The sequence below is a fragment of the Sphingobium sp. DC-2 genome, from assembly GCF_000722555.1.
GTDB lineage: Bacteria > Pseudomonadota > Alphaproteobacteria > Sphingomonadales > Sphingomonadaceae > Sphingobium > Sphingobium quisquiliarum.
In genome coordinates this window covers 1-44,042 of sequence record NZ_JNAC01000094.1, presented here as the reverse complement: position 1 = coordinate 44,042, position 44,042 = coordinate 1, and the positions used below count along the sequence as shown (strand labels likewise).

Here is a 44,042-nt window from a genome sequence, read left to right as displayed (position 1 = left end):
GAAAATTTGCGGTGGAAGTCACATTAGGGCTGGACTGTCAGGATATGTCGCCGAGATTTCGAGCGCTTTTTGCTGCGCCTCGCTCGGGATCGTGCCGACGGTGCGCCATGCCGACTATGTTGGTTCGTGGCTGGAGGTGATGCGCGAGGATTCCCGCGCCATCGTGCGCGCCGCCTCGCAGGCGAGCAAGGCGGCCGACTGGATTCTCTCGCATCTGCCGGAGGGCGACGCCGCAGAAGCCGATATGGCGGCCACCGAGCGGAGGGCCGCGGCATGATCCTCCTGACAGATGAACAGCGCGCGCAGCTTCTCGCCAATGGCCGCCAACCGGACGCCGATCACATCCCGGTCGTCAAATTCTTCAACCCCTTCGGCGCGGGTGTCTGGCTTGCGACCGAATTGGACGAGGATGGCGACACCATGTTCGGACTGGCCGATATCGGCTGTCCCGAACTGGGCTCATGGCGCTTCGAGGAACTGCGATCCCTCCAGTTGCCGTTTGGCATGGGCATCGAACGGGATCTGCTTTTCATCGGAGATTTCCCGATCTCGGTCTGGGCCGAGGCGGCGCGTGAGACCGGCAGCATCCGTGATGCCGAGCGCGTGCTTTACCGCGCGGCTCAATCCTTGAGCCGGAAATCCTCCGATACGGAAAGCCGGTTTCCCTGAATTCCGGGTTCCAGGCTCTGCGGGTTCGGCGTCGCTCTCTTCAGAGGAAGAGGGCGGCGCTTCGCTTCGTGACGGGCTGGTTGCCGGAGAGAGAGGCTCCCCGGCGTCCGTCATGGAGTCACTGACATGGCCACTGCCGTTCAGAAAATCACCCTGTCGTCCTCGCGCGACATCCCCTTCAACAAGCTGGTGCTCAGCCAGTCCAATGTCCGGCGCGTGAAGGCTGGCGTCTCGGTCGAGGAACTGGCCGCGTCCATCGCCCGCCGGGGCCTGATCCAGTCCCTGCATGTCCGGCCAGAGCTGGATGCGGAGGGCAAGGAGACCGGCCTCTTCGAGGTGCCCGCCGGCGGACGGCGCTACCGGGCACTGGAGCATCTGGTCAAGCAGAAGCGCCTCAACAAGACCGCGCCGGTGCCTTGCATCGTCTCGGAGGCCAGTGACGACATCCTGATCGACGAGGTGTCGCTGGCCGAGAACATCGAGCGCGCGCCGCTGCATCCGCTGGATCAGTTCCGCGCCTTCCAGACCCTGCGTGAGAAGGGCATGAGCGAGGAGGAAATCGCCGCCGCGTTCTTCGTCGACGCCAAGGTGGTAAAGCAGCGCCTTCGCCTCGTTTCGGTCTCGCCTTCGCTGCTCGATGTCTATGCCGAGGACGGCATGACGCTCGAACAGCTCATGGCCTTCAGCGTTTCCGAGGATCACGCCCGCCAGGAAAAGGTTTGGGAAGCGATCCGGGACGGCTGGCAGAAGGAACCTTATTATATCCGCCGCCTTCTCACCGAAACCACCGTGCGCGCTTCCGACAAGCGGGCGCTCTTCGTCGGGGTTGGCGCATACGAGGACGCCGGCGGCTGCGTGCTGCGCGATCTCTTCCAGCAGGACGATGGCGGCTGGCTCCAGGACCCGGTGCTGCTCGACAGGCTTGTCGGGGAAAAGCTGAAGGCCGACGCGGAAACCATCGCTGAGGAAGGCTGGAAATGGATCGAGATCGCGGTGGACTTCCCCTATGGCCACACCAGCGGGATGCGCCGTCTGGCCGGCGCCACCATCGACTTGACTGACGAGGAGCGTGCCGAACGCGAGAAGCTCCGCGACGAGTTCGACGCGCTGGAGGCGGAATATGCCGAGGCCGACGAATTGCCCGACGAGGTGGATGCGCGGCTCGGCGAGATCGAGGAAGCGCTGGATGCCCTCGAATCCCGGCCGATGATCTATGCCGCCGACCAGATGGCCCGTGCCGGTGTTTTCGTCAGCATCCGTCACGACGGTCAGCTCGCCGTCGAGCGCGGTTATGTCCGCTCCGAAGACGAGGTGGTGGAAGGCCAGGAGGGCGATGGCGCCCAAGGTGCATCTGTTGAAGGCGGCGAGCCCGGCAGTGTCCAGCGCGCCGTCATCACCGTGGGCGGTGCAGCGCCGGAAACCGAGGAGGACGAAGAGGTCGAGACCATCCGGCCGCTGCCCGATCGCCTCGTCAGCGAGTTGACTGCGCATCGCACCTTGGCGCTTCGGGATGCCGTGGCGACCAACCCGCATGTGGCGATGACGGCGTTGCTGCACCGGTTGGTCACGGATTGCTTCCTGCCTCATTCCGCCAGGGGCTGCCTCGAGGCCCAGGTCCGGGAGGTTCACTTCCCGGCGCAGGCAGAGGATCTGGGCGAAAGCGCCTCGGCAAAGTCCATCCAGGATCGGCATGAACGCTGGGGCGATCACATCCCGGCCAACGATGCCGCGCTCTGGGACTGGCTGGCCGATCAGGACGACGACACCCGGATGGAGTTGCTCGCCCATTGCGTTAGCTTCGGCGTCAACGCCCTGCACGAGAAACCCAACCCCTATAGCGGCATGGGCGTCAGCCAGCATGGTCTCGACGTGCGCCTGTCGCAGGCAGACCGGCTCGCTCGGGCGACCGGACTCGACATGGTGGCGGTGGGCTGGCGGCCCACGGTCGGGAACTATCTCGGCCGCGTGACCAAACCGCGGATCATCGAGGCGGTGCGCGAGGGCGCCGGCGACTGGGCGGCGCAGCTCATCGATCATCTGAAGAAAGGCGACATGGCGAAAGAAGCCGAGCGCCTGCTGGCCGAAACCGGCTGGCTGCCGGAGCCGCTGCGCATGGTGGACCGTGATGCCAAGGTCGATACGGACGCGGACGATCTGCCCGAGTTCCTTGTCGACGATGGCGAGGATGAAGAAGCCACCGAGGAGGAGGACGCGCAGTCGATGGTCGCTGCCGAATGATCCTCAGGCGGGGCGGCTTCCGCTGCTCCGTCTCCTCCGTTCCGTTTCCACACTTCGCCCGGTCCTCGTGACCGGGCTTTTTCTTTGGAGATATCCGATGCCCGCAAATATCGACATTGACCAGATCTTTCGCGAGGACAGCGCCACCCCTCCTTCGGAACGCTCGCTGCCGTGGGAGGAAACCCGCGATGGCATTACCGTCGTAGTGGAGCCAAAGCCCCATTGGGCCGACGACATGCGCGCCTTTCGTCTCGATATGCGCCAATATTGCCGCTACGCGGATTGGACCGCGCAGGGCAATGATGCCCGGTTCTACGATCACATCGACACTTGCGGCGATGACGTGATGATGAAGGCGCAAGCCATGATCGCGCGCGAGATCGCTGACGGACTTTGGGATTGAAGGTCGTCACGGACCCGGTACCGGCCTCAATGGTCCCGATACCAGCTTCATCATGATTCCGATGATCCGGTCTGGGCAACGGGTTCCATCCCCGGCCTGGAACACGATCCTGATGCCGCATGAGGGCAAGGCTGGCGCGGAGAAACATCTGCGACGGGTCTTCGGCATCCTGTCAGAGGCAAAACACCACCCCCGCTTCCATTCGCAAACCTTGGTCTGATCCGTCTCTTTGCAGTCAACCCGCAAGGGGTCGGCCTACGCGCGCGTGCCGCTCTCGCGGATTCGGGACACATGCCCGAACGCACGAGAGTGATTGCAGATCCAGTCAGACACTTCGGGCGCCTGTCGCGCGGGGGATGGTCCCCCGCCTCCAGAGACAGGAGCCGATCCCGATGTCCTACGCAGATGCCACCGCCTTCGCCGCCAGCCTCGCCGACACGCTGATGGTCGAGATCGTCGTGTTCCAGGCCGGGGACGGAACCCACGGTGCTTGCCCCGCCGCCGAATTCGACGGCGACAACGACATGGTGAAGCTGGAACTGGACCCATGGGCCTGAGGCGCGACACGCGCCTCATTCCCTCCGCCCGGATCGCGGCTTATCCCGCGACCGGGCGTCCGGTCCTGCGATGACCGCCTATCGCCGGCAGCGCAACCGGGGACGCGCCCCGGCCAGAGAGGAAGAGTGCGGGCCGTTCGGCCGTGACGGGTTGGTTGCCGGAGAGAGAGGCTCGCCGGCGCCCGTCATGGAGTGATCCCGATGACCCATTTCCGATCCGATACTTTCCGGCCCATCGGCCAGATTCTCGCAACCGAGGTGATGCCCGCGCTCTTTCGCGCCCGGAGGCTGCCGCTGCGCATCTCGTGCCTCGGCATCGCCAGCGATGACGGTAATGACAAGGCCGACCGGTTCGACCGCACCATTCCGCTTGGGGAATGCCAATCACCCGAAGAGGCCATGCGCTTTGCCTGCCTGCGCCTGTCCCAGAGCAATATCTGCACCGGCCCCGACAGCTTCCCACACTTCCGCCCACGGATCATGGTCATCGAGGATTGCGAGCATCGCCTGGTCCTCGCCGGTGAAATCCGTGCCGGTGTCATTCTCTGGCAGCAGCCCGTTGCCTCGGACCCCGAGGCGCGCCGGATCGTCTCCGAGGCCAGCCGGTTGCGCGGCATGGCCTTCCGGTCGCCCGATCCCGACGAGGCTCGCGAGTATCGCTACCGCGCCGCCACGCTGGAAGCCCGGCTGGTCGATCCGTTCTGGCGCGAGACCACCACCGAGCTGCTCCGCCTGCCTCAGGCGGCCTGACCTCACGCCAACCTTCCCATCCACTTCGCCCGGCCATCCGCCGGGTTTTTCATTTCAGGAGCCTGATATGGCCGACAACAGCAAAACCGCATCCGAACCGCGCCCGCCGTTCTCCGACTGGGAAGCGCAGGCCGCCCTTCAATCCCGGCTCGAGGCCGATCTGTTCGCCATCAACAAGGCGACATTGTTCGATGCGCTGGTCTTCACCGGCGTTACCACCATCATCGTCACCTTCGACGGATATGGCGATTCCGGCCAGATCGAGGACGTCGAGGTCAAGGCCGGCGACGATAACATCGCCATGCCGGGGGCCATGATCGCATTCGCCAAAACCGTCTGGGGCCAGTCGGAGCCGGAGCGCTCGACCGTCACCATCGCCACGGCTGTCGAGAATCTCGCCTATGACGTCCTCGAACGAACGCATGGCGGCTGGGAGAATAATGACGGCGCCTATGGTGAGGTCATATTCGACGTCGCAAAGCGGGAGATCACGCTCGACTACAACGAGCGTTACACCGCCTCCGAAAACTACATGCACAGTTTCTGAGGGAGGCGATGATGGGACATTGTTATCATCACGCGCTGTCCTCGGCGCGCAAATGGGGTGGCGCGGCGGAAGACTATCTGCCGCTGCACCAATGGTTCGACGAGTCCAAGGAGATCATCGCGGATTTCCGGCATAGGGCGCTCCGCCATCATGCCCAGGGCATATTCGAACTGGAGCGGACGTTCGGCGCCACCATCACCATCTCGACCGGCCGCGTCGTGCCCGTGCGGTTGATCGGCGAACAGCATGTGCTGGAGGATTTCGGCTTCATACCTAGCTTCGCCGATTGGGTGCGCGCGATCCGTCCCCAGCCATGGATGGGCCGCGCCCAGCCGATACACAAGCTGGTCGATCCCTTCGCCGCGACCGCGGAGACCGAACCGAACACCGGCGGCTCGCCGCATCCGGTTCCCGATCCATCGGCACGCTGACCGCCGCCTTTCCTCCCAATTCCGCCCGGCCTCGCGCCGGGCGCTTTCGTTTCAGGAGCCTGACATGGCCGACTATTTCACCCATTTCTCCTGCCTGCTTGAAGTGGGCACCCCCGAAAACGCTGCCCGCGCGCTCGACCTCTATAATGCGCTCTCGGATGATAACGCCGCGGAAGATCCGCCTTCGGACGGATTTCTGCTCTCGATCCAGCCCGAACATGGGGGCTCGCATCTCTGGATGCGCGATGACGGCACGGGCGATCCCGAGCATGTCATCCAGTTCGTCAAACGCTGCGCGGCCGAGTTCGGCCTGACCGGATTATGGGGCATGCAATACGCCAACACCTGTTCCAAACCCCGCGTCGATGGGTTCGGCGGCGGCGCCCATGTCCTCGATCTCGCCACCGGCGAGACTGTGGACTGGATCTATACCGATGGCTGGCTGTCCATCGTGCTGGAGGGAGGCGACCCTCATGCCTGAGATCATCGAAACCACGGTCTACAGGCTCGACGAGCTGTCCGATGCGGCCAAGGACAAGGCTCGCGCCTGGTATCGCGAGGGCGGATTCGACTACGAATGGTACGATGCCGTCTATGAAGATTTCCAGCGCATCGCGGAAATCTTGGGCCTGGACCTCAAGACACGGCCCGTCCGGCTCATGGGCGGCAGCACACGGCAGGAGCCCCGCATCTGGTTTCGGGGATTCTGGTCGCAGGGCGACGGGGCTTGCTTTGAAACGCGGTATTCCTATCGAAAGGCCGCGCCGCGCCGTATCAGGGAATATGCCCCGCAGGACACCGAACTGCACCGCATCGCCGATGCCTTTCACACGATCCAGCGCCGAAACTTCTATCAGCTTCGCGCCGAAGCCACCCATCGCGGTCATTACTATCATGAGTATTGCATGGCGATCTCCGTCGAGCGCGATAGCCCGGCCTGGCAGGACATGACGGACGACGCCGAGGAAACCGTCATTGAGGCGCTGCGTGACCTCGCCCGCTGGCTCTATCGCCAGCTTGAGCGCGAATACGACTATCTGTCCTCAGACGAAGCAGTTGATGAGACCATCATCGCCAATGACTACACCTCGCTTTTCCACTGTCATCATCTCAAGAGGCAGAGAGGTGCCGGGACGGGTTGAGTCCGGGTGGTCGAGAGAGAGCGCCCTCCGGGCTTTCCCGTTCCCGCTCTCCTGAGGTTTTCCGTAATGAACATTTCGTCTCCCGCGGCCGAGCCGGTCGCGCCGCTGGCGGCTGCGCCTTCCATCCTGGCCGCCGCCAATCTCATCCTTCCCTATCTCGAACGCGGCCAGCGCGTCGATGTCGCGATCCTGCGCGGCGCGATGGAAACCGCCTTCGGTGCGTCCGACGCCAGCGGCGCCTGGGACTGGAAACTGGCGTATGAAGCCTGCGAGGTCGCCACGGTTCTGTTCCTGCGAAAATACGGAAAGGCGCTTTTCCGTAAAGCCGCGTCTCCGCTTTCCCGGCTCGATCCGCTGGCGAAGATCGCCGGCCTGCTGCCGACGCAAACCCGCCGTTCCGAAGAAAGCCAGAGCTTCCAGCAATTCAGCACGCCTTTGCCGCTCGGCCTCGCCGCGCTGACCGCGGCATCGATCACCCCGGACGATATAGTGCTCGAACCCTCGACGGGCACTGGTCTTGTGGCCATCCTGGCACAAACCCTCGGTGGTTCGCTGATCCTCAACGAACTGGCCGAAATCCGCGCCGATCTTCTCTCTTCTCTCTTTCCGGCCTTTCCCGTCACCCGGTTGGATGCCGCCCAGATCGACGATCATCTGGCCCCGGATGCCGTGCCGTCCGTCGTGATGATGAACCCGCCATTCTCGGTCATGGCGAACGTCACCGGACGCGTAGCGGATGCCGCATGTCGGCATGTCGCTTCCGCGCTCGCCCGGCTGGCCCCCGGCGGGCGGCTAGTCACGATTACCGGCGCGAATTTCAATCCCGAGGCCCCGGCCTGGCGCGATGCCTTCATCCGCTTGCAGGCACGTGGCCGCGTGGTGTTCACCGCCGCCATCGGCGGGGCGGTCTATGCCAAGCACGGCACCAGCATCGACACACGGTTGACGGTGATCGACAAGGCGCCCGCCGACGACCCTGCCATCTTCCCGGTCTCACCTGGGATTGCGCCCGACGTCGCCACGCTGATCGGCTGGATCGAGAGCCAGGTTCCGCCACGCCTGCCGGTCTCCTTGCCGAAAGCCGCTATCGCATTGCCCGCCGAGGCTCCGAAGACGGTGCGCGGTTATCTTGCCCGCGCCGCATCCTCCCGCCCCGTTGCTGCTCCGGCCAACGATCCCGAGGGCATGGAACTCGCCTATGAGCCAGTGGACTGGGCGCCGCCGGAAGGCGCGCGGCTGTCGGACGCGATCTATGAGGAATATGCGCTGCAATCGCTGCGCATCCCCCTCGCCGAGCCACATCCGACCAAGCTGGTGCAATCGGCCGCCATGGCCTCGATCGCGCCGCCCAAGCCTTCTTACCGGCCCATGCTTCCCGCCGACATCCGTACCCGCCTGTCGGATGCGCAGTTGGAGACCCTGATCTATGCAGGAGAAGCCCATGCTGATCATCTCGCTGGCGCCTGGATGGTGGATGAGCATTTCGACAATGTGAGCGCCGCACTCGAGGATGCAGCCGGCGCTGTCCGCTTTCGCCGAGGCTTCATGCTGGGCGACGGGACCGGCGCGGGCAAGGGTCGCCAATCGGCCGGGATCATCCTCGACAATTGGCTGCGCGGACGGCGCAAGGCGGTTTGGATTTCGAAATCCGACAAGCTGATCGAGGACGCTCAGCGCGACTGGTCGGCGCTCGGCATGGAGCGACTGCTAGTCACACCTCTGTCGCGCTTCCCGCAGGGCAAGCCGATCACGCTGACGGAAGGCATCCTGTTTACCACCTATGCCACGCTGCGCTCCGATGACCGGGGCGAAAAGGTTTCGCGCGTGCGTCAGATCGTCGATTGGTTGGGCTCCGATTTCGATGGAGTCATCATATTCGACGAGAGCCATGCCATGCAGAATGCCGGTGGCGGTAAGGGAGAACGCGGCGATGTCGCCGCCTCGCAGCAAGGACGCGCGGGCCTGCGGCTCCAGCACGCTCTGCCGGATGCCCGCGTGGTCTATGTGTCGGCGACGGGCGCCACCACCGTCCACAATCTCGCCTATGCGCAGCGGCTCGGCCTCTGGGGCGGCGAGGATTTCCCGTTTCAGACCCGCGCCGAATTCGTCGAGGCGATCGAGGCCGGCGGCGTAGCGGCGATGGAGGTTCTGGCCCGCGATCTCCGCTCTCTTGGTCTCTATACCGCGCGGTCGCTCTCCTATGATGGCGTTGAATATGAACTGGTCGAGCACCCGCTGACCGGCGAGCAACGCCGCATCTACGATGCTTACGCGGCCGCATTTGCCGTGATCCATGGAAACCTGGACGCGGCGATGGAAGCGGCCAATATCACCGGCAGCGAGGGCACTCTAAACCGGCAGGCCAAATCCGCCGCGCGTTCCGCCTTCGAGAGCACCAAGCAGCGCTTCTTCGGCCATCTGCTGACCTCCATGAAAACCCCGACCCTGATCCGGTCCATCGAGGCAGATCTTGAAGCAGGCCATGCCGCCGTCATTCAGATTGTCTCGACCGGCGAAGCCCTGATGGAACGGCGACTGGCCGAGATCCCGACCGAGGAATGGAACGATATTTCCGTCGATATCACGCCGAGGGAGTATGTCGGCTCGTATTTGCAGCATTCCTTCCCGGTACAGCTCTATGAACCCTTCAGCGATGGCGAGGGCAACCTGTCGTCACGCCCCGTCTTCCGCGACGGTCAGCCGGTGGAATGCCGCGAAGCCGTGGCGCGGCGCGACGAGATGCTGGAGCAGCTGGGTTCGCTTCCACCTGTACCCGGTGCGCTTGACCAGATCGTCCAGCGTTTCGGCACGGATGTGGTGGCCGAGGTCACGGGCCGCTCGCGCCGGATCGTGCGCAAGAGCGACGGAGCATCGGCACGCCTTGCGGTCGAGAACCGTGCGCCGTCCGCCAACCTTGCCGAGACTTCGGCCTTCATGGATGACCACAAGCGCATTCTGGTCTTCTCGGATGCCGGTGGCACCGGGCGCAGCTATCACGCAGAACTCTCGGCACGAAACCAGCGGCTGCGAGTCCATTATCTGCTGGAACCGGGCTGGAAGGCCGATGCCGCCATTCAGGGGCTGGGGCGCACCAACCGGACCAATCAGGCGCAGCCGCCTCTGTTCCGGCCGATTGCCACGGATGTCAAAGCCGAGAAGCGCTTCCTCTCGACCATCGCCCGCCGCCTCGACACGCTGGGCGCGATCACACGCGGCCAGCGCCAGACCGGCGGACAAGGGCTGTTCCGCCCCGAGGACAATCTGGAATCCGGCTATGCCCGCGACGCGCTTCGCCAGCTCTATCTGCTGATCGTGCGCGGCAAGGTCGAGGGATGCTCGCTCGAACGGTTTGAATCCGCCACCGGCCTGAAGCTGATGGACAGCAATGGTGTGAAGGACGACCTGCCGCCGATCACCACCTTCCTCAACCGTCTGCTGGCGCTGACCATCGAATTGCAGGGTATTCTGTTCTCGGCCTTCGAGCAGCTTCTGCAGGCCCGGATCGACGGGGCCATTGCATCCGGCACCTATGACATGGGGCTGGAAACGCTGAAGGCGGAAAGCTTCATCGTCACCGACCGGCAGGTGATCCACATCCATCCGGGCACAGGGGCGGAAACCCGGCTCCTGACGCTCACCGAGCGCAAACGCAATCAGCCGGTCACGCTCGATGCCACGCTGGCTGAACTGGATGATCCCCGCGCAAGATTGCTCATCAACGAGCGGTCGGGACGTGCCGCCGTGCAGATTCCGACCACCAGCGTTATGCTGGATGATGGCGAGATCGAACGGCGCGTGCGGCTGATCCGGCCGATGGAGGCGATAAATATTCCGGTGCGGGCGATGGGCGAAACCCACTGGATCGAGGCCGATCGTGTCGCCTTCAGCGCAGCCTGGACTGCGGAACTGGCCGAGGTGCCGGAGTTCACCGACAGCATCCTGCATATGGTGACAGGGCTGCTTCTGCCGATCTGGAAACGCCTGCCGCAGGAATCCTCCCGCGTCTATCGCCTCCAGACCGACGAGGGCGAACGCATCATTGGTCGCCGGGTCTCGCCGGCATGGGCCGCCAATGCCTCGACCAGTGGCGTCACCAGCAGCCTGACACCGGATGCCGCCTATGCCGCGCTGATCGAAGGTCGCACGATCCTTGATCTCGCCGAGGGGCTGCAACTGCGCCGCGTCCGGGTCATGGGCGCCAACCGGATCGAACTGACCGGCTTTACTGACGCGATGCGCGACCGGCTGCGGGCCTATGGCCTCTTCAGCGAGATCATCTCGTGGAAGCTGCGTTTCTTCGTGCCCGTCGATGCAACGGGACCGGAGATCACCGGCAAACTGCTTGACCGCTTCCCGGTTGAGCGCATCGGTGAGCGGGAGGCCGCATAATGGCGCGTCTCAACGCTTCCGAACTGGCCCAGCGTCTCGGCCGACAGGCCGAGGCGGTGTGCCGCCACTATCTGTCGAATGGTCGTAAACAGGGCAATTACTGGCAGGTTGGCAATGTCCGAAACACGGCTGGACGCTCCATGTTCGTCCGGTTGCACGACAGCGTGAAAGGCATTGCCGGAAAATGGCAGGACTCGGCCACGGGTGAACATGGCGATCTGCTCGACGTGATCCGGGACTCGCTCGGCCTGATCGACTTCGCAGATGTTGCCGAAGAGGCCCGGCGCTTCCTCAGCCTGCCGCATGCTGACCCTGATCCGTCATCCCGCCAGTCTCGAACGCCAGCACCATCGGGATCGTCCGAAGCGGCACGTCGCCTCTGGCGCATGACGCAACCGCTCATCGGCAGTACCGCAGAGGCGTATTTACGCGGACGCGGCATTACGGATTTACGCCAAACCGCAAATCTGCGCTTCCATCCCAACTGCTACTGGCGGCCTGAGGACGATGGCCCGACCGAGACATGGCCCGCCATGATCGCCGCCGTCACCGGCCTCGATGGCAGGATTACCGGCGCACACCGCACATGGTTGGCCCCGGACGGTTCCGGCAAGGCACCTGTCGATCCGCCGAGGAAGGCAATGGGCGACCTGCTCGGGCATGCGGTTCGTTTCGGTGATGCGCAGGATGTCATGGCAGCGGGGGAAGGCATCGAAACCATCCTGTCGCTGCGTCAGACTCTGCCCACCATGCCGATGGTTTCCGCACTCTCTGCCGGACACCTCGCTGCCATCCTGTTCCCGCCACAACTGCGCAGGCTCTATATCGTCCGCGATAACGATCCGGCAGGTGACAGCGCCTGCGATAGCCTGGTGGGCCGGGCGCACGAGGTCGGGATCGAGGCCATCACGCTCTCGCCCATGATGGGGGACTTCAACGAAGATCTCGCAACTCATGGGCTGGATGCCGTTCGGGCAAAGATCCGGGTGCAAATCGCTCCCGAGGACGTCAGCCGCTTCATGGCCTCGATAGCATAGCCGGTACGGGGGCCGTGATCGGGGCGTTCCGATCCTTTCATGCGCATTGGCTGCATCCTGTCATCAGCAGAGGACCGCGCCTTGGCCTTCCGAGAGGGCGATCGGCCCACAAACGCTCCGGTCAGGCAATGGCGGCGCCCGACTGATTTCCGTCGGCGGGCAAGCCCGCCTTTACAGCGCGAAACAAATCAGCCGGGCTTTGCCATCAAGGCCCTCGCCAGAGGCTCGCGCTGCCAGACCGGAGCGCCCGTGGGCTTTCGTCGCCATGAAGGCCGCGACGGTCGCGGTCCAACTGACGGAAGCATCCCATGTACGCGCACGACGATTTCGAACCCGATCACAGCACGTCCCCGACCGGCCATGCCATCGAAGAACTCGAACTCTACGGCTACCGCCCCTCCGAAGACGAGGCCGATCCCCGGATCACACCCGAAGATCACGTCATCCAGGGCGCAGTCTCCGACATCTTCGATGCCCTGATTTCCACCATGGCCGACACCAGCCTCGATTTCGACCTCGACGAGATCCTCTGGTCCACCGTCAACACCTTCCACCGCGCTGTCGAATGGATCGAGACGAAACTCGACGATAACGAGCAGGCACAGAAGCGTCTTCAGCGTGAACAGGATGGCAGCGAGGTCAAATCCGTCCAGCTCGAAACCCTGATCGGCGCGGGCCAAAGCCTGATCGAGCGCCGCGACAGCATGGAAACCTTCCGCGATAGCGCCGCGGACATCTATCTGCGCACCACCGGAACGCCCTGGTCGCAACGCTCCGGCTCACGGGTCAACCATCGCAAGATGACCTCGGCCATGATCGACAGCCGCGACTTCATCGCCGCAAAACGCCGGGCCGACAACGAGGTGCTGCTGCCCGCAGGTCCGAAGATCGCCTTCTCGGGCGGTGACACCACCGATCACCGGACGATCTGGGCCAAGCTCGATCAGGTCCACGCCAAGCACCCGGACATGGTGCTGATGCATGGCGGATCGCCCAAGGGCGCGGAACGCATCGCGGCCACATGGGCCAATAACCGCAAGGTCGCACAGGTCGCCTTCAAACCCGACTGGGCAAAACATGCCAAGGCAGCACCGTTCAAACGCAACGACCAGATGCTCGGCATTATGCCGATCGGGGTCATCATCTTCCCCGGCACGGGCATTCAGGACAACCTGGCCGATAAGGCCCGCAAGATAGGCATCCCGGTCTATCGCTTCGGGACAGGCAGCGCGTGAGCGCTGCCTTCCCAGCTTCATCATGAGCATGGCGATAGCTCACGCCGATCATTCCATGTCGCACAGACAGACATGTTCATGCTAAAGGTCGCGGTGCGCCGTGGTGGTGGTGGAAGGCGCAACCGTCCAACATTTTGCACGGAGACACCACCATGATCGTCCTCGGAATCCTTGTTTCCATCGCAGCCATCGGCACCATGTGCTGGCTGCTGTTCAACCTTGCCGTCTTTGCTCTTCCGTTCTTTATCGGCATAAACGCAGGAACCTGGGCCTATGGCACGGGGGCTGGCTGGCTCGGCGGCATCCTCATTGGTTTTCTCGCCGCCGGTCTGACACTGGCAGTCGGTCAGGGCCTGCTCATGCTGGTCCGCCCGATCTGGGCGCGACTGCTGATCGCTCTGGCCTTTGTCGCTCCGGCGGGTATGGCCGGGTTCTACGCCACCCTCGGTATCGTCAAGCACATGATGCCCTCAGAGACATGGCAACTCATCTTCTCGGTCATCGGAGCGGTTGCGGTGGGCGTGACAACGTTCCTGCGCGTTGCGGGCATGGCCGCGACCGGCCCAGCGGACGGCGGCTTTGTGCGCACTTGAACCACAGTGATCCGTTGATCGCGACCAGAAGCGGATACGGATCATCTTCCATCTTCGTCAGGAATATGGCGGTAGATAGCGGGCAAGCATCGGATCAGCGTGAGACACAGCCGCGCCCCATAGGAGCGTAGGACGGTCAGCGCCAGCGTTCGTGGACTGACCAGAAACCGATGGGGCGACGCCGGTTGGAATAGGCCGGAATGAGAGATGCGCATGGCCTGAGACGCGCGGTGACAAAAGAGCCGGTACGGCCGGTCTGGTCATCCTGTTGAGCCCCAAGGTTGCCACCGTCTCCGTTCAGCCCCCGTGTCTCGACCGCTCCAAACGGCCTCTTCAATGGCCTGATCTGGCCGAAGAACAGCGCGATGCGCTTCGACCGCTTTAGCGCAACAGCGTCGTCACAACTTTCTTCCCCTGCCGGCAGAGCCGCCATTCCGCGCGGAACAAGAAAGTTTCTCCTGTGCTGTCCAGCCCCTTTGGGGTGCGCCAGCGTTCGTCTCCGGCCGGTCGATCGCCATCGAGGCCGCAATGGTGCGGGCTCGGAAACGGAAAACGGAGACTTAAAATGGCAACCATCGGCACCTTCAAGAAGACCGGCTCGAACGAATTCACCGGCGAAATCGTCACCCTCAGCGTCCAGGCCAAGGGCGTGCGCATCGTTCCCGACCTGCGTGCCACCGGCGAGAACGCCCCCAGCCATCGGGTCCTGGTCGGCCGCGCCGAGATCGGCGCCGCCTGGTCCAAGCGCTCCAACGAGGGCCGCGACTATTTGGGCCTCAAGCTCGACGATCCGAGCTTCACCGCCCCGATCTACGCCAACCTCTTCGACGACGAAGACGGCGAGAGCTACGCTTTGATCTGGTCCCGGCCCAATCGCCGCAATGGCGAGTAAGCCCGTCGCGCGAAGATGCCCCGCCCGGACGATCCGGGCGGGGCAAAGCGCTTGAGGGCAACCGAATCAGTCGGCAGCAGTTCAATCTATCCCACCCGTAAACCTGTCAAATTGTCTGGCCAGACCCACGAGGAGCGACTATTATAGTCGTAGTTCTGGCGCGAGAGCTGGTCCGAATGGGAGGTGATCATGCATGATCACCGCCCGACAATCGCGGGCCGCACGCGCGCTGCTTGGTTGGACTCAGGAGACGCTCGCTGACAAGGCCCGAATATCGCTGACCGCGCTCAAACGCCTCGAGTCTGAAAGCAGACTCGACGTGTATGAGACGACGCGCGATCAGGTTCGCAGGGCGTTCGAGAGCAGCGGCATCATCTTCCTGAACCCCGACCAGGGTATCGGAGTGCTGCTGGTCGATGAGAAACACCGACGGTCCCCACCGCCACTCTAGCGCTCACGTCCCGGTCTCGCCTGAAAACAGGCTTGGGATTTCGGTCGCATCGTGGTTAATAAATTCCTTCTATGCGGATAGAGATATCCCAAAGGGGGCATCGTGACCGATTCCAACTTTCTGGATGAGCCGCCGGAAAGCTTTGCGCTCACCGACTACGATCGAGCGCATATGAAGCTCTACATGCGTCTGTTGGATGCAGCAGCTGACGGTGCTGACTGGCGTGAAGCCGTAAGTGTCCTCTTCGGCCTTGATCCCGAGTGCGACCCCGAACGTGCCCGTCATGTCCATGACCGGCACCTGGCCCGCGCCCGCTGGATGACCACCCATGGCTATCGCCAGCTTGTTCGTGAAGGACAAAGCCACTGATCTGGTGATGCGCTGGCCGCAATACCCATTGCAAGCAATGCGGCTTCCACCTTTTGCCCGAGCCGGCAATCGTCTTCGCCTCGACACACCAGAACCGCGAAAAGGCTGGAGGGCAGGATGTCTCCCGACACATCCCGGTGGCGAACACCGTCGAATTATGACTACACCGACCATCTGAACGCATCCGATGTCGGCTGGGAGTGGTTGAGGCGCAACCAGGACTATCAGCGCGACTTCGATGCTCTGCAAAATGCCGCAACTCACACCCCGGCTTTGATTAAACGAGCGAGCCTCCGCTGGGGGCTGCGATTTCGCCGCCCCACCGAGCCTCAACGCTACTGAAACTCCGGTTTTCTGGCTTCCCGAAGACGACGCAGGCGCTGTCATACTCGCGCCGGCGCCCCCGATCCTGCCACATGGCACAATCGCGGCAACTGCTCTGTCCGACGCGCACGAGAGAGTCGGGCCTGAAGCGCATCACATCCTGCATCCGCTCGGCGGCGGCGATCATCTCCATCTCGTTCTGCCGAATGACGCCCCGGTCGATATAGGGCTCGTCGCCATCGTGCCGCTCGGACTAGAAGGATTCGATCGCGTCAAGGCGATTGTCCGTCTGCTTGCTTCGCTTCACCACCGATCCGTCCCGCCAGACACGCGGTTGACGGGTCAGCAACGTGCGCGTGCGCGGCGCATGTTGCAGGCTTTCGATGGGCGGCAGACCGGCGCCACCCATAAGGAAATCGCCGAAGTAATCTTCCACACCGGCAAACTCACCCGCGATGAATGGCAAGCGGCTTCGGAGCGGCATGCCGTGATGAGCCTCCTGGAAGGGGCCGAGGCCATGATTGCCGGTGGCTATCGCGGCCTTCTTCGGCATCGTCGCCGATCATAATTCGCGCCAGCCTCGCAGCCGGTGTGGAGTTTTAGGCCCCCCTTACTTCCCACTGCAACTCGCCGTCCCGCCTTCGCCATCGTGGCCTGCGTCAGCCGTTGCTCGCCAGCGGCCTCAACGCACCCACGGAGGCCCCATCCATGCGACCCGATCTCGCCGCCCTTCCGCCACGCTACCTGCGCACCAAGGAAGCCGCCGAATTCCTGAGCCTGTCGTCCCGCACACTGGAAAAGCACCGCACCTATGGCACCGGCCCCGCCTACCGGAAACTCGGCGGGCGCGTCGTCTATGCCGTCGATGACCTGACGGCCTGGGCCGATAGCGGCTCGGTCAGGTCCACATCCGATCCGCGTGGCGCGGTGCAGCCGGCAAAGCGGCAGGCAACCGCACCCGTTGCCCGTCGTGCGCGATAGCCGCGAGGCGGCTCCCTCATGCCGATGCGCAAAAGCTCAACATCAGAACGTGGGCAGCTCGATCTGTTCAGGGCGCTTCCGGGCGATTTCTCGCCTCGCGATGCACAGGATCTCATGGCCTATCCCTTCTTCTCGCTCTCGAAATCTCACCGGACAGCCCCGATCGATTTTGTCGCCGGCGGCGTCGCGATCCGTGTCGAAGCCGTACCCGACCATGGCATGGCCACCATCTGGGACGCCGACATCCTGATCTGGGCGGCCAGCCAGATCGTCGAGGCCCGCGACGCAGGATTGCCAACATCGCGTCTGATGGCCGCCACGCCCTACGAAATACTGACCTTCATCCGGCGTGGTGTCGGCGCGCGCGACTATCAGCGTCTGAAGGCCGGGCTTGATCGGCTCCAGTCGACAACGGTGTCGACCTCGATCCGGCAGTCCGCGGAAGGCCGCCGCCATCGCTTCTCCTGGATCAACGAATGGCGCGAACGCACCGACCATCGCGGCAGGTCGGCAGGCATTGAACTGATCGTGCCGGACTGGTTCTACAGCGCAGTCCTCGACGACGCGCTCGTTCTCACCATCGATCGGACCTATTTCAACCTGACGGGCGGCCTGGAGCGCTGGCTCTATCGTCTGGTACGAAAGCATGGTGGCAAGCAGCGGCGAGGCTGGCGGTTCGATCTGCGTCACCTCTACCTGAAGTCGGGAAGCCTCTCGCCCTTCAAGCGCTTTGCTTTCGAGTTGCGCGACATCATCCGTCGTCAGCCGCTTCCGGGATATTGGCTTTGCCTTGAGATCGAGGTCAGTGGCCGCACCCTGCTCGCGTTCGAGCCGTGGAAACCCTGTGGAAAAGCTGTGGATGGCGTCGTGCCATCAGGAACCCCGACCCTTGTGCCATCGGGAACCGCGCGCACGTGCCATCGGGAACTCAAACAGGCCGTAACCGATGAAAAAGAAAAAAGAAATCGTGCCCTTAACTTAGAATCTAACCAAGAATCTAACATTGAAGAGCGCGCGCGCGATGTGGATAGAACCACGCGCACATCTTCAGGCAGCGCCCATAATCGCGCGTCGTGCAATCGCCGCAGAACATCTTCCCGGCCAGTCTCGATAGATACTTCCGGCTCCCCAGCCGCCGTTCACCTCCCCTTCGATGATGAACCGGGAGGGAAGCCATGATCGTCGCTCTCCTCAACCAGAAAGGCGGCGTCGGCAAAACCACGCTGGCGCTGCACCTCGCGGGAGAATGGGCCGCAAGGGGAAAGCGCGTCACGCTGATCGACGCTGATCCACAAGGCTCCGCGCTCGACTGGTCGCAGACACGCAGCCATGAGGGGCTGCCAAGGCTGTTCAGCACTATCGGCCTGGCCCGCGACACCTTGCACCGGGAAGCGCCGGAGCTGGCCCGCGACGCCGATCACGTTGTCATCGACGGGCCGCCGCGCGTCGCAGCTCTGATGCGCTCGGCGCTGCTTGCCGCCGACCTGGTGTTGATCCCGGTGCAGCCATCCCCCTTCGATGGTTGGGCCTCGGCCGAAATGCTGGCGCTTCTCAAGGAAGCGCGCATCTACAGGCCTGAGCTGGTCGCCCGTTTCGTGCTCAACCGTTGCGGCGCGCGCACCGTCATCGCCCGAGAGACGGCCGAGACGCTGGCCGACCACGATCCGCCCTTGCTTGCCGCCACCATCGGCCAGCGCGTCGTCTTCGCCGACGCCGCGCAGTCCGGCCGGCTTACCAGCGAGATCGACGCCGACAGCCGGGCCACGCGCGAGATCGCCGCGCTTGCCACGGAGATCGACCATCTCGGCATCGGGCGGAGCGCGCCATGACCCGCGCTCCCGGCAAGCCTCGCTTCGCATCCCGGCCGAGCGATCCCGAGAGCTGGATCAAGGCTTCGGACACGCCGCAGACCGGCAAAACCACAGGCGAGGCGTTCACCGCTCGCCTGACGATCGACATCACGCCCGAGATGCGCGGGCGCATCAAGGTCGCGGCTTTCCGGCGCGGCATCACCGTCGCCGACATGCTGCGCGACCTGCTCGCGCGCGAATTTCCATCCACCGAAGGAGATCCGATATGACCGGCAACGCGGCCCGCCGCTTGCACGGCCGTCCGCTGCCGGACGGGCCTGCGCCTTTCACCACATTGGTCGAACTGACCTTCGACAAGCGCAAGGTCGAGCGCTGGATACGGTTCGGCCGCAAGAGCTACGAACAGATCATCGACCGTCGCCGCAGCCTCGTCGGCTTCGCGCCGGAAAGCGTCTTCGCCTTCGTCCGCTGGGCGGCGGGCGAGCATGGCACGGTGATTTCCCGCATCGACATCGTGCGCGCCATCGGCCGCGGCGAGCCGTTCCAGACGCTGCCTTTCGTCCGCCCCGGCGGCGACATCCTGTTGCGCCTCGATAGCTGGGCGAAGGTGCAGCGCGCGCTGGCCGCCATCGACGCGGTGGAAGCGCTCGGCCTCGATCCGGCCGACGCCGCGCCCGATCACTGGCGGCATGTCCACAACCGCCTGACCGCCGGTCTGGAGCCGCGCGACTACACGCCGGAACGACACGCCGCCTGGCTCCATCGCCGGAGGATCGAACCATGACACGGTTCGGCTACGTCATGGTGACGTATTTTGCGGCGATGGGCGTCGCCATCGCCGCGTTCATCCCGACGCCTACGAAACTGATCTGGAACGCCACGGCCAGCGCGCCCATCGGCTTCTACACCGTCGAACCCGCCGAGCGGATCGAAGTGCCCGAGCTGGTCGCAATCATGCCGCCCGAACCGCTCGCCGCCTTCATGGTCGAGCGCGGTTATGTCGGGCGCGGCGTGCCGCTCCTGAAGCGCGTCCTCGGTTTGCCCGGACAGCGGGTTTGCCGCACTGGCCGCACCGTCACCGTCGATGGCGTGGAAATGGGCGAAGCGCTGGACCGCGACCGGATCGGCCGCGATCTGCCGGTCTGGCAGGGCTGCCGCGTCATCGGCGACGGCGAAATCTTCCTCATGAATTGGGAGATCCGCGACAGCCTGGACGGCCGTTACTTCGGACCCATCCCCGCAGATTCCGTCATCGGCCGGGCGCTGCCGCTCTGGACCGATGAGGAAGGCGACGGCCGCTACGAATGGCGCGTGCCGACGCATTAATCCTCCCTGAAACCTGCAACCATTGGAGACTTGTCATGCCACAGATCGGTCAATTCACCGCCGAAAATGAAACCTTCGTCGGCCGTGTTCATACGCTCACCCTTTACCGTGAACTGACCATTGTTCCCGCCGAACCATCGGATGCGGACAACGCGCCCGCCTATCGCGTCCTTCATGGGGCCGAAGATGGCCCCGAGGTCGGAGCGGGCTGGAAGGAGGTCGGCGAAAAAGCCGGCGATTACATTTCGCTGGTGATCGACGATCCCGCCTTGCCGCAGCCGATCCGCGCCAACCTCTTCCAGAACAGCAACGACAAGACGGCGTGGTCACTGCACTGGAACCGCCCGAAGCCGCGTGGCGGGCGGGACTGAAAGCCATGCGCTATTGCGTCATCCTCGCGTTCAAAACCCTCATCCCGTTGTTCGCGGCAAGGCCGTCTCATCCTGTCGTCCCGCTCGGCCACCGGACGGCCGGCGCGCACAGCGAAGGTCAGGGGCGGCCTCTCGCCGGCGCTCGCGCCTTGCCCTTGACCGCAGCGAGCACGCTGGCAGGCTGGAGGTCGAACAGAGACAGGAAGATCGTGCGATATGCCGGTCTGCTGCTGGCTGGCGTGCTCGCGGTCGGAGTCAGTCCGGTTGCCGTATCGGCGCAAGCCGCACCCGTCGCGCGCGCGAATCCCTCCGATCCCTATGCCGGCTTCATTACCGAAGCCTCGCAACGTTTCGGTATTCCCGAACACTGGATTCGCGCAGTGCTCCGCGCCGAGAGCGCGGGCGACGTGCGCGCAATCTCGTCGGCCGGAGCGATGGGATTGATGCAGGTCATGCCCGACACTTGGGCGGGCCTGCGCGTCCGCCATGGCCTCGGCCGCGATCCTTACGACCCACGCGACAACATCATGGCGGGTGCGGCTTATCTGCGCGAAATGTGGGACCGCTACGGCAACGTCGCCGCGATGCTCGCGGCCTACAATGCCGGTCCTGGCCGTTACGACGAACATCGCACGACAGGCCGTGCCTTGCCCGCCGAGACGCGCGCCTATGTCGCTGCGCTTGCGCCAGTTCTGGGCAGTTCGGCCGGGGGCGAAATACCCGCGCCAGAACCGCCACCGCCGCCCGACTGGCGCGCGGCTCCGCTGTTCGTCACGCGCTCGACCGACATGCGAACTACCGCCGCGCCGTCATCCGAAGTGCAATCCGGTGACATCCGCGCGCCCGTTCCGGGCCGCGCCGACGACGGGGGAGCGCCATGACAGGCGTGTTCCCGCGCTCGGCGCGATACGTTCCGGTGTCCAGTCATGCAGGGTTTCGCCTGGCTGGATTCCCGGCAGGAAGGGCGGAAAGGGCAGTAAAGGCGGAGGGCAAGATAAAGGAAACCGGCACTACGTTGGCCCGATTTCTGAATTTGTTGTTGTCTGCACACTGGTTGGGGGAGCCGGGACTGGCACCATGGTTTTCGCCCCGTGGTGCCGGAGATTCGCGCAAAGCCTTGGCCTTGCGGGGTTTTGACCGGCACTACAGCCGCATTTTAGCCGATTTCCGGCGGGTTCGGCATTTTTTTGGCCAGAGGCGCACTCATGAGCGCCGATGATGAAAACCGCTTCCGTCCGAAGCCCGGCCGCATCCGAGCGGATGCGCCGAAGCTCGGCAAGGCCAAGAGCTTTCTCACCCAGGCCAAGAAGCTCGCGCGCCAGCATAGCAACATCCCTGGCAGATCGTCTCCATCGGCATCGCGATCCCCGTCACGCACCACTTCGGGTTCGGCCGGAAAGAGCGGGAAGGTTTCGCGGGCCAGCAAGGGGCCGGGCGTCAAGCGCGGACGCGGTGCGGCCTTCGTGAATGCTCGAACCCTGTCGGGCGGCTGGCGCCACAGCGCGCCGGGAATGCGCCGCGTCGTCGTCAAGACGCGCTACGTCCAGCAGGCCGGCAAGAACGGCAAGGCCGCCGCCCATCTTCGCTACATTCAGCGTGACGGAACCTCGCGCGATGGCGAACGCGGCCAGCTCTATTCCGCCACCGAAGATCGCGCCGACGGCGATGCCTTCGTCGAGCGCGGCAAGGACGATCGCCACCAGTTTCGGTTCATCGTCTCGCCCGAGGATGCTGTCGATCTCTCGGACCTCACCGAGCACACCCGCGATCTGATGAAGCAGATCGAAGGCGACCTCGGCACGAAACTCGATTGGGTCGCGGTCAACCATTACAATACCGGTCATCCCCATGTGCATGTCATCGTCCGGGGGAAGGACGATCTCGGCGAGAACCTCGTCATCAACGGCGACTATCTCGCCAACGGACTCCGCGAGCGGGCGAGCGAGCTGACCACGCTGGAGCTTGGTCCCGTCACCGAGATCGAGCAGACCCGAAAACTGTCGGCCGAGGTCGATCAGGACCGCTTCACCCGCATCGACCGGGCGATGACCGAAGAAGCCGACGAAAAATTCCTCGATCTGCGCCATGAGCCCGACGATCCGCGCCGCCAGTTCAATCGCACGCTGCGCCTGCGCCGTCTTGCCAAGCTGGAGAAGATGGGGCTGGCGACCGAACACGCGCCGGGCGTCTGGGAGTTGAGCGACCGGATGGAGCCGACCTTGCGCGAGATGGGCGAGCGCGGCGACATCATCCGCAACATGCACAAGGCGCTGAAGGCCGATGGCCTGGAGCGCGATCCGATGACCTTCCAGCTTCATGATGCCGCGCCCGAAACGCCCATCGTCGGCCGGGTCGTGGACAAATATCTCACCGACGAGATGGGCGAGAACCTGACCGTCGTGGTGGACGGCATCGACGGCCGGACACATCATGTTCCGGGCATCGACCCGGCCCGCGTCGAGGATGCCCGGATCGGCAGCGTTATCGAGATCGGCCAGGCCGACACCGCAAGCCGTCCGTCCGACCGCGCGATAGCGGCCATCGCCGAGGACGGCACCTATCGGCCGAGCCGCCATCTGGAACAGGCCAAATTCGACGGCCGCGTTCCGGGTGGCGACTATGACGGGTTCGTCGATGCTCATGTCCGGCGACTGGAGGCGCTTCGCCGCGCCGGGATCGTCGAGCGGATCGACGCCGATCGATGGCGCATCCCCGAGGATTTCGAGAGTCGTGCCGCCACCTACGACGCCGGCCGCAACCGGCAGGCCAGTATCCGCGTCATCTCGACCTTCAATCTGGAAAGCCAGATCGGTTCTGATGGCGCGACCTGGCTCGACCGGAGGCTGGTGACGCCTGACGCATCGGATCTCGCTCCGGCCGGTTTCGGTCAGCAGGTGCGCGAGGCGATGGACAAGCGCCGCGAACATCATATCGAACAGGGCGACGCTACCCGAGCACGGGACGGCCGCATTTTCTACCGGCGCAGCCTTCTCGCCACTCTGCGCGAGCGCGAAGTTGCCCGCGTCGGCACGGAGCTGGCCGAGAGCAAGGCGCTTCCGTTCCGGGCGGCGGCGGATGGCGAGAAGATCAGCGGCAAGTTCACCGGAGCGGTGCATCTATCGAGTGGCAAGTTCGCCGTGGTCGAACAGAGCCACGAGTTCACCCTTGTCCCATGGCGGCCTGTTATCGACCGGCAGCTCGGCCGCGAGGTCGCAGGCATGGTGCAGGGCGGATCGGTATCGTGGCAGCTGGGGCGGCAGCGAGGAATGGGGCTATGAGGAATTCCGCGCTCATGACGCCCTTCAATGTAATTCCAGAGGCAGATCGCTTTTACGTTCAGATCGAGTCGTGATCACTGATTCCAAGAGAGTGCCGGAATAGTGCCGGCGCGACCGTCCGATTTACCGCCGACAGTATCCTGTCGCCCTACGGCTGCACCTTTATTGTTGATCCCTGCGAATTTGGCCATTTTCTGATCGGCTCCACCTCTCTTACCGATTGGAGCCTGTATGCGCGGAGGTCGAATACTCTGGGGGCAGATTGCCGTCGTCTTCGCCATTGTCATGGTGATGACCTGGGTGGCGACGCAATGGGTCGCCTTCCGCCTCGGCTTCCAGCCCCAGCTTGGCAATCCGTGGTTCGAACTGGCGGGCTGGCCGGTCTATTATCCACCGGCCTTCTTCTGGTGGTGGTTTTCGTTCGACGCCTATGCGCCCACCATTTTCGTCGAGGGTGCGATCATCGCCACGTCCGGCGGCTTCATCGCCATCGCCGCCGCCATCCTCATGTCGATCATCCGGGCGCGTGAAGCCCGCAACATTGCGACCTATGGCTCGGCACGATGGGCCGAAGATCGCGAAATCCGCAGCGCCGGGCTGCTCGGCCCCGATGGCGTCCTGCTCGGTCGATACGATCGCGACTATTTACGCCATAACGGGCCGGAGCACGTCCTATGCTTCGCCCCCACGAGATCGGGCAAAGGCGTCGGGCTGGTGGTGCCGACGCTGTTGACCTGGCCGGGAAGCTGCATTGTCCACGACATCAAGGGGGAGAACTGGACCCTTACGGCCGGCTTCCGCGCGAAGCATGGTCGCGTCCTACTGTTCGATCCGACCAACGCGAAGTCATCAGCCTACAATCCGTTGCTCGAGGTGCGCCAGGGCGAATGGGAAGTCCGCGACGTGCAGAACATCGCGGACATATTAGTCGATCCCGAAGGCAGTCTCGACAAGCGGAATCACTGGGAAAAGACCAGCCACAGCCTGCTGGTCGGCGCGATCCTGCATGTTCTCTATGCCGAGAAGGACAAAACCCTGTCTGGCGTCGCCAACTTCCTGTCCGATCCCCGTCGCCCGGTCGAGGCAACCTTGCGCGCGATGATGGACACGCCGCACCTTGGCGATGTCGGCGTGCATCCCGTCATCGCCTCGTCGGCGCGCGAGTTGCTGAACAAGAGCGAAAACGAGCGTTCGGGCGTGTTGTCCACCGCCATGTCGTTTCTCGGCCTCTACCGCGATCCGGTCGTGGCACGCGTCACGGATCGTTGCGACTGGCGCATTGCCGATCTCGTTGGCAGCCATCGGCCGGTCACACTCTACCTTGTCGTCCCGCCGTCCGACATCAACCGGACGAAACCGCTGATCCGGCTCATCCTCAACCAGATTGGCCGCAGGCTGACCGAGGAACTGACCCTATCCGGCAAGCGGCATCGCTTGCTCATGATGCTGGACGAGTTTCCAGCATTGGGCCGGCTCGACTTCTTTGAATCCGCGCTCGCCTTCATGGCTGGCTACGGCCTCAAATCCTTCCTGATCGCCCAATCGCTCAACCAGATCGAGCGCGCCTATGGGCCAAACAACAGCATTCTCGACAACTGCCACGTCCGCGTCGCCTTTGCCACCAATGACGAGCGCACCGCCAAGCGTGTGTCGGACTCGCTCGGCACGGCGACCGAGATGCGCGATTCCACCAACTATGCCGGTCATAGGCTCGCGCCCTGGCTTGGGCACTTGATGGTATCGCGGCAGGAAACCGCGCGGCCGCTGCTGACTCCCGGTGAGATCATGCAGCTTCCGCCCGCCGATGAAATCGTCATGGTCGCCGGCACTCCGCCGATCCGGGCGAAGAAAGCCCGCTATTTTGAGGACGGGCGATTTCAGGAGCGCATCCTGCCGCCGCCAGAGCTGCCATCCGCTCCGGCAACGAAGCCGGCCACCGACGACTGGACGAGCCGCGTCATCGTAGCGGCGGAAAGGCCAGTGACGAGTGTTGCCAGCGGCGCGGAGGGCGACCCCGACAATGCCGGCATCCGCCGCGAACCGGAATTGCCCGAGCATGAGGAAATCGTCCCGCCGTCGACACCGCCCGCCCAGGAGTTCGACATTCTGGACGACGAGCCAGACGTGGATGCCGCCAAGGCGCGCGCTCTTCGCTCGCGGATGCGGATGATCGCCCGGCAGGCGTCGATGAATCCCGATGACGGGATCGAGCTTTGAGGGGGAGCCAATGACAGCCCGCACCCGCATGAATGTCTATTTCGACCCGGAACTGCTCAAACAGGTCGAGGCGCTGTCGCTGCGCCGGGGGGTGTCGAAGTCCGCCATCATCGAGGCGGCAGTCGCATCCTTCCTGTCGGGCGACACGTCGGATCGGCTGGAAGCGGCGATGTCGCGCCGCCTGGACAAGATCGGCCGACAGATCGGCACGCTGGACGAAGATCTCGCCGTGCTTGGCGAGACCCTTTCCTTGTTCGTCCACTTCTGGCTGACGATGCCCCCGCCGTTGCCAGACAGCGCCAAGCAGTCCGCACGGATCAAGGGGAATGAGCGTTTCGAAGGTTTCATGCAGAACCTCGGCCGCAGGCTGGCGACCGGAGACAGGTTCCTGAAAGAGCTATCGCGCGACATGGATTCGCTTCACGACAGTCCGCCGCAAGATCAGACCGGCACGGATGGCGACGCGGCCTAGGTTTTCAATCCATCCTATTTACCGCCGATAGCCGCCGATGCCAGCACGGACGTAAATACTTGTTGAACAGGCCCAATTTCGGCCTCTCTTAATCGACCCCGATCCGGGGATCGCCTGTCACGTCCCCGCCAAGAAACGGGGCCGACATGACCGCCAACCATCACAGACCGGAAGCGATCCAACGCGGTGCGCGCATGCTGCGGACCGCGCTCGGGCCTTCCATTGCGCGGTTTCTGGAAGATCCGGCCGTGGTCGAGGTGATGTTGAACCCGGACGGGCGGTTGTGGATCGACCGTCTGTCCGAGGGGCTTGCCGATACGGGCGAGCGCCTGTCCGCCGCCGATGGCGAACGCATCGTGCGGCTGGTCGCGCACCATGTTGGCGTGGAGGTTCACGCCCGAAGCCCCCGCGTATCCGCCGAGCTGCCGGAGTCGGGCGAGCGGTTCGAGGGCCTGTTGCCACCCGTTGTTGCCGCCCCGACCTTCGCCATTCGCAAGCCCGCCGTCGCGGTGTTCACGCTCGACGACTATGTGGCCGCCGACATCATGACCGCCAATCACGCGGCGATGCTGCGCTCGGCGGTCGCCTCTCGCGCCAATATCTTGGTCGCGGGCGGCACGTCCACCGGCAAAACCACGCTGACCAACGCGTTGCTCGCCGAGGTGGCGAAGACTTCGGATCGCGTCGTCATCATCGAGGACGCCGCGCCCAACCTTGTCGCCATGCGGACGAAAGACGGCGTGGCGACGCTTTCCGATCTCGTCCGTTCCTCGCTGCGCCTGCGCCCGGATCGCATCCCCATCGGCGAGGTGCGCGGATCGGAAGCCCTCGACCTTCTTAAAGCGTGGGGCACCGGCCATCCGGGCGGTATCGGCACCATCCATGCCGGGACCGGCATCGGGGCGCTTCGCCGGCTCGAACAACTCATCCAGGAAGCCGTCGTCACCGTCCCGCGAGCCCTGATCGCCGAGACCATCGACCTTGTTGCCGTCCTTTCCGGGCGCGGTTCCGCGCGTCGGCTGGCCGAACTCGCCCGCGTCGAAGGTCTCGGCCCGGACGGCGACTACCGCATCAACCCCGCAACCCCGATCAGCACAGGAGAACCTTCATGATCCGCACCATCTCGCGCGGCTATCGCCGCATGGCAACCGCAGCCTCTACTCTCGCCATCAGCATCATGCTCGCCCCGGCCGCCCATGCTTCCGGTTCGTCGATGCCGTGGGAAGCACCACTCCAAAGCATCCTTCAGTCCATCGAGGGGCCTGTCGCCAAGATCGTCGCCGTCATCATCATCATCGTGACCGGCCTGACGCTGGCCTTCGGCGATACAGGCGGTGGCTTCCGCAAGCTGATCCAGATCGTGTTCGGCCTGTCGATTGCGTTCGCCGCGTCGAGCTTCTTCCTGTCGTTCTTCTCGTTCGGCGGCGGGGCGCTCATCTGATGGCGGGCGGCCTTGAACAACTCGACGCGGTGCCGGGATTTTTGGTCCCGGTCCACAGGGCGCTGACCGAGCATATCCTGCTCGGCGGCGCTCCGCGCGCCATCGCGATTCTGAACGGGACGCTGGCCGGGGCCGTGGGCCTCGGCCTGCGCCTATGGCTGGTAGGCCTCGCCATCTGGGCCATCGGCCATTTCGCCGCCGTCTGGGCGGCGAAGCGCGATCCGCTCTTCGTCGAGGTCGGGCGGCGGCATATCCGCATCCCCGGTCATCTGTCGGTCTGAGGGGGCGCCGCCATGATGAACCTTGCAGAATACCGCCGCACCGCAGCCCGTCTCGCCGACTATCTGCCCTGGGCCGCGCTGGTCGGCCAGGGCATCGTGCTCAACAAGGATGGCAGCTTTCAGAGGACGGCGAAGTTTCGCGGTCCCGATCTGGATTCCGCCGTCGCGGCCGAGCTGGTCGCGGTTGCCGGCCGCATCAACAACGCCGTGCGCCGTCTCGGTTCCGGCTGGAGCATCTTCGTCGAGGCGCAGCGCAGCGAGGCCGCGACCTATCCCAACAGCACCTTTCCCGACGCCGCATCTGCGTTGCTGGACGCCGAACGGATAGCTGCATTTGAGGAAGCCGGGACGCATTTCGTCTCCGGCTACTTCCTGACCTTCCTCTATCTGCCACCGGCCGAGGAAGCTGCCCGCGCCGAAACCTGGCTCTACGAGGGCCGGGAGCAATCCGGCGTCGATCCGTGGGAAGCCCTGCGCGGCTTCGCGGATCGCACCGACCGCGTGCTGGCGCTGCTCGACGGCTTCATGCCGGAATGCCGCTGGCTCGATGACACCGGGACGCTGACCTACCTTCATTCCACCGTGTCGACCAACCGGCATCGGGTGCGCGTGCCCGAGGTGCCGATGCACCTCGACGCGCTGCTGGCCGACCAGCCATTGACTGGCGGGCTGGAGCCGCGCCTTGGCGACGCGCATCTGCGCGTCCTGACCATCGTGGGATTCCCGACCGCGACGACGCCCGGCCTGCTCGACGACATGAACTGGCTGCCGTTCCCGTATCGCTGGAGCACCCGTGCCATTCTGCTCGACAAGACCGACGCGACGCGGCTGCTGACGAAGATCCGCCGCCAGTGGTTCGCCAAGCGCAAGTCGATCGCCGCCATCCTGAAAGAGGTGATGACGAACGAGGCGTCCGCGCTCGTGGACACCGACGCCGCCAACAAGGCGCTCGACGCCGACATGGCCTTGCAGGAACTTGGCGCGGACGTGGCGGGCATGGCCTACGTCACGGCGACCGTCACCGTTTGGGATGCCGACTCCCGCATTGCTGACGAAAAGCTACGCCTGGTCGAGAAGATCGTTCAGGGCCGCGACTTCACCGTCATGGCCGAGACAGTCAACGCGGTCGATGCCTGGCTCGGCTCTCTGCCCGGACATGCCTACGCGAATGTGCGACAGCCGCCCATCAGCACATTGAATCTCGCCCACATGATCCCGCTTTCGGCGGTGTGGGCGGGACCGGAACGGGACGAGCATTTCGGGGCACCACCCTTGCTCTATGGCCAGACCGAAGGCTCAACCCCGTTCCGGTTTTCCCTCCATGTCGGCGACGTGGGGCACACCCTCGTCGTCGGACCCACGGGCGCGGGCAAGTCCGTGCTGCTCGCGCTCATGGCCTTGCAGTTCCGCCGTTACGAGGGCTCGCAGGTCTTCGCCTTCGATTTCGGCGGCTCGATCCGCGCCGCCGCGCTCACCATGGGCGGCGACTGGCACGACCTCGGCGGCGGATTGACCGAAGGGTCTGACGCCTCGGTTTCGCTCCAGCCGCTCGCCCGCATCCACGACACCTATGAACGCGCCTGGGCGGCGGACTGGATCGCCGCCATCCTCATGCGCGAGGGTGTTGCGATCACGCCCGAGGTGAAGGAGCATCTTTGGACCGCGTTGACTTCGCTTGCGTCCGCGCCGGTCGAGGAACGCACCATCACCGGCCTTGCGGTCCTGCTGCAATCCAACGATCTGAAACAGGCGCTCCGGCCGTTCTGCGTCGGCGGTGCCTATGGCCGGCTGCTCGACGCCGAAGCCGAACATCTCGGCTCGGCGGACGTGCAGGCGTTCGAGATCGAGGGCCTTGTCGGGACCGGCGCGGCCCCCGCCGTGCTCGCCTATCTGTTCCATCGCATCGGCGACAGATTGGACGGGCGGCCCACGCTGCTCATCATCGACGAGGGCTGGCTTGCGCTGGACGACGAGGGTTTCGCCGGCCAGCTCCGCGAATGGCTGAAAACGCTGCGCAAGAAGAACGCCAGCGTCATCTTCGCCACGCAAAGCCTGTCCGATATCGACGGCAGCACCATCGCGCCCGCCATCATCGAGAGCTGCCCGACCCGGCTCTTGCTGCCGAACGAGCGCGCCATCGAGCCGCAGATCACGGCCATCTATCGCCGCTTCGGCCTCAATGACCGCCAGATCGAAATCCTCGCGCGGGCGACGCCCAAGCGGGACTACTACTGCCAGTCGCGGCGCGGCAATCGCCTGTTCGAGCTTGGCCTGTCCGAAGTCGGCCTCGCGCTCTGCGCCGCATCCGCCAAATCCGACCAGACGCTCATTGCGCAGATCGTCACTGAGGCCGGCCGCGACGGCTTCCTCGCCGCATGGCTGCGCGAGCGCGGCGTCGATTGGGCGGCCGACCTGATCCCCAACCTCACCAATCTTGCCGACCGGCCGGAATCCGCCGCGCCGGCTCGGCTCGATACCCACCCCACACAGGAGATTCTTCCATGACCTATCCCAAGATCGTCGGAGCCTCGGCTCTCGCGCTGGCGCTCGCCGTGCCTGTCGCGTTTTCGCCCATGCTGGCAAGTCCGGCCCATGCTCAGCTTTTCGGCCGGATCGTCTATGACCCATCCAACTACGCGCAAAACGTCCTCACGGCCGCCCGCACTCTGGAGCAGATCAACAACCAGATCACCTCGCTCCAGAACGAGGCGCAGATGCTCATCAATCAGGCCCGCAATCTTGCGAGCCTGCCGCATTCCTCGCTCCAGCAGCTCCAGCAGAATGTCCAGCGCACGCAGCAGCTTCTCGGGCAGGCGCAGAACATCGCCTTCGAGGTCGGGCAGATCGACCAAGCGTTCCAGCAGCGATACGGCAATGTTTCGCTTTCGGCGACCGACGCCCAGCTTGTCGCCGATGCGCGTTCGCGCTGGGAGAACACGGTCGGCGGCTTGCAGGACGCGATGCGCGTGCAGGCGGGGGCGGTCGGCAATATCGACAGCAACCGCGCCGAGATGGCCGCGCTTGTCGGCCAGAGTCAGGGTGCGACCGGCGCATTGCAGGCGACGCAGGCCGGCAACCAGCTTCTCGCACTCCAGTCGCAGCAGCTCTCCGACCTGATCGCAGTCATCTCGGCGAACGGCCGAGCCGACGCGCTGACCGAGGCCGAGCGCGCGACGGCTGCCGAACAGGGCCGCGAGCAGCGCCGCCGTTTTCTGACGCCCGGCACCGGCTACCAGCCGGGCAACGCGCAGATGTTCAACAACGGCAACAACTGACGGGAGGCTCGCCATGGACGGCAAGATGCTGGCGCGGCTCGGGGCCGTTGTGTTCATCGCCATCGCCGTCACGGCGACCGCAATCGACATGGCGCGGAAGGACCAACCTTCCGCGCCTCGCCCCGCGCCGGCCTTCCAGCCGCCGGCCGATCCGCTGCGCGAAACTCTGCGCCGCTGCCAGCAGCTCGGCGAGGCTGCCGCCAGCGATGCCGGCTGCCTCGCCGCATGGGCTGAATCCCGCGACCGCTTCCTCGGCCGTGACCGCAGCGAGGCGCGCTGACCATGGGCAATACGGGCGTCATCGACAATTTCCTCGGCGTATTCACATCCTACATCGACAGCGGGTTCGGCCTGCTCGGCGGCGAGGTCGCGTTTGTGGCGACCACGCTCATCATCATCGACGTGACGCTTGCCGCGCTATTCTGGGCATGGGGCGCGGATGACGACATCATCGCGCGGCTGGTAAAAAAGACGCTGTTCGTCGGCGTCTTCGCCTACATCATTTCCAACTGGAACAACCTCGCGCAGATCGTCTTCGAGAGCTTCGCCGGACTTGGCCTCATGGCGTCAGGCACCAGCTTTTCCGTTGCCGATCTCATGCGGCCGGGCCGCGTCGCGCAGACAGGCCTCGACGCCGGCCGGCCGCTGCTCGATTCCATCTCCGACCTGATGGGCTGGATTAGCTTCTTCGAGAACTTCATCCAGATCGCATGCCTACTGTTCGCATGGGCGCTGGTGGTTCTGGCCTTCTTCATCCTCGCCATCCAGCTCTTCGTCACCCTGATCGAGTTCAAACTGACCACGCTCGCCGGTTTCGTGCTGATCCCCTTCGGGCTGTTCGGCAAGACCGCCTTCATGGCCGAGAAGGTCTTGGGCAACGTGGTGTCGTCCGGCATCAAGGTTCTGGTGCTCGCCGTCATCATCGGCATCGGCTCGACCTTGTTCAGCCAATTCACCGCCGGTTTCGGCGGGGCAACCCCGACCATCGACGACGCCATGGCGATCGTGCTCGCCGCGCTGTCGCTGCTCGGCCTCGGCATCTTCGGCCCCGGCATCGCCAACGGCATCGTGTCGGGCGGCCCGCAACTCGGCGCGGGTGCGGCCGTAGGCACCGGCCTTGCCGCCGGCGGCATGGTGCTCGCAGGAGGCGCGGCGGCGGGAGGTGGAGCGATGCTGGCCGCCAGAGGCGGCGCCGCCGCTCTGTCCGGTGGAGCCGCGGCCGTTCGCGGAGGTGCTTCCGCCGCAGGCGCGGCGACGGCCGCCTACAGCGTCGGCTCGCTCGGCCAGACCGGCGCGGCCAGTGTCGCCTCCGGCCTCGGCGGTGTCGCGCGGACCGCAGGTTCTGCCGCTGTATCGCCCTTGAAGCGCGCCGCGTCGAAAGCATCGGAAAGCGTCAAATCCAGCTTTTCCGATGGCGCACGCGCCGCCTTTGGTGTGACCGGCGGCACGTCCACCGCAGGCACGGTCGGCGGCGCGAGCGCTACTCCCGCCGCCGCACCGTCCGCCGTCGCAGGCAGTGCTCCGGCCTGGGCGCAGCGGATGCAGCGCTCCCAGGCCATGAACCACGGCACGACCATGGCAGCCCATGCGGTGCGCTCCGGCGACAGCCACGGCTCCGGTTCCTCCATCAACCTTTCCGAAAGTGACCGCTCATGACCATCTTCAAACGACCAGCAACCCACTACGGCAAGTCGCCGGAACCCGAGACACCCTATCAGAAAGCCGCGCAGGCATGGGACGAGCGCATCGGCTCGGCCCGTGTTCAGGCGAAGAACTGGCGCTATATGGCGTTCGGCTCGCTGATCCTGTCGGCCGGCTTCGCTTCCGCCCTTGTCTGGCAGTCCGCGCGCGGGACCGTCGTGCCCTGGGTGGTACAGGTCGACAATATCGGCCAGGCGCAGACCGTCGCGCCCGCAAACGCTGACTATCGCGCCACCGATCCGCAGATCGCTTTCCATCTCGGCCGCTTCATCGAGCAGGTCCGCGCGATCCCGGCCGACGCCATCATCGTTCGCCAGAATTGGCTTCGCGCATACGAGTTCACCACCGACAGGGGCGCGGCTGCCTTGAACGACTATGCGCGGGCCAACGACCCGTTCACGCGGGTCGGCCGTCAGCAGGTCGCCGTCGAGGTCTCGAGCGTCATCCGGGCATCGCCCGACAGCTTCCGCGTGGCTTGGACCGAACGCCACTACGAAAACGGCCAGCTCGCCACCACCGAGCGATGGACGGCGATCCTGACCATCGTGATCCAGACGCCGCGCGATGCCGAGCGCCTGCGCGCCAACCCGTTGGGAATCTACGTCAATGCAATTTCGTGGTCACGGGAGATGAGCCAATGAGGACGATCACCCGCACCCCCACAATCGCGGCCGTGCTGCTTTCGGCCACCATGCTCGCAGGCTGCGCCACCAACCGGACGCAGCAATGGAGCTATGACGATAGCGTGCCGCCGCTGCCAGTGGTGCAGGCGGCCGCGACCGACGAAACGCCCCGGCCGCTGCACACGCCGCCCGCGTGGACCGTCGCGCGCGGCGGCGCCGCTGCTGGAACACCGACCGGCCGCGTCGAGAACGCCAACGCCGCCGCTCGCGTCGAGCCGCGCCGCGCAGGCTATTACAACGCGATCCAGATTTATCCGTGGAGCGAGGGCGCGCTCTATCAGGTCTATGCCGCAGTCGGGCAGATCACCACCATTGCGCTGGAGCCGGGCGAGAGCCTGACCGGCGCGGGGCCGATCGCGGCGGGTGATACCGCAAGGTGGATCATCGGCGACACGGAATCCGGGTCCGGCGCGAACCGCCGTGTCCATATCCTCGTGAAGCCGACACGCCCGGACATTGCCACCAACCTTGTCGTCACCACCGACCGGCGCACCTACATGATCGAGCTGCGCGCGCGGGAATCGCTCTACATGCCTGCCGTCGCCTGGGCCTATCCGGCACCGCCAGCGGGCCAGCGCCAGACCGTTCCAGCCGCACCCGTCATTCCCGCCGAGGCCGCGCGGAACTATCGCTACGGCCTGACCGGAGACAGCCCGCCGTGGCGGCCGGTTTCCGTCTTCGACGATGGACGGCGCGTCTATGTCGTCTTCCCGGCCGGGATCGTGCAGGGCGAGATGCCGCCGATCTTCGTACTCGGCTCCGATGGCGAACCGCAGATCGTCAACAGCCGCATCCACCAGAACATCCTGATCGTGGACCGCCTATTCGGTGCGGCCGAGCTGCGCCTTGGCGGCGGCACCCGCCAGCAGGTCGTCAGGATCGTCCGTATCAACCCGACGCAGGCGGCCGCCGATCAGCCTGCCAGCGCGACCGGAGACTCCCCGTCATGACAGACACCACCAACACCACGGACGCCTCGCCGATGCGGCTGCGCGCCGAACCGCCGCGCGTCACCCGCCTGTCACGCAAGATGCTCGCTGGCGTCGGCGCTGTAGCCTTGTTCGGCGTCGGCGGCGCGCTGATCTACGCGCTCCAGACCCGCGATGCAGGTCCGGGCAATGAAGAACTCTATTCGACCGAGAACCGGCCCACGGCGGACGGCTTGTCCGGCCTACCGCGCGACTATACCGGCCCGGTCCTGGGGCCGGCGTTGCCCGGCGACCTCGGCCGCCCGATCCTCGATGCGCAGAACCGGGGACAGCCGGTTGCGCCGCCGGTCATGGCGACGCCCGCCGTCGATCCCGAGGAACAGCGCCGTCTCGCCGAGGAAGAAGCCGCGCGCGTCAGCCGCGTCTTTTTCCAGACCGCGCCCGGCACGGGGACGGCAACCGGCATCGCCATGCCCGGCCTTGGCCTTCCGTCCGGCGCGACCGGCCCCCAGGACCGGCACACCGCCTTCCTAAACGGGCCGGTGGATCGGCAGACCGTCGCCCTGGACCGCATCATGGCTCCAGCGTCGCCCTACATCCTACAGGCCGGAGCCGTCATCCCCGCCGCGATGATTACCGGCATCCGCTCCGATCTGCCCGGTCAGATCACCGCGCAGGTCACGGAAAACGTCTATGACAGCCCGACCGGCAGCCTCCTTCTGATCCCGCAGGGCACGCGCATCATCGGCCAATACGACGCCGGCGTGACCTTCGGTCAGCGCCGCGTGCTGCTGGTCTGGAATCGGCTGATCCTCCCCAATGGCCGCTCCATCGTGCTGGAGCGCCAGCCCGGCGCGGATGCCAGCGGCTATGCCGGGCTTGAGGATGGCGTCGACTATCATTGGTGGGATCTGATGAAGGCCGCAGGGCTCTCGACCTTGCTTGGCGTCGGCACGGAGTTGGCGACCAGCGATGATGACCGGCTGATCCGCGCCATCCGCGACGGGGCGCAGGACACCATCAACCAGGCCGGCCAACAGATCATCCAGCGCCAATTGCAGGTCACACCCACGCTGACCATCCGGCCAGGCTTCCCGGTCAGGGTCATCGTGACCCGCGACCTTGTGCTCGAATCCTACGGAGGCTGAGCGATGGCGAAGTTGAAGCTGGGGCCGCTGCCCGACGACAAGCCCGTCAAGGTGACGGTGGAGCTGCCGGCACCGCTCCACCGCGATCTGATCGCCTATGCCGAAGTGCTGGCCCGCGAGACCGGCCAGACCGTCGCCGATCCCATGAAGCTGATCGTGCCTATGCTGGAACGCTTCATCGCCACGGATCGAGGCTTCGCTAAGGCGAAGCGGGAGCCAGGAAGATCGTGACAAGTCAACGCGAGGTTCATCACTCGACGTAGCGTTTTGCGATCATCGTCTCGGCACCCAAAGCAACGAAGCGGGCGGACGGCTATCGTTGGCATGTCGGACTACTTGGCCCGCGCCAGTTCTTCGACAAGAAACGGCGCCGTCCGGCTACCGGGTGTTCGGGCCACCTGTTGAGGGGAGCCGGCCACGACTATCTTGCCGCCAGCATCGCCAGCACCTGGTCCTACATCGATTACCCAATCGGCCTGCGCCACAGCGCGCATGTCGTGCTCGATCATCACCACACTATTTCCGGCATCGACCAGCCGCTGCAATTGTACCAACAGCCGGTCGGCGTCCGAGGCATGCAGGCCGGTGGTCGGCTCGTCGAGCACGTAGAGACTGCGCCCGCGCTGGCTGCGCTGAAGCTCGGTCGCCAGCTTGATGCGCTGTGCTTCGCCACCGGACAGTTCGGTGGCCGGTTGGCCAAGTCGCAGATAGCCCAGCCCGATCTCGCGCAGTAATTGCAATGGTCGTGCCACCGCGTCCTCACCCGCGAAGAAGCCGTGGGCCTCGTCCACCGTCATGGCCAGCACCTCGGCGATGTTGCGCCCGTTCCAGCGCACCTTCAGCGTGGCATCGTTATAGCGCGCGCCATGACAGGTCGGGCACGGCGCATAGACGCTCGGCATGAACAGCAGTTCCACGCTGACGAAGCCCTCGCCCTCGCACGTTTCGCAGCGCCCTTTGGCCACATTGAACGAGAACCGTCCGGCGTCATAGCGGCGGCGCCGCGCATCGGGGGTGGCGGCGAACAGCTTGCGCACATGGTCGAAGAGGCCCGTATAGGTCGCCAGGTTCGAGCGCGGGGTGCGGCCGATCGGTTTCTGGTCCACCTGCACCAGACGCTGCACGGCATCCACGTCGCCGGCGAGATGACCGCCGGTGACTTCGATGACCGTCGCGCCTTCGCCAGAGCCGCTTTCGGCCGCGTCGTCCTCGGGTTCGTGACCCAGATGCAGCAAGATCAGTTCCGGCAAAGCCTGCGCGACGAGGCTGGATTTGCCCGAGCCAGAAATGCCGGTAACGGCCGTCAGCACGCCGAGCGGAATGCGCGCATCCACGCCGCGCAGATTGTGGCGATGGATGGCTTGCAACTCCAGCCAGCCCGAGGGCTCGCGGCCTCGGCTCGCGGGCGCGGCGATCTCGTCGAACAGATAGCGCGCGGTCCGGGATTCGGCGATCTGGCGCAGGCCCTCCGGCTCGCCGCTAAAGAGCACGTGGCCCCCGTGTTCTCCGGCATCGGGTCCGACATCCACCAGCCATTGCGCGCGGCGCATCAGGTCCAGATCGTGCTCGACCACGAACACCGAATTGCCCGCGTCGCGCAGCCTGTCGAGAGCGTCGTAGAGGGCCTGGCTGTCGGCCGGGTGCAGCCCCGCCGAGGGCTCGTCCAGAACATAGACGACGCCGAACAGCAGGGAACTCAACTGCGTGGCCAGCCGCAGGCGTTGCAGTTCACCCGCCGAAAGTGTCGGGGTGGCCCGGTCCAGCGTCAGATAGCCGAGGCCCAGCCCCCGCAGTTGATGCAGGCGGGCCATCACGCCACCGGCGATGCGTTGCGCGGCGAGACGCTTTTCTTCCGAGAGTGCGGAGGTGCGGCGCACATCGGGCGACACTGCGTGAACGGCCTTACCGGAGGCCGCCCGTTCGGCCCGGTCGCGCTGGGTCGCCTCCCTGTCCGTACCTTCCCCCGCCGTATGGGCGCTGAAATCGCCCTGGACGATGGGTTCGAGCAGGGCCGCCAACTGGTCCAGCGGCATTTGCATGAAGGCGCCGATATCCACTCCGGCGAAGGTGATCGCCAAGGCTTCGGGTTTCAGTCGCTTGCCGTCGCAAGTGGGGCACTGCTTGCCCTCCATGAAGCGCGATACGCGCTTGCGCATCAGGGCGCTCTGGGTGTTAGCGAAGGTGTGCAGCACATAGCGCCGGGCGCCGGTGAAGGTGCCCATATAGCTCGGCTCCAGCTTACGCTTGAGCGCCGCTCGGGTTTCGGCGGGCGTGAAGCCCGCGTAAACCGGCACGGTGGGCGTGTCCTCAGTGAACAGAATCCAATCTCGGTCCGCCTTGGGCAAATCCTTCCATGGCCTGTCCACGTCGTAACCCATGCTGACGAGGATATCGCGCAGGTTTTGACCCTGCCAAGCGGGCGGCCAGGAGGCTATCGCCCGTTCCCGGATGGTCAGGGAGGGATCGGGCACCATGATGGCCTCGGTCACCTCATAGACATGCCCCAGGCCATGACAGGTGGGGCAAGCCCCCTGCGGCGTGTTGGGGGAAAAATCCTCGGCGTAGAGCATCGGCTGACCGGCCGGATAGGCGCCGGCGCGCGAATACATCATCCGCACCAGGCTCGATAGCGTGGTGACGCTCCCCACGGAAGAACGCGCGTTGCTGGCGCCGCGCTGCTGCTGCAAGGCGACCGCCGGTGGCAATCCGTCGATGGCATCGACGTCGGGCACGCCAGCCTGGTCGATCAAGCGCCGTGCATAGGGGGCTACCGACTCGAAATAGCGTCGCTGCGCCTCGGCGAAGATGGTGCCGAAGGCGAGCGAGGATTTGCCGGAACCCGAGACACCGGAGAATACCACCAGAGCGTTGCGCGGGATGGAAACGTCCACGTCCTTGAGGTTGTTCTCGCGCGCACCGCGCACCTGCACGAGACCGCTCGCTGCGGCAGTACAAGAGGATTCACCGAAAGGAGAGTCTGGCATGTTCTTATCCTGTAGTTCGTGAGCTAGCGATGGGCCGGATTCGGGGAAGATCGGTCAAGCGTCCGCGCTTGGCGGCGTCGCGTGATCGAGCGAGCGCCAGCCCCCCTCGCTCGCCCGACCCGCTCCGGTGCCTCCCGGCTCGAGACCCCGCTCAGGACTGGGCTTCTTGCGTCCGGGTGCCGCGGCGGCTGGCTTCGAGCGCAGCAGTGAGCGTGCGGGCGTCGTAACTGCCGAGCAGACGACGCCCCTCGACGAAGAACGTTGGAGTGGCGTGCGCACCGCTGGCGACCGCACTGGCGAGGTCGCGCTCGACGCGCTCGATCACCGCGGCGCTGTCGAGATCCGCGATAAACCGGTCGACGTCGAGGCCAACCTCTGCGGCGTAGCCGATCAAGTCCTCGCGCTCCAGCGCATGTTGGCGGGTGAACACGAAGTCCAGCCACGGCCAGAACATCCCCTGGTTCGACGCGGCCTCGGACGCCCGCGCGGCGATCAGCCCGTGCGGGTGGTGCGGCAGCTGGCGCACCACATACCTGAGGTCGTCCCCGAAGTGCTCGCGCATATCCTCCCACGAACCGGTCGCGTGCGCACAGTACGGGCACTCGAAGTCCACGTACTCCACGAGCGTGAGCTGGGCGTCCTCCGGACCACGGATGTGGTCGACCTCGGGATCCACCGGCGGCTCGAGCACCATCGGCAGATCGGCGGTCTCCTCACCCCATCTCCGGGCGGCAACCTTGAAGATGAGCCACCCGAGCAACGTGGCGAGCACCATCGACACGAGCACACCGACCGTCGCCTGGCGGCCCAGGTCGGAGGTCGTGCCGAACGCGAGCCCGATGATGAGCAGCGACACGGTGAACCCGATCCCGGACAGTGCCGCTCCACCGAACACGCTCCCCATCCCGACGCCCTCGGGCAGCCGACCCAGGCCGAGGCGGATCGCGGCGAGTGTGATGAGTCCGATGCCCAGGACTTTGCCGAGCACGAGCCCCGCAATGACGCCCCAGGTCACGGGCGAGCCGAAGGCCTCAGCGAGCAGCCCGCCACGCAGGTCCACCCCGGCGTTCGCCAGGGCGAACACCGGCACGATCAGCAGCGCGGTCGGTAACCGCAGGAACTCGTGCAGCCGCTCGTTCACCGAGATACCTCGGGACAGCCCGCGGTCCACCGCGTGGGCCGATGCGGCACTCGGAGACTGCCAGAAATCTCGGAACAGCTGTCTTGCCGCGACGACCTTGTGACGCTGTGTCGCGTAGGCAGGGATCAGGAGCCCCGCGGCCATCCCAGCAAGGGAGGCATGGATGCCGGAATACACGGTTGCGAACCACAGCCCGATCACGATCAGCACATACGGCGTTGCCCGCCACTGGCGGGTGCGGCCTAGCAACCACAACCCGACGAGACTGGCGAGGGCGATTAGCAGCGGGACGATCCGGATCTCCTCGCTGTAGACGATGCCGATGATGGACACGGCGAGAAAGTCGTCGACCACGGTCAGGGTGAGCAAGAACACGCGCAGCTGACCGGATAGTCGCGGACCGACGATCGCCAGGGTGCCCAGCATGAACGCCGTATCGGTGCCGACCACCGCACCCCACCCATGCAGGCCCTCACTTCCGGCCAGCCCCACGATCAGGACATACACCAGTGCGGGAAGCACGACACCCGCGACCCCTGCGATCAGAGCGAGACGGGCACGGCTGCGGTCCCGGAGAGATCCGTGGGCAAACTCCTGACGCACCTCCAGGCCGATCAGGAAGAAGAAGACGACCATCAGGCCGTCGTTGACCCAGTGATGCAGATCCATGTGCAGGCCGAACGGGCCGAAATTGAACCCGACATCCAGGTGCCACAACGCAAAGTAAGCGTCGGACAGCGGCGAGTTTGCCCACACGAGCGCCACGACCGTGACGATCACCAGCAACACCGCAGCACCAGGCTCCGTGCGCAGATAGTGGGCAACTCGTCTCCGTCTGATATTCGCCGTGGATTCACCGAAAGAAGAGTCTGGCATGTTCTTGTCCTGTAATTCGTGCGGTAGCGATGAGCCGATTTCGGGGGAGATCGGTCAAGCGTCCCCGCTTGGCGGCGTTGCGTCATCGAGCGAGCGCAGCCAAGCAAGCCTTTCTCCCAGCCTGCGCTCGACGCCTCTGTCGGTTGGCTGGTACCAGCCCGGCCGCGCTACGCCCTCGGGAAAATAGGTTTGCCCGGCGGCATAGCCGCTGGGCTCGTCATGGGCATAGCGGTAGCCTTCGTGATACCCCATCTGCTTCATCAGCTTCGTCGGTGCATTGCGAAGATGGAGGGGAACAGGCTGGGAGCCGCTGCGCTTGACGAATGCCTTGGCCTGGTCCCAGGCGGCATAGGCGGCATTCGACTTGGGGGCGAGGGCGAGGTAAGTCACCGCCTGCGCCAGCGGTATCTCGCCCTCTGGCAAGCCCAGCCTGTCGTAGGCCAGCGCGGCGTTGAGTGCCAGTTGCAGCGCCTGCGGGTCGGCATTGCCGATGTCTTCGCTGGCCATCACTATCATGCGGCGGGTCACCTGGCTCACGTCGCCGCTGCCGTCGAGGATGCGGGCCAGCCAATACAAGGCTGCATCGGGGTCGGAGCCCCGCAGCGACTTGTGGAAGGCCGAGAGCTGCCAGTAGAACTCGTCGCCGCCCTTGTCGAACCTGCGCAGTGATGGGCTGGTGGACAGCCTGGCGAACTCGCCATCGACCACAGCCTTGCCAGCGCCCGACGCAGCATTCGTCACCTGCTCAAGCCATCGCCATCTGCGAAGCCCTTGAGCAGGTCCAGTGCGTCCGCATCCAACGTGACGCCCCGAAGATGCGGCAGGGCGCGTTCGTAGAGCTGGTTCAACTCGTCGCCGGATAGCGGTTCGAGGGTATAGACCTGTGCGCGTGAGAGCAGTGCGGAATTCACCGCCAACCCGGGATGCTCGGTGGTTCCCCCCACCAGGGTCAGGAGCCCCGACTCGACATGGGGCAGCAAGGCGTCCTGCTGCGCCTTGTTGAAACGATGGATCTCATCGACGAAAAGCACTGTCGATCGACCATGGTTGTCCAGTTCAGCCTGGGCCTCGTCGATGGCCTGCCGAATGTCCTTCACCCCGGCAAGCACGGCCGAGATGGCGATGAATCGGCTGTCGGTCGCGCGTGCCGCCAGGCGCCCCAAAGTGGTCTTGCCCACACCTGGCGGTCCCCAGAGGATGAACGAGTGCAACCTGCCGGACTCGAAGGCGAGGCGCAGTGGTTTTCCCGGACCCAGCAGATGCCGCTGCCCCACGAATTCATCGAGAGATCCGGGGCGCAGGAGTTCTGCCAAAGGCGGTCTGGGCTTTGTCGTGAACAAATCAGTCAAGATCGCCTCATGGGGTCATTGCATCGAATGGCGCAGCGTTCCCACGCCAAACCGAATCCACCAGCCAATAATGATTATACTCGGTCCTACTATACCGTATACGCACTCCAGGGCGCAACATTCGAATCTCATCCGTTCGGAGCGCTCATCGCCGAGAGACCGCCCGACAGCGCTGCGGAAGGCGACCTCCGCTGGAGGGATCGAGCAGGCAACTGTCATAGCCCTTGATACTGGGCAGGAGTATTCCTAAATGTGCGTAGCTGGGATATTTGGGCCTCGTGCGCCCATGTAACCATTTGACCTCGCATGCGCTTTGAAGGAGCCGGAAATGGCGAACGGATGGGGACCCGAAGGCGGGGTTCAGGACCAGATTGACGCTACTGTAAGGGATGCGCTCTCAGCGGCACGTTCTCGACTTCCTTTGGGAGACGGCACCCTCGAATGTGAGGTGTGTGGAGAAGAGATCCCGCTGCGACGTCGCCAAGCCATTCCATCAGTCAGGACATGTATTGCTTGCCAAGGCGAACGCGATAAGCGACCAACGTTCTCCGCGATCAACCGCCGGGGCAACAAGGATAGCCAACTGCGTTGAATGGCAGGTGCAGATCGGCTCTTAAGCTTGCTTCGGAGTGGACGTGAGTCGTCATCTTCGTTCGACGGTCAACCGTCGTTCCTAGTGGCCTGAAAGCCGATCAGAATCCGCGCACGAAGGCACAAGACCGGTCCTCTGGCTTGGCCGCATCCAAAGGCCTCGCGGCGGGAAGTCGGCGTCCACCCGATAAAGGCGTGGACATCACACATGGATGAACATATCTCCTGTATAGTATGCCTCAGCGCCGAACAGGAAGATTTGATGCCATACACACCAGAAGAGAAAAGTCGGGCCGTCACTCGCATTCGTCGTATCAGGGGCCAAGCCGAAGCGCTTGAGCGTGCGATCCAAGCTGGGGCCAGCTGCGCAGCGTTGCTTCAGCAGATCGTGGCGATGCGTGGCGCGACCAACGGCTTGATGGCGGAAGTGATGGAGAGCCATCTTCGGGAGACCTTTGATCCACGGATCAAGTCCAAAGCCGCTCCAAAGGCCACTGATTACGATGAAGACCTTGAAGGTGTGATGAAGATCTTACGAACCTATCTCAAATAGCGCATCCCTGTCGTTACGAAACGCGCTTCTTACATCAGTATTTTTCTTTGTTCATCAGATGCTTGAGACGTCCAGCCCCGCAACAGATCGACTGATTCTGCGAAGGCGTTTTGAGTTTGACAACGGGTGCTCTCCTCGCCGTTCTAGCATAGGAGGCGATCTATGATCGTGAGAAATTTTGGATACCTGCTTGCGTTGTATCGCGAGGGGCACTTCGGCAGAGCGGCCAAGAGTTGCAACGTATCGCAGCCCACGCTTTCCGCCGGCATCAAGCAGCTCGAGCAAAACTTGGGCGTCGAGATCGTGCGGCATGGTCGGCGCTATGACGGCCTCACCTTGGAAGGTGAGACCGTGCTGGCTTGGGCAAAGAAGATCGAGAGCAACTGCGAGGGGCTGGAGCGCGACATTTCGGCTCTCAAACGTGGGCTTGAAGGGCAATTCCGCTTAGGCCTCCTGTCGAGTGCGTCGGTGGTGGCGCCGATCCTCAGCTTGGCCCTCGCTGAAAGGATGCCTCTTCTTGAACAATCCATTCGCGCGACCCAGCTCTCGTCGCTGACCTGTCCGCCGTCAGCACCAATGGCGCAGATTTGAGGTTGTGATTTAAGGA

General features: G+C 64.6%; 48 protein-coding genes. 44 read left to right on the top strand and 4 right to left on the bottom strand.

From position 1 onward, the window contains the following. The 41 genes from ET21_RS0118080 to ET21_RS0117880 form a co-directional block, all read left to right on the top strand. Positions 1–277, top strand: a 277-nt coding sequence (locus ET21_RS0118080) for a zincin-like metallopeptidase domain-containing protein (protein ID WP_081856771.1), incomplete at its 5' end; no start/stop codon positions are given. After that, positions 274–669, top strand: a complete 396-nt coding sequence (locus tag ET21_RS0118075) for a DUF2958 domain-containing protein (protein ID WP_030540763.1) — start codon at positions 274–276, stop codon at positions 667–669. The genes ET21_RS0118080 and ET21_RS0118075, both read left to right, overlap by 4 nt. Positions 670–795: 126 nt before the next feature. Next, positions 796–2,907, top strand: coding sequence for a ParB/RepB/Spo0J family partition protein (locus ET21_RS0118070; protein WP_030540762.1), 2,112 nt, complete (start codon positions 796–798; stop codon positions 2,905–2,907). Positions 2,908–3,004: 97 nt separating this feature from the next. Continuing rightward, positions 3,005–3,310: a hypothetical protein gene (locus tag ET21_RS0118065; protein WP_030540761.1), complete on the top strand. Its 306-nt coding sequence runs from the start codon at positions 3,005–3,007 to the stop codon at positions 3,308–3,310. A 392-nt stretch (positions 3,311–3,702) separates the two neighbouring features. Next, positions 3,703–3,867 carry a hypothetical protein gene (locus ET21_RS28220; RefSeq protein WP_173830039.1) on the top strand — a complete coding sequence of 55 codons (165 nt, stop codon included), beginning with the start codon at positions 3,703–3,705 and terminating at the stop codon, positions 3,865–3,867. A gap of 201 nt (positions 3,868–4,068) precedes the next feature. After that, complete coding sequence (locus ET21_RS0118055) at positions 4,069–4,617, top strand: hypothetical protein (RefSeq protein WP_030540760.1); 549 nt, start codon at positions 4,069–4,071, stop codon at positions 4,615–4,617. A 67-nt stretch (positions 4,618–4,684) separates the two neighbouring features. Continuing rightward, complete coding sequence (locus tag ET21_RS0118050) at positions 4,685–5,164, top strand: DUF6878 family protein (protein ID WP_030540759.1); 480 nt, start codon at positions 4,685–4,687, stop codon at positions 5,162–5,164. 11 nt (positions 5,165–5,175) lie between these two features. Further along, complete coding sequence (locus ET21_RS0118045) at positions 5,176–5,595, top strand: hypothetical protein (protein WP_030540758.1); 420 nt, start codon at positions 5,176–5,178, stop codon at positions 5,593–5,595. A 64-nt stretch (positions 5,596–5,659) separates the two neighbouring features. Then, a complete protein-coding gene (locus ET21_RS0118040; RefSeq protein ID WP_030540757.1) occupies positions 5,660–6,076 on the top strand; it encodes a hypothetical protein in 417 nt (138 codons plus the stop codon). After that, positions 6,069–6,737, top strand: a complete 669-nt coding sequence (locus ET21_RS0118035) for a hypothetical protein (protein WP_051768218.1) — start codon at positions 6,069–6,071, stop codon at positions 6,735–6,737. The genes ET21_RS0118040 and ET21_RS0118035 overlap by 8 nt, the downstream gene beginning before the upstream one ends. A 66-nt stretch (positions 6,738–6,803) precedes the next feature. Further along, positions 6,804–11,126: a strawberry notch family protein gene (locus ET21_RS0118030; protein ID WP_030540755.1), complete on the top strand. Its 4,323-nt coding sequence runs from the start codon at positions 6,804–6,806 to the stop codon at positions 11,124–11,126. Continuing rightward, on the top strand, positions 11,126–12,163 hold the full coding sequence (locus ET21_RS0118025) for a toprim domain-containing protein (protein ID WP_030540754.1): 1,038 nt from the start codon (positions 11,126–11,128) through the stop codon (positions 12,161–12,163). Before ET21_RS0118030 ends, ET21_RS0118025 begins: the two co-directional genes overlap by 1 nt. Positions 12,164–12,471: 308 nt before the next feature. Next, positions 12,472–13,398, top strand: a complete 927-nt coding sequence (locus tag ET21_RS0118020) for a DUF2493 domain-containing protein (RefSeq protein WP_030540753.1) — start codon at positions 12,472–12,474, stop codon at positions 13,396–13,398. A 152-nt stretch (positions 13,399–13,550) separates the two neighbouring features. Further along, positions 13,551–13,991: a hypothetical protein gene (locus ET21_RS0118015; protein WP_030540752.1), complete on the top strand. Its 441-nt coding sequence runs from the start codon at positions 13,551–13,553 to the stop codon at positions 13,989–13,991. Between the two features lie 565 nt (positions 13,992–14,556). Continuing rightward, positions 14,557–14,883: a DUF736 domain-containing protein gene (locus ET21_RS0118010; protein ID WP_030540751.1), complete on the top strand. Its 327-nt coding sequence runs from the start codon at positions 14,557–14,559 to the stop codon at positions 14,881–14,883. Between the two features lie 193 nt (positions 14,884–15,076). Beyond that, positions 15,077–15,334 carry a helix-turn-helix transcriptional regulator gene (locus ET21_RS0118005; protein WP_030540750.1) on the top strand — a complete coding sequence of 86 codons (258 nt, stop codon included), beginning with the start codon at positions 15,077–15,079 and terminating at the stop codon, positions 15,332–15,334. A gap of 102 nt (positions 15,335–15,436) precedes the next feature. After that, positions 15,437–15,703 carry a DUF2285 domain-containing protein gene (locus ET21_RS27215; RefSeq protein ID WP_081856769.1) on the top strand — a complete coding sequence of 89 codons (267 nt, stop codon included), beginning with the start codon at positions 15,437–15,439 and terminating at the stop codon, positions 15,701–15,703. Between the two features lie 117 nt (positions 15,704–15,820). Further along, positions 15,821–16,045 carry a DUF6499 domain-containing protein gene (locus ET21_RS28925; RefSeq protein WP_183754805.1) on the top strand — a complete coding sequence of 75 codons (225 nt, stop codon included), beginning with the start codon at positions 15,821–15,823 and terminating at the stop codon, positions 16,043–16,045. Between the two features lie 223 nt (positions 16,046–16,268). Then, entirely contained in the window at positions 16,269–16,595 is a 327-nt protein-coding gene (locus ET21_RS27210) for a DUF2285 domain-containing protein (RefSeq protein ID WP_199797745.1), read from the top strand. A 140-nt stretch (positions 16,596–16,735) separates the two neighbouring features. Beyond that, positions 16,736–17,008: an AlpA family transcriptional regulator gene (locus ET21_RS0117985; RefSeq protein WP_030540746.1), complete on the top strand. Its 273-nt coding sequence runs from the start codon at positions 16,736–16,738 to the stop codon at positions 17,006–17,008. An 18-nt stretch (positions 17,009–17,026) separates the two neighbouring features. Next, positions 17,027–18,187, top strand: coding sequence for a replication initiator protein A (locus tag ET21_RS0117980; RefSeq protein ID WP_030540745.1), 1,161 nt, complete (start codon positions 17,027–17,029; stop codon positions 18,185–18,187). Beyond that, positions 18,184–18,837, top strand: coding sequence for a ParA family partition ATPase (gene parA / locus ET21_RS0117975; protein ID WP_030540744.1), 654 nt, complete (start codon positions 18,184–18,186; stop codon positions 18,835–18,837). The genes ET21_RS0117980 and parA overlap by 4 nt, the downstream gene beginning before the upstream one ends. Next, positions 18,834–19,088, top strand: a complete 255-nt coding sequence (locus ET21_RS0117970) for a hypothetical protein (protein WP_030540743.1) — start codon at positions 18,834–18,836, stop codon at positions 19,086–19,088. The genes parA and ET21_RS0117970 overlap by 4 nt, the downstream gene beginning before the upstream one ends. Beyond that, positions 19,085–19,603: a DUF2840 domain-containing protein gene (locus tag ET21_RS0117965; RefSeq protein ID WP_030540742.1), complete on the top strand. Its 519-nt coding sequence runs from the start codon at positions 19,085–19,087 to the stop codon at positions 19,601–19,603. Before ET21_RS0117970 ends, ET21_RS0117965 begins: the two co-directional genes overlap by 4 nt. Further along, the gene (locus ET21_RS0117960; protein ID WP_030540741.1) at positions 19,600–20,145 is read left to right on the top strand and encodes a S26 family signal peptidase; all 546 of its coding nucleotides are present in this window, start codon (positions 19,600–19,602) and stop codon (positions 20,143–20,145) included. Before ET21_RS0117965 ends, ET21_RS0117960 begins: the two co-directional genes overlap by 4 nt. A gap of 35 nt (positions 20,146–20,180) precedes the next feature. Beyond that, entirely contained in the window at positions 20,181–20,516 is a 336-nt protein-coding gene (locus tag ET21_RS0117955) for a DUF736 domain-containing protein (protein WP_030540740.1), read from the top strand. A 5-nt stretch (positions 20,517–20,521) separates the two neighbouring features. Further along, complete coding sequence (locus ET21_RS0117950) at positions 20,522–21,397, top strand: lytic transglycosylase domain-containing protein (protein ID WP_051768217.1); 876 nt, start codon at positions 20,522–20,524, stop codon at positions 21,395–21,397. A 324-nt stretch (positions 21,398–21,721) separates the two neighbouring features. Then, entirely contained in the window at positions 21,722–23,794 is a 2,073-nt protein-coding gene (locus ET21_RS28820; protein WP_030540738.1) for a relaxase/mobilization nuclease domain-containing protein, read from the top strand. A gap of 231 nt (positions 23,795–24,025) precedes the next feature. After that, a complete protein-coding gene (locus ET21_RS0117940; protein WP_030540737.1) occupies positions 24,026–26,011 on the top strand; it encodes a conjugal transfer protein TraG in 1,986 nt (661 codons plus the stop codon). 10 nt (positions 26,012–26,021) lie between these two features. Continuing rightward, on the top strand, positions 26,022–26,483 hold the full coding sequence (locus ET21_RS0117935; protein ID WP_030540736.1) for a CopG family transcriptional regulator: 462 nt from the start codon (positions 26,022–26,024) through the stop codon (positions 26,481–26,483). Positions 26,484–26,629: 146 nt separating this feature from the next. Beyond that, positions 26,630–27,595 (top strand): P-type conjugative transfer ATPase TrbB, encoded by a 966-nt coding sequence (gene trbB, locus ET21_RS0117930; RefSeq protein WP_030540735.1) that lies wholly within the window; start codon positions 26,630–26,632, stop codon positions 27,593–27,595. Next, the gene (locus tag ET21_RS0117925) at positions 27,592–27,924 is read left to right on the top strand and encodes a TrbC/VirB2 family protein (RefSeq protein ID WP_030540734.1); all 333 of its coding nucleotides are present in this window, start codon (positions 27,592–27,594) and stop codon (positions 27,922–27,924) included. The genes trbB and ET21_RS0117925 overlap by 4 nt, the downstream gene beginning before the upstream one ends. Continuing rightward, positions 27,924–28,205: a VirB3 family type IV secretion system protein gene (locus tag ET21_RS0117920; RefSeq protein WP_030540733.1), complete on the top strand. Its 282-nt coding sequence runs from the start codon at positions 27,924–27,926 to the stop codon at positions 28,203–28,205. Before ET21_RS0117925 ends, ET21_RS0117920 begins: the two co-directional genes overlap by 1 nt. A gap of 12 nt (positions 28,206–28,217) precedes the next feature. Then, positions 28,218–30,710, top strand: a complete 2,493-nt coding sequence (gene trbE, locus ET21_RS0117915; RefSeq protein ID WP_030540732.1) for a conjugal transfer protein TrbE — start codon at positions 28,218–28,220, stop codon at positions 30,708–30,710. Then, positions 30,707–31,480: a P-type conjugative transfer protein TrbJ gene (trbJ, locus tag ET21_RS0117910; protein ID WP_030540731.1), complete on the top strand. Its 774-nt coding sequence runs from the start codon at positions 30,707–30,709 to the stop codon at positions 31,478–31,480. Before trbE ends, trbJ begins: the two co-directional genes overlap by 4 nt. A gap of 13 nt (positions 31,481–31,493) precedes the next feature. Then, positions 31,494–31,760 (top strand): putative entry exclusion protein TrbK-alt, encoded by a 267-nt coding sequence (gene trbK-alt, locus ET21_RS0117905; RefSeq protein WP_030540730.1) that lies wholly within the window; start codon positions 31,494–31,496, stop codon positions 31,758–31,760. Between the two features lie 2 nt (positions 31,761–31,762). Next, the gene (gene trbL / locus ET21_RS0117900; RefSeq protein ID WP_030540729.1) at positions 31,763–33,136 is read left to right on the top strand and encodes a P-type conjugative transfer protein TrbL; all 1,374 of its coding nucleotides are present in this window, start codon (positions 31,763–31,765) and stop codon (positions 33,134–33,136) included. Further along, positions 33,133–33,822 carry a conjugal transfer protein TrbF gene (gene trbF / locus ET21_RS0117895; protein ID WP_030540728.1) on the top strand — a complete coding sequence of 230 codons (690 nt, stop codon included), beginning with the start codon at positions 33,133–33,135 and terminating at the stop codon, positions 33,820–33,822. The genes trbL and trbF overlap by 4 nt, the downstream gene beginning before the upstream one ends. Beyond that, positions 33,819–34,814 (top strand): P-type conjugative transfer protein TrbG, encoded by a 996-nt coding sequence (gene trbG, locus ET21_RS0117890; RefSeq protein WP_030540727.1) that lies wholly within the window; start codon positions 33,819–33,821, stop codon positions 34,812–34,814. The genes trbF and trbG overlap by 4 nt, the downstream gene beginning before the upstream one ends. Continuing rightward, positions 34,811–35,941, top strand: coding sequence for a TrbI/VirB10 family protein (locus ET21_RS0117885; RefSeq protein WP_030540726.1), 1,131 nt, complete (start codon positions 34,811–34,813; stop codon positions 35,939–35,941). Before trbG ends, ET21_RS0117885 begins: the two co-directional genes overlap by 4 nt. 3 nt (positions 35,942–35,944) lie before the next feature. Then, on the top strand, positions 35,945–36,172 hold the full coding sequence (locus ET21_RS0117880) for a DUF2274 domain-containing protein (RefSeq protein WP_030540725.1): 228 nt from the start codon (positions 35,945–35,947) through the stop codon (positions 36,170–36,172). A gap of 101 nt (positions 36,173–36,273) precedes the next feature. Here ET21_RS0117880 and ET21_RS0117875 read toward each other — a convergent pair whose 3' ends face one another. The 4 genes from ET21_RS0117875 to ET21_RS28575 form a co-directional block, all read right to left on the bottom strand. Continuing rightward, positions 36,274–38,925, bottom strand: coding sequence for an excinuclease ABC subunit UvrA (locus ET21_RS0117875; RefSeq protein WP_030540724.1), 2,652 nt, complete (start codon positions 38,923–38,925; stop codon positions 36,274–36,276). Between the two features lie 151 nt (positions 38,926–39,076). Beyond that, positions 39,077–40,942 carry a Na+/H+ antiporter NhaA gene (gene nhaA / locus ET21_RS0117870; RefSeq protein WP_030540723.1) on the bottom strand — a complete coding sequence of 622 codons (1,866 nt, stop codon included), beginning with the start codon at positions 40,940–40,942 and terminating at the stop codon, positions 39,077–39,079. Positions 40,943–40,996: 54 nt separating this feature from the next. Beyond that, complete coding sequence (locus ET21_RS28580) at positions 40,997–41,683, bottom strand: hypothetical protein (RefSeq protein WP_237751597.1); 687 nt, start codon at positions 41,681–41,683, stop codon at positions 40,997–40,999. Then, on the bottom strand, positions 41,680–42,291 hold the full coding sequence (locus ET21_RS28575) for an AAA family ATPase (protein WP_237751596.1): 612 nt from the start codon (positions 42,289–42,291) through the stop codon (positions 41,680–41,682). The genes ET21_RS28580 and ET21_RS28575 overlap by 4 nt, the downstream gene beginning before the upstream one ends. Before the next feature lie 328 nt (positions 42,292–42,619). Here ET21_RS28575 and ET21_RS27195 point away from each other — a divergent pair, with 328 nt between their 5' ends. From ET21_RS27195 to ET21_RS0117850, 3 genes are all read left to right on the top strand, one after another. After that, positions 42,620–42,883, top strand: coding sequence for a DksA/TraR family C4-type zinc finger protein (locus tag ET21_RS27195; RefSeq protein ID WP_030540722.1), 264 nt, complete (start codon positions 42,620–42,622; stop codon positions 42,881–42,883). 261 nt (positions 42,884–43,144) lie between these two features. Then, positions 43,145–43,435: a metal/formaldehyde-sensitive transcriptional repressor gene (locus tag ET21_RS0117855; protein ID WP_030540721.1), complete on the top strand. Its 291-nt coding sequence runs from the start codon at positions 43,145–43,147 to the stop codon at positions 43,433–43,435. A gap of 162 nt (positions 43,436–43,597) precedes the next feature. After that, positions 43,598–44,026, top strand: coding sequence for a LysR family transcriptional regulator (locus ET21_RS0117850; protein WP_237751595.1), 429 nt, complete (start codon positions 43,598–43,600; stop codon positions 44,024–44,026). Positions 44,027–44,042: the final 16 nt, after the last annotated feature.

Bases quoted from the DNA above. Each gene is read 5' to 3' on its own strand.
- ET21_RS0118075 (WP_030540763.1), top strand. From the start codon at position 274: ATGATCCTCCTGACAGATGAACAGCGCGCGCAGCTTCTCGCCAATGGC.
- ET21_RS0118070 (WP_030540762.1), top strand. From the start codon at position 796: ATGGCCACTGCCGTTCAGAAAATCACCCTGTCGTCCTCGCGCGACATC.
- ET21_RS0118065 (WP_030540761.1), top strand. From the start codon at position 3,005: ATGCCCGCAAATATCGACATTGACCAGATCTTTCGCGAGGACAGCGCC.
- ET21_RS28220 (WP_173830039.1), top strand. From the start codon at position 3,703: ATGTCCTACGCAGATGCCACCGCCTTCGCCGCCAGCCTCGCCGACACG.
- ET21_RS0118055 (WP_030540760.1), top strand. From the start codon at position 4,069: ATGACCCATTTCCGATCCGATACTTTCCGGCCCATCGGCCAGATTCTC.
- ET21_RS0118050 (WP_030540759.1), top strand. From the start codon at position 4,685: ATGGCCGACAACAGCAAAACCGCATCCGAACCGCGCCCGCCGTTCTCC.
- ET21_RS0118045 (WP_030540758.1), top strand. From the start codon at position 5,176: ATGGGACATTGTTATCATCACGCGCTGTCCTCGGCGCGCAAATGGGGT.
- ET21_RS0118040 (WP_030540757.1), top strand. From the start codon at position 5,660: ATGGCCGACTATTTCACCCATTTCTCCTGCCTGCTTGAAGTGGGCACC.
- ET21_RS0118035 (WP_051768218.1), top strand. From the start codon at position 6,069: ATGCCTGAGATCATCGAAACCACGGTCTACAGGCTCGACGAGCTGTCC.
- ET21_RS0118030 (WP_030540755.1), top strand. From the start codon at position 6,804: ATGAACATTTCGTCTCCCGCGGCCGAGCCGGTCGCGCCGCTGGCGGCT.
- ET21_RS0118025 (WP_030540754.1), top strand. From the start codon at position 11,126: ATGGCGCGTCTCAACGCTTCCGAACTGGCCCAGCGTCTCGGCCGACAG.
- ET21_RS0118020 (WP_030540753.1), top strand. From the start codon at position 12,472: ATGTACGCGCACGACGATTTCGAACCCGATCACAGCACGTCCCCGACC.
- ET21_RS0118015 (WP_030540752.1), top strand. From the start codon at position 13,551: ATGATCGTCCTCGGAATCCTTGTTTCCATCGCAGCCATCGGCACCATG.
- ET21_RS0118010 (WP_030540751.1), top strand. From the start codon at position 14,557: ATGGCAACCATCGGCACCTTCAAGAAGACCGGCTCGAACGAATTCACC.
- ET21_RS0118005 (WP_030540750.1), top strand. From the start codon at position 15,077: ATGATCACCGCCCGACAATCGCGGGCCGCACGCGCGCTGCTTGGTTGG.
- ET21_RS28925 (WP_183754805.1), top strand. From the start codon at position 15,821: ATGTCTCCCGACACATCCCGGTGGCGAACACCGTCGAATTATGACTAC.
- ET21_RS0117985 (WP_030540746.1), top strand. From the start codon at position 16,736: ATGCGACCCGATCTCGCCGCCCTTCCGCCACGCTACCTGCGCACCAAG.
- ET21_RS0117980 (WP_030540745.1), top strand. From the start codon at position 17,027: ATGCCGATGCGCAAAAGCTCAACATCAGAACGTGGGCAGCTCGATCTG.
- parA (WP_030540744.1), top strand. From the start codon at position 18,184: ATGATCGTCGCTCTCCTCAACCAGAAAGGCGGCGTCGGCAAAACCACG.
- ET21_RS0117970 (WP_030540743.1), top strand. From the start codon at position 18,834: ATGACCCGCGCTCCCGGCAAGCCTCGCTTCGCATCCCGGCCGAGCGAT.
- ET21_RS0117965 (WP_030540742.1), top strand. From the start codon at position 19,085: ATGACCGGCAACGCGGCCCGCCGCTTGCACGGCCGTCCGCTGCCGGAC.
- ET21_RS0117960 (WP_030540741.1), top strand. From the start codon at position 19,600: ATGACACGGTTCGGCTACGTCATGGTGACGTATTTTGCGGCGATGGGC.
- ET21_RS0117955 (WP_030540740.1), top strand. From the start codon at position 20,181: ATGCCACAGATCGGTCAATTCACCGCCGAAAATGAAACCTTCGTCGGC.
- ET21_RS0117950 (WP_051768217.1), top strand. From the start codon at position 20,522: ATGCGCTATTGCGTCATCCTCGCGTTCAAAACCCTCATCCCGTTGTTC.
- ET21_RS28820 (WP_030540738.1), top strand. From the start codon at position 21,722: ATGAGCGCCGATGATGAAAACCGCTTCCGTCCGAAGCCCGGCCGCATC.
- ET21_RS0117940 (WP_030540737.1), top strand. From the start codon at position 24,026: ATGCGCGGAGGTCGAATACTCTGGGGGCAGATTGCCGTCGTCTTCGCC.
- ET21_RS0117935 (WP_030540736.1), top strand. From the start codon at position 26,022: ATGACAGCCCGCACCCGCATGAATGTCTATTTCGACCCGGAACTGCTC.
- trbB (WP_030540735.1), top strand. From the start codon at position 26,630: ATGACCGCCAACCATCACAGACCGGAAGCGATCCAACGCGGTGCGCGC.
- ET21_RS0117925 (WP_030540734.1), top strand. From the start codon at position 27,592: ATGATCCGCACCATCTCGCGCGGCTATCGCCGCATGGCAACCGCAGCC.
- ET21_RS0117920 (WP_030540733.1), top strand. From the start codon at position 27,924: ATGGCGGGCGGCCTTGAACAACTCGACGCGGTGCCGGGATTTTTGGTC.
- trbE (WP_030540732.1), top strand. From the start codon at position 28,218: ATGATGAACCTTGCAGAATACCGCCGCACCGCAGCCCGTCTCGCCGAC.
- trbJ (WP_030540731.1), top strand. From the start codon at position 30,707: ATGACCTATCCCAAGATCGTCGGAGCCTCGGCTCTCGCGCTGGCGCTC.
- trbK-alt (WP_030540730.1), top strand. From the start codon at position 31,494: ATGGACGGCAAGATGCTGGCGCGGCTCGGGGCCGTTGTGTTCATCGCC.
- trbL (WP_030540729.1), top strand. From the start codon at position 31,763: ATGGGCAATACGGGCGTCATCGACAATTTCCTCGGCGTATTCACATCC.
- trbF (WP_030540728.1), top strand. From the start codon at position 33,133: ATGACCATCTTCAAACGACCAGCAACCCACTACGGCAAGTCGCCGGAA.
- trbG (WP_030540727.1), top strand. From the start codon at position 33,819: ATGAGGACGATCACCCGCACCCCCACAATCGCGGCCGTGCTGCTTTCG.
- ET21_RS0117885 (WP_030540726.1), top strand. From the start codon at position 34,811: ATGACAGACACCACCAACACCACGGACGCCTCGCCGATGCGGCTGCGC.
- ET21_RS0117880 (WP_030540725.1), top strand. From the start codon at position 35,945: ATGGCGAAGTTGAAGCTGGGGCCGCTGCCCGACGACAAGCCCGTCAAG.
- ET21_RS0117875 (WP_030540724.1), bottom strand. From the start codon at position 38,925: ATGCCAGACTCTCCTTTCGGTGAATCCTCTTGTACTGCCGCAGCGAGC.
- nhaA (WP_030540723.1), bottom strand. From the start codon at position 40,942: ATGCCAGACTCTTCTTTCGGTGAATCCACGGCGAATATCAGACGGAGA.
- ET21_RS27195 (WP_030540722.1), top strand. From the start codon at position 42,620: ATGGCGAACGGATGGGGACCCGAAGGCGGGGTTCAGGACCAGATTGAC.
- ET21_RS0117855 (WP_030540721.1), top strand. From the start codon at position 43,145: ATGCCATACACACCAGAAGAGAAAAGTCGGGCCGTCACTCGCATTCGT.
- ET21_RS0117850 (WP_237751595.1), top strand. From the start codon at position 43,598: ATGATCGTGAGAAATTTTGGATACCTGCTTGCGTTGTATCGCGAGGGG.